Raw genomic sequence first — 52,718 nt, 5'->3', positions numbered from 1 at the left:
CGACCGGAACTGGATCTTCGGGTTGTGCTTCGACAGCACCTTGGTGATCGCCGCCGTGAGCGTCGTCTTGCCGTGGTCGATGTGCCCGATCGTCCCCACGTTCACGTGCGGCTTGCTGCGATCAAATTTTTCTTTGGCCATTGCCCTTCCTCTGCTTCAGGCGTCCCTGCGGACGCGCATCTCGTGAACTAATACGTTTCAAACAACCGCGCGAACTTCTCGCGCAACTTCGGCTCAACCTGCTCCAGCCGCGTCAAATAAAACTCGCGCATCTGCGCCTGGTCGCTCACCGTCAGCGCCGCGTACAGCGCCTGCGCCGATTGCCCCGACGCCAGCGCCGGGTCGAGCGCCTCCAGCACCCGGGCGGCGAGCAACTTCTCCCACTCGCGCACGCGCAACCCGCGGCTGCGCAGCTCCCCCAGGAACTGCCCCGCGCGAGACGCGAAGACCCTCTCCACCGCGCCGCGCAACTGCTCAAATTCCTGCGGCCGCTCGATCTTGATCTGCGCCTGAACGAACCGGGTGCCGCTCATGCCACCAAATCTCTGGAGCGGGAGACGGGAATCGAACCCGCGACCAACAGCTTGGAAGGCTGTGACTCTACCACTGAGTTACTCCCGCCCTTGCCGCCCTACCGCACTCCAGCCGCTTCAATACTCTGGAGCCGATGACCAGGATTGAACTGGTGACCTCTCCCTTACCAAGGGAGTGCTCTACCAACTGAGCTACATCGGCTCGAACTCTGTTCACTCCCTGGGCTCTGGAGCCGATGACCAGGATCCAAAACCAGAACTGGTGACATCTTCATTCTTTAGTCGCCGCAACGTCCCTGCGGCGACCCTTACCAAGGGAGTGCTCTACCAGCCGAGCTACATCGGCTTGAAACTCTTCTCGCCGCTACTCCCTGGGCGCGTTCTCCGCGCTTCGCTCAGGATTCATCGTGTCGCGGCGATGCAGCATTGTTTTCACCGCGAACATTGCCAGGATGGCCAGCGCTACCAGCCGCAGCTTCGTATCCTGAATCACCAGCAGCTCGAAAACCGCCAGGGCCGCGTACACCGCCATCGCCACAAAAAAAACGATTCACATCACACCTGGTGGACAGGGGAGGATTCGAACCTCCGTAGCTCGCAAGGAGCGGCAGATTTACAGTCTGCTGCCATTAACCACTCGGCCACCTGTCCTTTTCTCTAAGGCTCCGCAACGCTTCGCTGCTGCGCCCTCGCCTGCGGCGCGCGCTATCCCAGGGCGCGTCCTCGGCTCCACCCGTTCCTTGTAGTTGGGTTTCCACAAGCGCGACGCTGCTTTCAATCACAAGACGAAAACGTGCCGGAGCATACTGGCGCACCAGGATTTCGTTGACCACATTCCGTAGGAGGCGTGGATTTGGTTGATTGAAGGACTGCGTTGCTGCCGCGGCTTTCTGTCGCACGCGCCACGCGGGCGCGCGAAACCCCGATCACCTTTTTTCTGGAGCTGGCGAAGGGATTCGAACCCCCGACCCTCTGATTACAAATCAGATGCTCTACCAGCTGAGCTACGCCAGCTAATCCCTTCCCGCTCCACGGGATAAAGGATAAAGGTTAGCACAACGGTACTTGGCTTGCAAGAGAACCACCGCTGGAAATACCTCTCCCGCCCCGGCCCCGACCGCACACCGGGTAATCCGCGGACAGGCGCCGGCAAATGCCCTCGCCCGGCTTGAAATCTTACCCAAATCGTCCGGATTTCGCCAGTTTCACCCTCGCAGATTCCGGCTTCGCCCTCCGCACCGGCCGTCATGCGACAATTCCCTCGCATGCGCCGCCGCGCTATTCCCATCCTGGTTGTCGTGGTGCTCTTGCTGGCGGCCGCCGTCTTCTTCGTGCTGCGCCGTGCCGGCCCGCCCGAGGCCGCCCGCCTGCTGCCCGACGCCGACGCCATCCTTTACGTCGACGTTGCTTCGCTGCGCCGCGGCGGCGTGTTCTCGCACATGGGCGCGGTCACGCGCGAGCCTGGGTACGAGGACTTCGTCCGCCAGACCGGCTTCCAGTTCGAGCGCGACCTCGACCAGACCGCCTTCGCGGTTCACGCCTCGCGGCCCCCGGCGCCGGGCGCGCCACCCAATCCTGACGCCGACTATCCGCGCTACTCCGAAGTATTCGAAGGCCGCTTTGATGCCGACCGCATCTTTCGCTACTTTCGTCCGCGCTCTTCCGGCAGCGAACGCTACCGCGGAATCGAAGTCCTCAGCATCCCGCACGAAGGGCGCACGGTTCGCTTCGCCATCCTCGGGCCGAACCTGGCCACCGCCTCCAACACCGTAAGCTTCGACGCCATTCACCAGATCATTGACCACTACCGCAGCGTCGCCCTGCCCTTCGCCGGTCCGCCGCTGCTGGCCGGCCACTACCGCCGCGTGCCCTTCGCGGCGCTGGCGTGGCTGATCGCGCGTGTGGCCCCCGATTCGGGCCGGTCGGCGCCAACGCCCGCCATGAGCGGCATTCGCATCTCTTCGCTGCTCGGCGATCTCGCCGCCGGTTCGGTGGTGGTCGGCTCGCTGCGCTTTACCGGCAAGGTCGAATTGAAGGTCGAGGCCCTGGCGCCCGACGAAGCGCACGCCCGCCGGATCGCCGATAACGCCGGCGCCTGGCTGAGCATGCTGCGCGCGCTCGAATCCGGCTCGGAAACCCGCGGCAGCGATCCCGACGTGAAGGCGCTGTTTGACAGCCTCAAAGTCGAGCAGCAGAAGGAAAGCGCCGTGCTGCGGGCCGAGTTCCCGCCCAAGCTGCTGGAAAAAATCGTCACCGAACCGCCCACACCAGTTGGCGGCACTGCGCCGCCACCGACGACAGCGCCGGCTCAGCCGCAGTCTCGCGGCAAGGGGAAGAAGTAAGGTTCGAAAACTCCCGCGCGGATTCTCACCGTTGGACCGATCAAGCGAGGCGCGCGTCAAAAAGCCTGTTTGCACGACGAGGTGACGATCACTTGGTCAGCAGATAGAAATCAGAAGATGTCTTAGGGGCACGAGAATCTCGTGGACTTTACCCGATTCCGCGATTTCTCAATGACCCGATTAGCGCACGACCGTGACCTGGAACGTCCCGCCAATCTCGCCGGGATCGTCGCGTCCCTTCACAAAGGTCACGAGCCGGGGATCGGCGGACGGCCTGGGCGCGTCTTCATCCTGGTCGCGCCGCCGCTCGATGCGCGAAGGCGGCGGACCGGCCGGCGCCGCGGGCTTCGCCGCTGGATCAATCGTCGTGTCGAGCAGGCGCAACTCGCGCAGTTCATAGAAGCGCCCGCCGTTGGGCGCGATGTACTCGTCATACACCACGCCGGTAAGCAGATACGTGCGGTCGCGCCACTCCAGCATCATCGGCGCCTTGCGCAGCACCGAGGCGATGACCAGCTCAGGCGCGGTCGGCGGTCCGGGCCGGTAGTCGACCTTCAGCCGCACCTTGCTGCCGTCATCGAGCACGTAGTAATCGGACTCGAGGACTCTTGCCAGTTCGTCGAAGTCGCCGGCGCGCGCCTCGCATACTTCGCCGCGGTTCACCTTCAGGATCCAGTAGGTCTGAGCGATCGGGGCGCCCTGCATGCGCAAAGACGTCTCCAGCGCCGCCGCCCAGCTCCAGTTCCCGCACGGCTGCCGCGCCACCACCACCGGCACGTCCCCCAGCGTCGCTTCTTTGCCCGCCAGCCGAACGAAGGTCGCCTGCTTCTTCTTGTCGGCGGCCCGCACAGCAAGCGCGGCGAGCAGGACCGCGACGAACCCGTAGAGACGTAGCTTGCTACGTCTGCCCTTCACGCCGGCAAGAACGTCGGGAGCTCTCACACCTTCCTCACGGCTTTAAATCCATCATCGCCTTGCCGGTTTCCATGTCCGCCGGCACAGAGATGTGATCGTGCACGATCAGCCACTTGCCGTCGTACTTGCGCACGCCGCTGGTGGCGCGCAGCCACAGGTCCATCTTCTGGCCGTTCTTCATCGTCCCGGAGATCCGTTCCAGGGCATGAACGAAGCCGACATCGCCGCTGGCCACGACGCGCATTTCGCGAAACTCCACCTCGATCGGCCCGGTGAACATGCCCAGGAACTCCTCGTAGTCCTTGCGATACGCAGCCGCCCCCTTGTACTCGAGCGGCGCCACAATGTCGTACGCCACCACGTCGTCGCCTCGGGCATACATCGCCATGATCGCTTCAATGTCGCGAGCGCGGAAGGCCGTCGCCCAGCGCTCGTACAAATCTTTGATCGCTGCCTCGGTCGTCATCTTCGCACCGAATCGCGATGCCCGCGGCGCCGGCTTCTCGGACTTCTTCTCCTGTGCCCACCCGCTGCCCGCAATTAAGAGCACCGCCGCCAGCACCGCATTCGTTCTACGCATGCGCGCCTCCTCTGTCCCGCTCGTCACGCGCAATGTTTTTGCTGTCCCCTATCCACTGTCCACTGGCCGCTATTCACTGCTTATTTCGAAAGCTGCGCCAGCGAATCGCGGAACAGCGCCTCGAAGCTCTTCGCGCCGCCGTTGCGCGCCGCCGCCGCCAGCGCCCGCTCCGCCGCCCCGCGCTGATATCCCAGGTTGACCAGGGCCGAGATCACGTCTTCTTCCGTGGGTGAAGCCGCGGCCGCGGCCGGCGCCGCTCCGAACGCCTCCAGCTTGTCGCGCAGCTCCAGCACCATGCGCTCGGCCGTCTTCCGGCCGATTCCCGGAATGCGCGTCAGCCGCGCCACGTCGCCGCCGCGGATGGCCCCAACCATCGCGTCGCTCGGCATCCCGCTCAGGATGGTGATCGCCAGTTTCGGACCGATGCCGCTCACCGCCAGCAGCCTGGTGAACAGCTGCTTCTCGCGCTCGCGCAGGAACCCGAACAGCGCAATGGCATCGTCGCGCACATGCGTGTAGACGTGCAGCGCCACCTCGCTCCCTGCGTCGGGCAGTTCGGCAAATGTCGGCACGCTGATGGTGAGGTCGTAGCCCACGCCGTCGCGCGTCTCGATCACAGCCTGGTTGGGATTCTTGGAAAGCAGCCGTCCGCGCAGGTGGGCAATCACGAGAGCAGTTTCCAGTTTCTAGTTTCCAGTTTCAAGTGGATTGTAGAGCTACAATTTCGCCATGGCATTGGCTGTTTGCATCACCTTGCTGCTTAGCACCGCGAACTATCCGCGGGCGCAGACAGCGGCCGGCATTGCCATTCGGAACGTCGCCTATACCGGGGACGTGCAGCTTCCCGCCGAGGAAACTAGCCGTCTCACCGCGCAGTTGAAGTCCGCCGACCTTTACGGGCCGGACTGGAAGACCGAACTTGAACAACGAGCGATGGCGTTCTGGCAGGACCATGGCTATTTCAAGGTCGCGGCACCCGCCACGGTGCAGCCGATCACTGACGTGGGCGGCACACACATCTTCGACGTCAGCTTCGAAGTGCGAGCCGGAAAGCAGTATCGCTTGCGCAATCTCGAATTTCGCGGAGCCCACGTCGACGTCCAGGCCCTGCGGCGCCTGATACCGATTCAAACTGGCGACATCTTTGCGCGCAGCAAGATCGTGGCCGGACTGGACAACCTGCGGCGCGCGTATGGTGAGTTGGGCTACATTAACTTCACTAGCGTGCCTGACACGCAGGTCAACGATGCAGGCGGGACCATTGACCTGCTGATTGACCTCGATGAGGGCCCTCAATACACGGTTCGCAACGTGGACCTGACGGGAATCGCGCCTGAGCTGGCTGCAACCCTCAGGAGACGCCTGCTCCTCCGCCCGGGCGACGTCTACAATCATCGACTTGCAGAATATTTCTTTCGCCAGAACGCCGATCTGCTGCCGCGCGGCTCAACTCCGGAAAAGAATCTGATCCTTACGCGCGACGACGTTGCCCACACCGTGAACCTCACGTATGACTTCGCAAACACCACTCGCTAGTCGCAAGGATATTGATTCTTCGGGAAACGGGAATCGAACAACGGGCAACTAGCCCCTTCGCTTGTTGTAGATCGCGAACTCGAAGCCGGAGTTGGGCGGGAACAGCTCGTTGACCTTGCGCAGGCGCTCGGCCAGCGCCGCCGGCGCCAGCAGCGGATAGTCACGCTCGCGCAGGTCGTAATAGTCCACGTCCAGGCACATGGAGAGCAGATAAATCGCGATCGCGTCGGAAAACGCCGCTTCCAGGTAGTCGTGCTTGGCGCGCTCCGTGTCGCCGTTGGCCGCCGTCGCCAGCTTGCGCAGCTCGTAGGCGTCCAGGCTGCTCTCGCCGCGCACTCGTTCTTCCACCTGCCGCCACGCCAGGTCGGCAAACGCGTCGCTCACGCCGGCACGCTCCACGAACGCGTGCCCCACGTTGATGTAGAACTCGAAGGCCACCGAGAAGCGGTCTTCCATCAGCCGCGTGGAGATGAACACGCACTGCGAATCGCCCATGCTGATGTTGCGGTGGCACACCGCCTGGTCGCTCAGCGCCACGTCGTAGCGGTCGGCGATCACCGTGTCGTCGCCCTGGTTCACCGTGAGCGGAACAAAGTAGTAGGCCTTGCGCTCCAGCGCCGCCGCAATCGGCCGCGGCACCGCCGCCACAATGCGGTCCAGGTCCGGCGCCGGCAGCGTGATCTGCCCGCTGGTGGCGTAGCAGATCCCGTTGGCCGCCTGAGAGACCGGCGCCTGCCGCACAATTTCACTCACCGGATGCGTGATCGCCTGGGTCGTGGCCATGTGGACTGGAGTAATTCTAGCGCAGGTCTAAAAACGGCCGATCCGGATTTCGCAGGATTGGCAGGCAGCTCGCGGGCTGAATGCTGAGTGCTGCAGGCTGGGCGCCGCCGCTACAGAAACAGCTTTTCCCGGTCCACCAGCACGTTGCCCTCGGGATCGGCACGATACGTAATCGCCAGCCGCGCGCCCACCGGCAACTGGTCGCGCACATTGCCCAGGAACGCGATCAGCCGCGGCGCCTTGGCGCCATCCGGCAGGAAGTCCACGATTGTCTTGTTCTGCTGGCCTACGCTCGACTCGTAGAAGCTCAGCTCCCGCACCATGCCCTTTTCCACCTTCAGCCCGTCGCGCGTCGTGTACGATGCGACAATCTCCGGCGCCTTCAACCCCGGAATGCGCACCAGGCCGGAGGAATGCAGGTCAAGCAGCGCGTTCAGCCCGAACACGGCCGAGATCGACAGCAGAATAATGATGGTGAACAGCCCGTCCACCGTCATGGTGAGATCGCTGAGCCGCGTGTCCCCGGAAAAGATGATGTATACGACGCCGAGAATCGGCAGGAAGGCGAGCAGCAGTGAAAGCGCAATCGTCTTCATGGTTGGTTCGTTGGCCGTGTCTCCCGAACGGGCCGCCGGTCGCGATCTCCGCGTGGCTCCGGCCTGATTGTACCCAAACCTGCGGCGCCGCCAAAACGCTGCGCCGCAGACACCCAATCAGGCGCAGAGGGTCGCCTTCCTCGTGTCCTTTGTGTCGTTTCTGGTTGCGCTCTTGATTGATCCGCGTCATTCACCTTCATCCGCCGTAAAAAGTTCACCTCAGCCGGTAGAAGCTCAGCGCCGCATCTCCCTGCTCCAGCTTGCGCGTCCGCTCCAGCGCGCCGAACTTCGCGCCTGGATCGAAGCGCTTATCGTGTTCGGCGATCACCACGCTGGCGGGCTTCAGCAGCCGCAATTGCGCCAGCAGCCCGAGCACCTGCCCGTAGCTCTCCGCGTCGCGCCACGGCGGATCGAGGAAACAATAGTCGCACCCGGCCGCCGCCAAACCCAGCCTGCGCAGCGCCGCATCGGCCTCCCGCTCGATGACCTCGTAGCCTTCCTCCACGCCCAGCGCCTTCAAGTTCTCTCGGATCACCGCCGCAGCCCCGCGCGACGACTCGACAAAGTACACACGCTGCGCGCCGCGGCTCAGTGCCTCGATCCCGATGGCGCCCGATCCGGCAAAAAGATCGAGCCACACCGTTCCTTCCAGGGCCGCAGGATTTCCGGCCGTGAGCACGTCAAACAGCGTCTCGCGCAGGCGGTCCGACGTAGGGCGCACCGCGCTGCTGTTCGGCGCGCGCAAGGCCCGGCTGCGAAATCTTCCGGCGATGATGCGCATGCGAAAGCGGAGAGTGAATAGTGGAAAGTGAGCAGTGAAGATCGCATCGTGGCTTTCACTGTCCACTCTCCACGATCCACTGCTCTTCCGCATCCAAGTGTATAGAATCAATTCAGCAGCATGCGTAGCTGGTCCATCCCGCTGTTTCGCGTTGCCGGCATCGACTATCGCCTGCACCTCACGTTCTTCTTTCTGCTGATCTTCGTCTGGTTCACCGAAGCCGTCTCCACGCGCCCCACCGGCCCGGCGCGCGGCCTTGGACTGGTCGCCATCATTCTCGGCTCGGTGCTGCTGCACGAGCTTGGACATCTGCTGACCGCGCTGCACGCCCGCCTGCCCGCGCGCGCCGTCGTGCTGCTGCCCATCGGCGGCATCCCTGCATCCGACGACCACTGGGACGAGGCTCCCACCGCCGGTCCAGCCGGCGCCCCGCGATGGCAGCGCGAGATTCGCGTGGCGCTCGCCGGCCCGCTCGTCAGCCTTCTGGTCGCGTTTGTCGCCGGCGCCGTGCTGCTCGCCGTCTCGCCCGAAATTCAGCTCTGGAGCCGGCCGTGGGTGCACTCGCGCGCTCTGTTGCGCAGCCTGGTGTGGGTCAATTTCTTCCTCGGCGCTTTCAACCTGCTGCCCGCCTATCCGCTCGATGGCGGACGCATCCTTCGCGCCCTGCTCGCCCGCCGCATGAACCACCCCGCCGCCACCCGCCGCGCCGTCATCCTCGGCCAGGCGCTCTCCATGATCCTGATCTTCGCCGGTCTGGCCAACACATGGCTCATGATGCTCGGCTTCTTTCTCTTCGTCGGCACGCAGATGGAGGAGCGCAGCGTCATGTTCCACGCCGTGCTGGAAAGCGTGCGCCTGGAAGACATCATGCTCACCGACTTCGCCACGCTCTCCCCCGCCGACACCCTCGAAGACGCTCTGCAAAAAGCCGTGCACTCTCTGCAGGATGATTTCCCCGTCGTCCGCGGCAGCGACATGGTGGGCGTCATCTCGCGGCAGAGTATCCTCGAGGCCCTGCGCGACGAGGGGAACGGGTACGTGCAGAGCGCCATGACCCGCGCCTACGAAGTAGGCGACCGGGCCGAATCGCTCGCCTCCGCCTTCCGCAAGATTACCGGCCGCGGCCTCACCCTGATCCCCGTCGTCGAAAACCAGCGCCTCGTCGGCATCGTGACCCTGCAAAATCTCATGCACTCCATGTCGTTGCTCGCTGAAACCCGCCGCCTGCGCCGCAGCATGCCGGGATAGCAGTTCCCGGGAGGAACTCAGCAAAACTCGGAAAACGGCGCGACGCGCCGGGGAGTGTTATGAAAGTTCTTCTTTTCGGCTTGGCCGGCGTGATCGCGACAGGAGTTATCGTTTTTGTCATCGGCTCACTGCTGCCGCAGGCGCACGTGGCCAGGCGCACTGCCCGCTACCGTCAATCGCCCGAAACCATCTGGCATGCGATCACCGACTACGCAAATTTCGCCGCCTGGCGCACCGATGTGCGGGCGGTCGAACCCATTACCACCGCCTCCGGCAATCCTGCCTGGCGCGAGAAAAGCCGCAGCGGCGACATTCCCATCGAGATCGTCGAAAGCCAGGCGCCCTCGCGCCTGGTCACGCGCATCGCCGATCCCAGGCTGCCTTTCGGCGGCACCTGGACCTTCGAGATCACGCGCACGCCTGACGGCGCCCAGCTCAGCATCACCGAGAACGGCGAGGTCTATAACCCGATCTTCCGCTTCGTCTCGCGCTTCATCATGGGACACAGCGCGACCATCGAAGCCTACCTGCGCGCGCTCGGAAAGAAATTCGGGGAAAACGTAACGCCACAACCCTGACGAAAAGGGCTGGTGCTCGCAACTCGATTGCGGAAGGGCACGGCTTTGGCCGTGCCGCCCACGGACACGAGAGAGATTCGGGGCGTTGGCCCCGGCGCGTACTGACACTCACACACGCGACTCGAAGCCAACTGCACCGTCCGCCACGGCGGGAAGAAATCGCGCGGCAAGGCCCGCCTCAAGCTGGTCCTTCCTGCCGCGCGCCGGAAATAAACATCCCCCACAGACACAGCGGCACAGAGGAAAAAACAGAAGGCCCACAGGCAGCCGCGCCGGTTTCTTTCGCTTGGTTGTTTTTCTCTCTGTGCCCTGTGTCTCTGTGGTGGAAGTTACAACCTTAACGCTCTTGCCACGGTAATCGCCTCAATCCTTCGCAGCCGCTCCAGCGCTTCATTCGGCACGGCGTCGTCCACCTGCACCAGCGCAATCGCCTCCGCCGGCGCGCTCGACGACGCCGCGCGCTCCCGTCGTCCCAGCGAGAAGCTGGCGATGTTGACGCCCAGTTCGCCCAGCACCGTGCCCACGCGCCCGATCACGCCGGGCACGTCGCGGTTGCGCAGGAAAATCACGTTTGCCGCCAGCGGCGCCTCGATGTCGATGTCGTCCAGCGACAGCAGCCGCGGCGAGTTGCCGTGCAGCACCGCGCCTTTGGCAAGGCGCGTCTCGCCGCCCGCCTTCAGCATGACGGAGACGACATTCCCTGCCCCGCCGCGCGGGGTGGCGCTCTTGGCCGCCTCGTGCACCAGCACGCCGCGCTCGCCGGCAATCGTCGCGGCGTTCACCAGGTTCGCTCTCTCCGAGAGCGCCGCCTGGTTGAGAACGCCCATGATGGCGGCGTTGCGCATCAGCTCGGTGCGCCACTCCGCGATCGCACCGGAAAACCGCACCGAGATCTCCTGCGGCTGTCCCTCGCCCACCTGCGCCAGCAGCGCGCCCAGCCGCTCCGCCAGCACGATATACGGCTGCATGGCCACGTACTCGTCGTGCGAAACCGAGGGCACGTTGACGGCGTTCTGGATGACGCCCCGCTTCAGGTACTCGCGCACCTGCATCGCGATCTGGCAGGCCACCGCCTCCTGCGCCTCGTGCGTCGATCCGGCAATGTGCGGCGTCGTGATCACGTTCCCGAGCCCCACCAGGGGCGAGTTCTTCGGCGGCTCCTCGTTGAACACGTCAAGCGCCGCGCCCGCCACCTGCCCCGACCTGATCGCCTCCGCCAGCGCCGCCTCATCCACCAGTTCGCCGCGCGCGCAGTTGATGAGCCGCACGCCCCGCTTCATCTGCGCCAGCGTCCCGGCGTTGATCATGCCCTGCGTCTGCTGCGTAAGCCCGACGTGCAGCGTGATGTAGTCGGCCGCGGCAAAAATTTCATCCAGCGGCGCCAGCCTGAGGCCCATCTCGCGCGCCACCGTCACCGCGATGAACGGATCGTGCGCCACCACCTCCATCTGGAAGGCGCGCGCGCGCCGCGCCACTTCGATCCCGATCCGCCCCAGCCCCACAATGCCCAGCGTCTTTCCGCGAAGCTCGGTGCCCTCGAGCGATTTCTTCTCCCACTTGCCGCCGCGCATGGAGGCATCGGCGCGCGCCAGGTGCCGCGCCAGCCCGAGCATCAGCCCGAGCGTGTGTTCCGCCACGGCGACCGCGTTCGCGCCCGGCGTGTTCATCACCGCGATGCCGCGCTTGGTGGCGGCGTCCAGGTCGATGTTGTCCACGCCCACGCCCGCGCGCCCGACCACGCGCAGCCTCGGCGCCTGCTCCAGCAGCGCCGCATTCACGTCCACCGCCGACCGGACGATGAGCGCGTCGGCGTCGCCCAGCCGCGCGCTCAGCTTGCCGTCAAGCTGCTCGGCGGTGACGATCTCCCAGTCCGGCTCCTCGCGAAAAATCGCGACCGCCGCTGGCGAAACTTTTTCTGCGATGACTACTTTCATTTGTGTGGAGTGACCGACCAACCTCCGCGGGATTAAGCCTTGGCCGAGTGCTGCATGCTGAGTGCTAAGTGCTGCTCTGAGTACGCCCGCTGCGCCGCCGCCACGCCCGCGCCAAACTCCACCTTCACACCCAATTCCGCCAGCACCTGCTCCAGCGCCCCGATGATTCCGATCGTATCCAGGTAGTCGTAGTACCCGATGTGCGCCACGCGGAACAGATGTCCTTTCATTTCGCCCTGGCCGTCGGCCAGTACCGCGCCGAAGCGCTCGCGCACGGCCTTCACGATCTTGCCCGCCTCCATGCCCGCGGGCGGTACCATCGCGGTCAGCGCCCCCGCCGGCGCCGATGCGGCGAACAGCTTCAGCCCAAGCGCCCCCGCTGCTGCGCGCGTCATCGCCGCACATGTTTCGGCGTTCTCCACCAGCAGAACGCGTCCCGCGGCCAGGTCGCCGCCTCCCGCCGACCGCAGGTAGTCCAGCGCCGCCCCCAGTGCCGCGATCAGCGCAATCGCCGGCGTAAACGCGCTCTCGCCCCTGGCCGCCACCTTGCGCTCTTTGCGCAGATCGAAGTAGTACCGCGGACGGCTGACCTGCTCCATCCGCTGCCAGGCGCGCTCGCTCACGCCGCAATACGCCAGCCCCGGCGGAAGCATCAGCGCCTTCTGCGATCCGCCAATGATCACGTCCACGCCCCACGCATCCACGTCAAGCGCTGTGGTGCCCAGGCCGGTGATCGCGTCCACCACCACCAGCGCGTTGCTGCCGCGCGCCAGCTCGGCCACGCCGCGCACATCGTGCCGAGCACCCGTGGAGCTTTCCGTCGCCTGCAGAAAGATCGCGCGCGTCTCCGGCTGCAGCGCCGCGCGTACCGCGTCGAGCGTGAACGTTGCCCCGTACGGCGCGCTGACCACGTCCACCTCGCAGCCGTAGGTGCGCCCCAGGTCGCGCCAGCGCTCGCCGAATTTCCCGGCAGTCAGCACCAGCACGCGATCGCCGGCATTGGTCAGGTTGGTGACGGCCGCCTCCATCGCGCCCGTTCCTGACGCGGCCAGCACGATCACATCGTTCCTGGTGCCCACGAACGTCTTCAGGTCGGCGAGCACGCGCGTGTAGAGCGCGCGGAAGGCGGCGGTGCGATGGTGCACATCGGCGGCCGCCATGGCCGCCTGCGCCGCCGGCAGCAGCGGCGTTGGCCCGGGCGTAAAAAGGCGGTTCTTCTTGAGCATTCTGGAAAAAGCTACCACATGCAGGGGAAACGCCCCGCTCTTGTGTCTCTCCCTGCGGAAGGGAGCGGCCCGCCGGCGGCCGCGGCCGGCCCTCTATAATCGCCCGCATGAGCCTCTCCGACAAAATACAGAAGGACATGACCGACGCGATGAAGGCGCGCGACGAGCGCCGCCTCAGCTGCCTTCGCATGGTCCGCTCCGCCATCAAGAATAAGGAGATCGACAAGCGCGCCCCGCTCGACGACAAAGAGTGCGTCGCCCTTCTCAGCACGCTCATCAAGCAGCGCAAGGACTCCATCGAGCAGTTCACCAGGGGCGGACGCAAAGACCTCGCCGACAAGGAAGCCGCCGAGGTCGGCATCATCGAGGCCTACATGCCCAAGGCCGCCGGCGAAGAAGAAATAACCAGCACCGTCCGGGCCGCCATCGAGGAAATGGCCGCCGGCGGCGCGCCGCCCGCCATGAAAGACATGGGCAGCGTCATGAAGAACGTCATGGCAAGGTTCGCCGCCTCAGGCACCCGCGTGGACGGCAAGGCCGTCAGCGACGCCGTCAAACGCGAACTCAGCAAGTAGCCGCTTCGTAGAGACGTAGCTTGCTACGTCCCTGTCGGCGCCATCCCTCACCACAGGCTGCCTACTGCGGCCGTGTACCGGCGGGCCCGCGCCCATCGGCATGTTATTCCTGAACTTCAGGCGAGCTCGGTTCCGTGTGGACGCGGGCGACCTCGCCCGCGGATTTTCGCCTACACCCTGCGAATCGCCCACCCGTGCGACTCGTGATACATGATCCTGGCCGCGCGCTCGGGCGCAAGCCACACCAACTCGTGGTCCACTTCCGTGCTCGCAGCCGCCCCCACAACTTCGGCCTCGAAGAATGAGCAGCGCTTCTCGAAGAACACCTGCTCTTTGATCGACCAGCCGAACTGAACCGCCTCTCCCACCAGCCGCCCAACGCGCACCGCAAACCCGCACTCTTCGGCGCACTCACGCGCGACCGCCTGCTCCGGCGTTTCACCCGGATCAATCCCGCCGCCGGGTAGAAAGTTGCCCTCCGGCGTGAGCACCACCGCCACATTGCCGTCGCGATCGCGCAGCAGCGCGTACCCGCTCGGACGAACGATGTACTTCACGCCCGCTAAACGACTCCCGAAGGTTGGCAGCCCGGTCACGGTTGTCAAATCGCGAATCACAAACAACCAATCACAAATGGCCCTTCCCCCGGTCCATCGCCTCGTTCGCCAGCCGGTCGGCATCGCGGTTCTGCTCGCGGCGCACATGCTCGATGCGAAACGCCTCCAGCTTCCGCACCCGCTGCCGCGCGGAATCATAGAGCTCTTTCAGGCCCGGCGACCTTACCCTGTATTGCCCATTCATCTGCCGGACCATCAGCTCCGAATCGCTGAGCACGCGCAGGGCCGGCTTGCCGGCCTTCAGCGCCCAGTCGAGGGCCGCCAGCAATCCGGAATACTCGGCAAAGTTGTTGGTCTGATGCCCCAGGTACTGGCTTAGCTCGGCCAGCCGGATGCCCGCCGCGTCTTCGATCACAACGCCGTAGCCCGCGGGGCCTGGATTTCCCCGCGCTCCGCCATCCACATGCGCCAGCACCCAGTCGGTGCGCCGCTCGTCGGGCGCCGCTTCAAACAGATCGTGTGTGCGGGAACGACCGATGCGCCGGCGGATGCGGGAAGGCATGGGAAACCCAGTTTCAAGTCTCGCGTTTCAAGTTTCAAGGGCGTGCCAAGGCGGCTTCGACATGAGCCCTTCGTGTGCCCTTCCTGTTTTTCCTGTGAACGCCCTTGATTTTTTTCGGAACTCCAAACTTGAAACTCGAGACCCGCTCTTATCTTCCGTCCTTCAATCTCGTCGCCAGCCGCTCCGGCAGGTTCGCGTCCAGGATGCGCTTCTGCGCGCCCGCCACGTTGTACGGTGCCCGGTGATACGTCACCACATACTGGTCGGTGTCAAACACGGCGAACGCCGCCCGCCAGTCGCCGTCGCGCGGCTGGCCGATAGATCCGGGATTGATCAGGTACTTGGTCTCGCGATCCAGCGGCAGCTCGACCGTCTCGGCCTTGTCTTTCGACGCATACTCCGGCCGGATGGCCCTGCCGCCCTCGGCGCCGAGCAGGAAGCCGCCCTGCAGGTGCGTGTGCCCGAAGAAGATCAGCTTCACGCTGCTGCGCATCATCACTTCCACCGCGTCGCGCACCGTGATGATGTACTCGTCTTCGTCCAGCGGCGAACCGTGCACGCAGTAGACCGAAGCCGGGCTTTCCCCGCCGCCCTTGCCGTTCTGCGCCTCCGTCAGCGGGATCGGACCCGCCGGCATGGCCTTCAGCCACTCCAGGTTCTCGGGCGAGAGCGTCTGCTGCGTCCATATCGCCGCCAGCGCCGCTACAGGATTGAAGTACTCCAGGTCGCTCAGCCCGGTGCACGCCTTGTCGTGGTTGCCGCGCACCAGCAGCGACCCCAGCGCCCGCGAGCGCTCCGTCACTTCGTTCGGGCTGGCGCCGTATCCCACGATGTCGCCCAGGTTGACCACGCGATCGTAGGCCGGGGCGGCCGCCAGGCTGGCGTCCAGGGCCTCCAGATTGGAATGCACGTCGCTGATCAGGAGAATGCGCACAGGAACGATCGAAGCGTCTTCGAAGACCGTAGAAGATAACACGCGCGACCGGGAAAAAACCGCTCAGGCGAGGGCCGCAGCGCCCTCGCGCCCGCTGCTATACTGCTCGCCCGCGCCGCCGCGGAGGCGGCTTCTGCAATGAAGGTCGTCGTTATCATTCCAGCCGCGGGACGGGGCACGCGCATGGCCGCTGCCGAAGCCCGCCCCGGCGCATCCAGCCGCGCCCCGGCGACTCCCAAGCAGTTTGCCGAGCTGAACGGAGTGCCCATCCTCGTGCACACGCTGCGCGCCTTCGCAGCCTCGCCGCAAGTCGAGGAAATCTACGTGGCGCTGCGCGGCCCTGACGCGCCCGACTTCCGCTCGCGCCTCGACCAGGAAAAGCTCGGCAAGAAGGTCCACATCGTCGAAGGCGGCGACAACCGCCAGCAATCGGTCGCTAACGCGCTCAACGCCGTCCATGCCGCGCCTGACGATGTGGTGCTCGTGCACGACGCAGTCCGCCCGTTCGTCGACGCCGAAATCATCTCCAGCGTCATCGCCGCCGCCGCCAAACACGGCGCCGCCATCGCCGGCCTGCCCGCCGTCGACACCGTAAAGCAGGTCGAGCGCACCGCCGACGGCGCCATCATCACCGCCACCGTGCCGCGCGAGCGCGTGGTGCTGGCGCAGACGCCGCAGGGTTTCCGCTTCGCGCTGCTCAAGAGCGCCTTCGACGAAGCATTGTCCGACGGCTTCACCGGCACCGACGAAGCTTCCCTGGTCGAGCGCGCCGGCGCCGAAGTCGCCGTCGTCATGGGCTCACCGCGAAACATAAAAATCACCACGCCCGCGGACCTGGACCTGGCGGAGTTTTACTTGCGGCAGACCAAGAAACCCTCTGCCGCGGATGAACGCGGATGAACGCGGATCCAAACACGCTTCCATACGCCGATCTCACTGGCAAGATCATCGAAGCCTTTTACTCGGTCTGCAACGAACTCGGATACGGGTTTCTGGAATCGGTCTATCGTCGCGCGCTTTGCATAGCGCTGACCGAAGCCGGGCTGAATGTTCAGCAGGAGGCTGCGATCGCGGTGTGGTTTCGTGGCCAGAACGTGGGTGATTTCAAGGCTGACCTCCTAGTCGAAGGTAAGGTGCTGCTCGAGCTCAAGACCGCCCATTCCATTGACCGCTCTCACGAAGCACAATTGCTCAACTATCTGCGTGCCACTCCGGTCGAAGTCGGTCTGATTTTGAACTTCGGACCGAAACCGCAGTTTCGGCGGCCCGCATTTGCGGATAAGAACAAAGAAATCCGCGTTCATCCGCGTGTATCCGCGGTAGGAAGTTCTTCTTCATGAGAATTGGTTACGGCTTCGATTCCCACGAGTTCAAGCGCGGCGTCGCGCTCAAGATCGGCGGCGTGCACATCCGGCACTCTCGCGGCCTCGCCGGACACTCCGACGGCGACGTCCTGCTCCACGCGCTCACCGACGCGCTGCTTGGCGCCGTGGCCGCCGGCGACATCGGCCGGCACTTCCCGCCCTCCGATCCGAAGTGGAAGAACGCCGATTCCGCTCTGTTCGTCGCCGAAGCGCTCAAGCACGTCCGCCGCGCCGGCTACTCTGTGGCCAACGTGGATTCGACGCTCATCCTCGCCGAACCCCGCATCGGTCCCCACGCCGGGAAAATTCAGGAGCGCGTCGCCGAGTTGCTCGGTATCGCCGCCGACGCGGTTGGTCTCAAGGCAAAAACTCCGGAAGGCCTTGGCACACCGAACACCGCCATCGCCCACGTCGTGGTGCTGCTCCAGGGCAAGCCCGAGCGTGCGCAGGGCCGTCACGCCGAGGCCGAAGCGGAGACCCCCACCGAAGTCGTGGATGAAGTCGTGCGCAAGATGCTGCGCGACGTAGAACCCGAGCCTCACACGTCGCGCCCCGGCCGCCGCAAACATTAAATCGTCGTTAGTCGCTGCCCGTTGGTCGTTAGCAAAGCCGCCCGTACAGGTGGTTTTGGCCAACGACCAACGGGCAGCGACCAACGACGGGTTTCAGTACCCCTGCCGCGCCGCCTTCTCCGACTTCAATTCCCGCACCAGCGTGCGCACCAGCATGCCATCGAGCTGCGTGCCGCTGGCTTTTTCCAGCTCGGCCAGGGCTTCGGCGTGCCCGAGCGTGGGAGCGTAGGAGCGCTCCGCGATCATGTGCGCGTAGGCCTCCGCCGCGGCCACGATGCGCGCGCCCAGCGGAATGTTCTCGCCGCGCAGCTCCGACGGATACCCGGTCCCGTCGAAGCGCTCGTGATGATGACGCACGATCTGCTGCATGCGCGCGCTGCCGGGGATCACGCTCACAATCTGCGCGCCCAGCGTCGAGTGGATCTTCACCAGGTAGTACTCCTCCGGCGTGAGTGGCGCGTTCTTGTTCAGGATGCGCTCCGGGATCAGCAGCTTGCCCACGTCGTGCACGCGCGCCGCAAACACCAGGTCCTTCATCTCCTCCTGCGTCAGGTCGAGCGCGCGGCCCAGCAGCTCGGAGTAACGCGCCACCGCCTCGCCATGGCCGGCGGCAAACATCTCGCGCGTCTCGCTCGCCCGCGCCAGCGACAGCACCGCCTCGGCCAGCACTTCGTCGGCATATTCCGGCTTGGCGTTGGCCGCCAGCTTCCGTAGCAGCTGCACCAGCTCGTCAATCTGCTCCGGTCCGGTGTGCTCGCGCTGCAGGAAGCCTTCCACGAATGCCGACACCAGTTGCCGGTGTCCGCCGCCGCTATCCACCAGTTGCTCCACGGTTGAGACGCGATTGCCGCCGCCGTGCTTGGAAACGTACATGCCCGCGTCGGCCACGCGCAGGATCTCCTCCGCCGTCGCCCCGTGCAGCGGGAAGCTGGCCACGCCGAAGCTGCCCGTGATGTGCCGTTCGTTCAGCATCGGATCGGTCGCCAGCCACAGCCGCAGGCGCTCGCTCAGCACCTGCGCCTGCTCCAGACCGGTTTCCGGCATCAGGATCACGAACTCGTCGCCGCCGTAACGCGCCACCACGTTCGACTGGCGGCAATTCTGCTCCAGCAGCCGGCCCACGCGAGCCAGCACCAGGTCCCCTTCCAGGTGGCCCTGCGAATCGTTCACTTCTTTGAACTTGTCCAGGTCGGCCAGCACCACGCTGAACGCCCGCCCGGAACGCGAGGCGCGCTTCCACTCCGATTGCAGCGACTCGAGGAAAAACCGCCGCGTCTTGATGCCCGTCAGCCCGTCGGTGATGGATTGCTGCTGCAGCTTCTGGAAGACGAAGGCGTTGTGCAGCGCCGTCGCCAGCAGGTCCGCCAGCGTGCGCAGGATCAGCACCTCCTGCTGCCCGAACGCGTCTTCGCGCCGGCTCTCCACGTTGAGCACGCCCAGCAGCGACTCGCCGTATCCGATGGGAATGCAGAGCACGCTCTTGGCGTCGTCCAGCAGCGACGCCAGCCGCTCGTCGCCCGAGTTCTGCGCCAGCGCCATCTCGTTCGTGCGCGCCACGCGCCCCAAAATGCCCGCGCCCAGCGGCACCCGCTTGCCCAGCGCCCGCGCCGTCGTGCCCGCCTCCGCCTTGATCTCGATGTCCTTGGTCGCGTAGTCCAGAATGCCGATTCCAATGTGATCGAAGCGGAAGTTCTTCTGGATCTCGCCCACGATTTCCGCCAGCATCTGTTCCGCGTCCTGGCTGGAAATGGCCGTCTTTGACACGTTGTTCAGAAACGCCAGGTAGCGCGCCCGCCGCTGCTCTTCGCTGAACAGCCGCGCGTTTTCCATCGCCACCGCCACCTGCCCGGCGGCGGTCGTCATCACCTCCAGGTCGCGCTCGCTGTACACGAATTCGCGCTCATAGTTCAGCGCGCCGATCACCCCCACAATTCCACCCCCAGCCCCGCTTAATGTCTCGCCGTGCATCACGATCGGCACCGCGCAGAAGCATTTGGCAGGCCGCCCCGTCACCGCGCAGTTCAGCCGCGCGCGCGTCTTCTCCATGTCCGACTTGATCAGCAGCGGCTGCCCCGTCCGGATCACGTATTCGGTCAGTCCGTTGGTTATCGGACGCGTGCGCTTGGGCTGGACCACGCCATCCAGCACCTCCAGTTCGAAGCGCACGATTTGTTCTTCCAGGAAAGCGACGTAGAAGTTGCTGGTGTCGAACAACTGTCCCAGTTCCCGCTGGATCGCGACCAGCACTTCATCGGGATCGAGCCGCGAACTGATCACCTGCCCGATCTGCGTCAGCAGCTCGTACTCCTTGGTGCGCCGCAGCGCGTCGTGCATCAGAGCGTAGTTCTCCAGCGTCAGCCCGATCTGCATCGCCAACCCGAGCATCAGCCGGATCTGCGACGGGCCGAACTCCAGGCTCTCCGACGAAGGGAACAGCACCGCGCCGAAGCAGCGCTCGCGGGTTTGCAGGCTCACGGCCGTCACGCCGCGCGCGCCCTCCTGCTCCATCAGCCGGCGCATGCGCTCGTAGCACGCCGTCTGTTCCTGCAGCGAGGGCGCCGGCTCTTCGAAGTCGCGGAACACCGCCAGCCCCCCGCGCCGGTACGCTGTCTCGCTCAGAAATTCCGCCGAGCCGTCGCTCTCCACTTGTTTTACAAATTCCGGCGAAAAGCCGCGCTGCACCGACGGCAGGATGCTGCGCCACTCCTCGGCAATCACCATCGCCGCCCGCTGCGTGCCCAGCAGCCGCATCAGCCGCTCCAGCAGCCGCTCCAGGTTCGGCGCCACCTCGCCTGGCGGCAGGATCTTGCTGCTATCGGCCTCCAGGCTCGAGAACGCCAGCAGGTTGTCCTGCACGCTGCGGCGCTCGTTCTCGAACAGGACGATCACCATTGCGATCGCCAGCAGCGTCTGCGGCACCGGCCCGAGCACGTGTCCCATGCCGCCCAGCCAGCGCTCCATCGTGTCGTGATACAGCACCGACGTCAGCAGCAACGCCCAGAACGCCAGCGCGATCCCCAGCAGCCGGTGCCCGATCGATCCCCGCCGTTGCCCGTGCCGGTAGAAGCGGAACGCGGCCACCGCCAGCACTGCCGCTATGCCCAGTTCGATGCGCACCCGCAGTGCGCCCTCGGCGCGAAGCTGCAGCAGCCGCGGCAAAAAGGCTTCCAGAGTGCTCCACACCGCCGCCGCCGCCACCAGCGCCGCATCCGACCAGCGAAAACGCGTATCGTGGCGCACCACGCGCGTTGACCGGAAGATGCCCCACGCCGTCAGGCCCAGCGTGAACGTCCAGCCCCAGCGCAGGTACGGGCTGGGCTCGAGCGTGAAGTACACTGCCAGGAAGATGAAGTGCAGGCAGTACGCCACCCACGCCAGCTGCCAGTGCCGAAAGTAGGCGTCTCGGCTTTGCCGGTAGAGGAAGGTAAAGACGACGAGCAGCAGGAGTGCCACCACTCCTGGGATGACCACAATTCCTGTCAACACGCCGTCCATCAAGGCTTTTCGCGGGCCTGTGGTGGGGACCGACGGGCAATTCAGCGCCGTCGCGGATGCCGCTATCGTAGGTCTGCAGACCCGCTAAATCAACTGGATTGTGGCAGGTACAAGGCGAAAGTAACTACTTCTTGTGGGGCTTGGGCTTGGCATCTTTCGGCTTCTCGCTCGGCTTTTCCGCTCCCGCCGCTGTCTTGTCGCCTTCTGCCTTGGTCTCCGTCTTAGACCCGGCGTCGCCGCCATCTTTCGTGGGGACGCCCTTGCCCGCATAGTCGGTCACATACCAGCCACTGCCCTTGAACTGCACCGCCGGCGCCGACAGCACCTGCTCCACCGCCCCGCCACACTCGGGACACTTCCGCGACGGCGGATCAGAAAACTTCTGGATCCGCTCAAAAACATGGCCACATTTTTTACACTTGTATTCGTAGATAGGCACGATTTCGCTGGGAGAACTTGTGCTTTGAACTCTAACCCTGATTCTAGGGGCGCGCACAACCAGCGTCAATTCTCATCGTCCCCCTGCACCGGAGCCATCGACCGCCCAGTTTTGGCCCTGCCCTGGATCCATCCTGAGGCCGCGCTCTTTGCGGCCGAAGGACCCTGGCGCCGCCCCACGCCATCCCCGCCACCCAAGGTCACCGGCCACTCTCGATTTTCAAACAAGAGAAGCGGCGAGGCCTCCACGACTCGGCGCTCGGTACTCGCCACTCTCGCCTGCGCTACACTCCCCGCGTGACACAAGACGCTTTTCTCGCGCCCGGCCTCTACCTGGTCGCCACGCCCATCGGCAACCTGGAGGACATCACCTTGCGCGCGCTTCGCGTCCTCCGCTCGGCCGATCTCATCGCCTGCGAGGACACGCGTCACACCGCCAGGCTCCTATCGCATTACAGCATCTCGACGCCCACCATCAGTTACCACGAGCACAACGAGCGCGAGCGCGCCGCCGAACTCGGCCGCCGGCTCGAGCGCGGTGAGCGCATCGCCCTGGTCACCGACGCCGGCACGCCGGGCGTCTCCGATCCTGGATACCGCCTGGTGCAGCGCGCCATCGAGCTCGGCCTTCCCGTCGTCGCCGTCCCCGGACCGTCGGCGCTCATCGCCGCGCTGGTCGCCAGCGGATTGGCCACAGACGCGTTCCATTTCGGCGGCTTCCTGCCCGCCCGGTCCGGCGCGCGACGCACGCTGCTCCAGCAACTCGCCGGTCGGCCGGAAACGCTTGCCTTCTACGAAGCGCCGCACCGCATCGTGGACGTGCTCGAAGACGTCGTCGCCACTCTCGGCCCCGATCGCCGCGTGGTCATCGCGCGCGAACTCACCAAGGTCCACGAAGAGCTGCTCCGCGGCGCCGCCGGCGAAGTCCTCTCCGCACTCAAGCGCCGCCAGCCGGTGAAGGGCGAAATTACGTTACTCATCGCCCGCGCCGAAGCCGATGCCGCCAGGCCCGCGCACCAATCGCTGCGCCGGCAGCTCGCCGCGATCATGCGCGACGAGCATCTCGACGAAAAATCTGCGCTCAAGAAACTGGCGAAAGTCACCGGCCGCTCCAAGAGCGACCTCTATCGCGAACTCCAGCGCGAAACCGGCAATCTCTGACTCTTCACGCCAGCCAAGGTTCCTCCTTCGGCCTGGTGCTTTCCTCCTGCCGTGGAGTCACGGCATTTTCTCGATTGTCGCCGAACGACGGCATTCCTTGGCCCGGCACGTGAGTGCTGGGAGTGCGGCGCCGGCATCAACCGCGTCCCGGTGGGACGGCACTTGTTTTCGAGGGAGTGCAGCGTCGGTTCTTGCGGTTCTCCTGTCAACCCCCGTTTCGCATCAATTTCCACGCAACCCGCACCAACCACACACAATAAAAACTTCTCCAACCTTCCCATTCCCCCTGCTCAATTTGCTACTCTGGAAATAGAAGGCCTCGCCGGTTAAAAAAACCCGCGAGGCTTGGTTCTTTGACAGCCTGCGGAAACAAACGACTTAAGACCTCGGTATCAAGTCTCTGCCACTCAATATTTTGCGGACAACCTGCCCGCCAACCATTTGGAATTATTGAACCGGGGTGGGGGGCGGGGGGTCACCCTGCCTGGGCATTGGCATGGCACGAATGCGCTTCTTCCAGCAGTTGCAGGATGAACGGATCGGCGGCGGCGCCCACCAGCGCGCCGCACAGTGAGCAAGTGGATTTGACCAGGTTGCCGTTGTTGCGGACGTAGTCGTGAAAGAAACGGTCGTTTGCGCCCATTGTCCCCATCGTCATGGAGCTGCCTTGCCTTCGGCAGCTCGCAAGAAATCGCGGTCCTTGAACACCGGCTCGGCGGGCGCCCACGGCGCAAACCGCACCCGGTTTCCGCACTGGTTGCACGCTGGCAGAATGTCGCCCTTCAGGATGATCACCATGTGCGGCAGCCGGTGCGCGTAGTGGTGCACCCGGTAAATACCGCACCGGGGGGCAAGCTCTCCCGCGCAAGTGGCTGGCGCCACGATCTGCTGGATCATCCATGTCCGAGGTGGAGCGGGCCCCGTACCGCAGACCCTGCGCATGTTGACGCGTTCTGAATCGCTGGAGTTGCCCGTCCGGCGCAGCTTTGCGGCCTGACCTCGGTAACCGGCTCGGTTCCTGTGGCGGTTGACTTTGTCCGTGCAGCGGGTCGCCTGGAAACCACCTCTTCTTGCCGCGCACATCGCGAGCGCCCGTGGCGCGCCGCGACCGTTGACCGCTGTTGGAACCTGCATTACAGTCCACAATTTGCGGGTTTGCCGGTTTTTGGGCCGCGATGGGCGACGAACAGCAACCGACTCAGGCAAGAAAGATCGGACGCTACGAGATCGTGGCCGAGCTGGGCCGCGGCGCCATGGGCGTGGTCTATCGCGCCACCGATCCCAACATCGGTCGCACGGTCGCGCTCAAGACCATGCGCATCGATGCCGAAGGCATCGACTCGCAGGAACTGCTCAAGCGCTTCCGCCAGGAAGCGCGCGCCGCCGGCGTTCTGAACCATCCCAACGTCGTTACCATCTACGACGCGGGCGAGCACGAAGGTTTGTTTTACATGGCGATGGAGTACATCGAGGGCCGCACCCTCCAGACCCTCCTCGCCGGCGGGCGCCGCCTCGCCGCCGAGCAGGTGGTTGACGTAGCCCGGCAGGTCTGCGCCGGCCTCGACTACGCCCACGCCCGCGGCATCGTTCACCGCGACATCAAGCCCGCCAACATCATGATTACCGCCGAAGGCGTGGTGAAGATCATGGACTTCGGCATCGCCAAGACAGGCAGCGGCATGACCAGCGCCGGCCAGGTGCTGGGAACGCCGAGCTACATGTCGCCCGAGCAGGTGCGCGGCCAGGCGCTCGACGGCCGCTCCGACCTGTTCAGCCTCGGCGTCGTACTCTACGAGTCCGTCACCGGCAAGAAGCCCTTCGTGGGCGAGAGCATCACCGCCATCATCTATAAGATCGTCGCCGAAGATCCGGTCCCGCCCGCCGAGTACGACCCTGAGCTGCACCCCGGTCTTGCCGCCATCGTCATCAAGGCGCTGGCCAAGACGAAGGAGAAACGCTACCAGCGCGGCGCCGACCTGGTGCACGACCTGGAGAATTACAAGCGCATCGACTGGGCCGCAGACGCAACGCTGGCATACTCCACGCCGCCCACCAGCGCGCTGCGCAAGGAAATGGACGCGCTCGCCGGCATCACCTCCACCGGCATGCGCGCCCTCGGTCCCGACCTGCCCACCGGCCCGCCGGAGAAGGCATGGCAGAGTTCGATGGCCATCGAGCCATCGTCGGGAGTTGCGCAGGCTGCTCCAGCGAAAGCCGCGACCGGGAAAGCGCCGGCCGCGCCCGCGCCCGCCAAACCGCAGGGTACTCTTGGTCCGCCCAGGCGCGAGCCGGTGAAGATCGGCGTGAAGCCCATCGCGCCGCCGCCGAAGGAAACGGTCGCGCCGCGGCCCATGTCGCATCCGCCGCTGAGCAAGCCATCGCGCACCGGGCCGATTGCCATCGGCGCGGTCGCGCTCGTGCTGCTCCTCGGCGCGGGATGGTTGATCAAGCAACGTCGCGACGCACAGCGCGCCGCGGAAGCGCCACCTGCGCCTGCCGCGGCGCCGGAGAGCAGCAGCGCTGCCAGAGCGCAACCCGCGCCCGCTCCGCGCGCGCCAAAACCGGCGGCGGGAACCGCAACCGCGCCGCCCGCGACTGACGCTTCGACCACCGCCGCGGCAACTCCTTCGGCCACGCCTGCCGCCACCACCGGCGAGTTGCGCGTGGTTTCCACGCCCGTCGGCGCGTCGATCGAGCTCGACGGCCAGACCGATCCGCGCTGGAAGACGCCGTACCTGTTCCCCAAGGTTGATCCGGGAACGCATCGCGTGGCGCTCACGCTCGCCGGCTACGCACGCCAGACGCACGCGCTCGACATCAGCGCCGGCAAGCGCGCCCAGCTCGCCGCCGTGCTCCAGGTCTCGACCGGCATCATCACCGTGGCCAGCACGCCACCGGGAGCGAGCGTCATGCTCGACGGCGAAGACACCGGCAAAGTCGCTCCGGCCGAGCTCACCGTGGAGCAGGGCGCACATACGGTCACGGTGCACAAGGAGGGCTTCGCCCCGCTCGACAGCAGCTTCGACGTCAAGCCCGGGCAGAACTACACCTTCAACGCCGCGCTGCGTCCGCAGGAAGCCGGCAAGCAGGGCGGAGGCGGGTTCGGCCGCGGCTTCCGCCGCATCTTCGGTGGCGGCGATCCCGGCGATCGCTCCGAGATCGACATCCGCACCAAGCCGCCCGGCGCGGAGGTCACCATTGACGGCCTCGTCCGCCCCAAGCGCACGCCCGGACGTTTTCCCGTCGAGCCTGGGACCCACAAGGTGACCCTGCGCATCGAAGGCCGCCAGCCGGTGACCCGCGAGATCACGGTGAAAAGAGGAGAGCCCGCGGTGCTCGACGAGGCCCTTAAGTAGCTCTCCGCGTGGTTACTTCCGGTTACGAACGTACGTTGACCGCTCGCGTACTCTCACCTAGAGTCTCACGGTAAATTGGGCTCCTTCGTCCCGGGCTCCCGCAAGGATGAAACTCCGGGAAGTGGTTTGTTGTGCCGGCGGCAGGCAGCCAGTTGGCTCAGGTCCGCGGCAACCGGGAGGGCGTTGCTGCCCGCCAGCAAAGACAATCCGCAGCAGATCGGCCGCTACCGCATCGTCGGCGAACTCGGCCGCGGCGCCATGGGCGTGGTGTACTGCGCCGAAGATCCCAACATCGGCCGCACGGTCGCGCTCAAGACCACGCGGCTAGACGCGCAAGGGCTCGAGGACAAGGAACTGATCGAGCGCTTCCGCCGCGAAGCGCGCGCCGCCGGCAAGCTCAGCCACCCCAACATCGTCACCATCTTCGACGCCGGCGAGCACCAGAACCTGGTGTACATCGCCATGGAGTACATCGAGGGCCGCACGCTGCAGTCGCTGCTGGCGGAACGCGGCATGCTCGGCGCCGAGGAGGTGGTCGAAATCGGCCGCCGCATCTGCGCCGGCCTGGAGTACGCGCACGCGCACGGCATCGTGCACCGCGACATCAAGCCCGCCAACGTGATGATCACGGCGCAGGGCGCGGTGAAGATCACCGACTTCGGCATCGCCAAGGCCGGCGGCGGAGCGACCACCGCAGGCGGCGCGCCCATGGGCACGCCCAGCTACATGTCGCCCGAGCAGGTCAGCTCGCGCGCGGTCGACGGACGCTCCGACCTGTTCAGCCTCGGCGTCATTCTTTATGAGGCGTCCTGCGGCGTGAAGCCGTTCCGCGGCGACAGCGTGACCGCCATCATCTACAAGATCGTTCAGGAAGATCCGCCGCCGCCGCGCGAAGTGGACCTGAGCGTCCATCCCGGACTGAGCGACGTGATCATGCGCGCGCTCGCCAAGGCCCCGGAGCAGCGCTATCAGCGCGCCGCCGACTTCGCTGCCGACCTGGTGAACTACAAGAACCGCGCCGCCGAAGCCACGCTGCATTCGGCTGCGGCCGACAGCCGGGAATCAGACACCACGGTCATCATGAACGCGGGCTCGGATGTTCCACCGGCTCCGCCTGCGCCGCTCGTGGTGGACTTGCCGCGGACGCCGTTGTGGCGACGCGGCGTGTTGTTCGCCACGGTCGCGCTCTGGGTGATTGCGGCCGCACTCTTGTGGCCCCGCGCCGGCAATCAGCTTACCGGTGACCTGCCGGGCAAACCAGCGCAAACCTCGGCAACGCCGTCGCCTGCAGCCGATACACCCGCCCCAGCAGCCAACACGGCGGAAGTTTTGACCGGCAGCTTGCGCGTGGATTCCTCACCTGCCGGCGCAATGGTTGAACTCGACACGCGCCCCGACCGCCGCTGGACGACGCCGGCGGTCATCGGCCGGCTCCAGCCCGGTTCACACCGCGTGCGTTTCATGAAGCCCGGTTACAACCCCGAGCTGCGCTGGATCATGGTGGACGCCGGACGCACGGCGCAGACGAACGCGGTGCTCTCGCCCACGTCGGCAACTGTGGTCGCCCGCAGTTCGCCGGGAGGCGCGAGCATCCTGGTGGACGGCGCCGACACCGGCAAGCAAACGCCTGCCGAGGTCAGCGTGGCTCCGGGGCAGCACACCATCGCTCTTCGTAAAGCTGGATTCCACCTGGCCGAAACACGCGTGAACCTGAACGCCGGCGAGAACTACAATTTCGCGCCTTCGCTCGCGCCCGATCCCTCGGCGAAAGCTGCGGCGCAAGCCGATCCGCCGGCAAGGCCCGCCGCTCCTTCAAAAGACAAGACGGAGCGCCGCTAGCTTCGCATGTCGCGCCTCGTCATCACTTCGCCCGACGGCAAGCGCGGCATCCTGGAGATCACCAAACCCGTCATCACCATCGGCCGCATCATGGTCAACGACCTGGTGCTGAACGATGGCAGCGTGTCGCGCTTCCACGCTGTTGTGAAGCAGACGACCGACGGCGAGATTTCCATCGCCGACCGCGACAGCACCAACGGCGTGAAGGTGAATGGCAAGCGCATCGCCGCCGAAACGCCCCTGCATCACGGCGACAAGGCTGAAGTGGGAATCTACGAGATCACCGTCGAGTCGCTCGACGAGACCGGCTTCGTGATCCGCGAGCCGCAGATGCCGGAGACGCTGAAGCAGGTGCTGGCCAAAGGCGGCGCCGCGCCCATAACAGCCGCCGAGCCGCCGCCGGCTGCGGCCGCCGCCGAGGTGCTGGACTACGCGCGCCGCCTGGAGCGCGAAAACTACCTGCTGCGCATGCTCTACGACGCGGGCCGCGCGCTGAACGGCAAGCTTTCCATGGACGACATCGTCGAGCAGGTGATGACGCTGGTGTTTCGCATCGCCGGCGTGGAGCGCGCCTTCCTGATGTTCTTCGACGAACAGGGCCAGGCAACGCGCCAGACGGAAGTTCGCCATCGCAATCCGCCCGCCGGCGAGCAGCCCAAGATCATCCTGAGCCGCGCCATCCTCGATCGCGTCAAGGCCGAGCTGCAACCGATTCTGGTTGTGGACGCGGCCGACGACGAGCGCTTCGCCGCCAGCGCCAGCATGCGCATCTCCGGACTGCGCTCGGCGATGTGCGCGCCGCTCGCGGGCGCGCAGCGCCTGTTCGCCATCCTCTACGTGGACAACATGGCGAAAGCCGCCGCGTTCACGCGCGACGAGTTGAACGTGTTCGCGGTGGTCGCGTCGCAGGCTGCTTCGGCCATCGACAACCTCATGTCGCACCGCGAACTGGCCGAGCAGGAGGTGCAGCGCGCCGCACTGGAGCGGTTCCTGGCGCCGCAGCTGGTGGAGATGATCGCCGCACACCCGGAGAAGGTGGTGAAGCTCGGAGGCCAGAACCAGAAAGTGAGCGTAATGTTTGCTGACATCCGCGGCTTCACCGGCATCGCCGAAGCGCTGCCTCCGGAAAGAGTCGTAGACCTGCTGAACGAGTACTTCACGCGCGTCACCGACGTGATCTTCGGCAACGGCGGCACGCTCGACAAGTACCTGGGCGACGGCGTGATGGCCGTCTTCGGCGCGCCCATCTCCAAGGGGGGCGATGCCGACAATGCCGTGCGCACCGCCATCGAGATGCAGCGGTTGGTGCAACAGCTCAATCGCGACGCCGTCTCGCGCGGCTGGCCCGAGTTGCGGATTGGCATCGGAATCAACACCGGCGTAGTCACCGCCGGCAACATCGGCTCGCCGCGCCGCATTGATTACACCGTGGTCGGCGACGCGGTCAACGTGGCCGCGCGCCTGATGGCCTTCGCCCGCGGTGGCCAGGTGGTGATCTCCGCCTCAACCGCCGCCGACCTGAAGCCGGACCACGGCTTCCAACTCGCCGCCATGGAGCCAGTGCTGCTGCGCGGCAAGAAGCAGCCCATCGGAATCTACAGCGTGGGATGGGAGCAGGCGGCGGGGACCCGCGCGTAGAGAAGTCGGGAGGCGCGGAAGTTTCGAAGTTCCTCTGCGCCCTCTGCGTCCTCTGCGTTGAAGCTCGTTTACGCGGTGCGCTTGCCGGTTTCGGCGTGGTCTTCCCAGGGGCGTTTCGGCCGTTGCGCCGGCGGCTGGTCGCGGTGCTCCACGCGATCGTACAGATACGCGTCGCTCACGCTGCCCAGCGACTCATTGTAGAGCGTCGGGATGCCGGTGGCTGCGTGGAACTCTTCGCTGAACTGGTGGAGCGCTTTCAGGTGGTCGGCCGTGGCGGGGATTTCCGCCTTGGTCGTCTTGAGAAACTTCTGATATCCGCGGTCCACCAGGCGCGCAATTTCGCTGCCCACCAGGTAGCCAGGGCGCGCGAACAGTCGCACGCCGTCGTTGTCGTCTTTCTCGACGGCGGCCGAGACGTTGTACTTCTTCAAAAAGACGCGGCTCTTGGTGCCGGGCGCTTCGAGCAGGTCGAAGCCGTGATCACGGAACCAGGCCAGCGCCTGATCGAAATTAGGTTTGTCGTTCTTCGCCATCTTCTGTCTGTGCGCGCCTTTGCGCGCCTCTTTCTCTGCAGCGCGTCTTCGCGCGCTTGCCGATTCGATACCGCAACCCGCCGCTTCGTTGCTCCAAATCGTGAGCCTTGGGTAGACTCGGGAGCGCGGCAAGTCGTGCGACTGTCGCACACTTAGACGCATCAGACAACTTACCAGAGTCACCCCACCAACGTGAGAGGCCCGGCGCGCAGCTCGGAAGCACTGGTAGCTAAAGACGTTACAGGTGAAGTTGGCTTGCCGGATACGGCCCGAAAATCGGCGGAAATGCGCCTCGGAGAAGACGCCCTGGGGCGCATTGGCAACACGCCGCTCATCCACCTGGGGCGGATCGCGTCAGGTCCGGGCGGAGCGCAAGCCGGCGGACTGCAGATCCTGGCCAAGGCGGAGTGGTTCAACCCCGGCGGATCGGTGAAGGATCGCGCTGCGGCCGCCATCGTTGCCGAAGCCGAGCGCAGCGGAAAGCTGCGCCCCGGCGTCGCGCTGCTCGATTCCACCAGCGGCAACACCGGCATCGCCTACGCCATGATCGGCGCGGCGCGCGGATTCGGGGTCACGCTGTGCATGCCTTCGAATGCTTCGCCGGAGCGCAAGCGCATTCTGAACGCCTACGGCGCCAAGATCGTCTACACCGATCCAGGCGAAGGCTCCGACGGAGCGATTCGAAGGGCCAAGGAAATGTTCGCCGCCGAGCCGCACAAGTATTTCTACGCCGACCAGTACTCCAACCCCGCCAACTGGCGTGCGCACTACAACGGCACGGCGAATGAAATCTGGCGGCAGACCGAAGGCCGCGTCACTCACTTCGTCGCCATGCTCGGCACCAGCGGCACGTTCATGGGAACGGCGCGGCGTCTGAAGGAATTGAATCCGGCGATCCGCTGCATCTCCTTGCAGCCGGATTCGCCATTCCACGGCATCGAAGGCGCCAAGCACATGGCGACGGCGATCGTGCCGGCCATTTACGATCCAGCGCTCGCCGACCTCGACCTCGGCATTTCGACCGAGGCGTCACACGTGATGGTGCGACGGCTGGCGCGCGAGGAAGGATTGCTGGTCGGCATCTCCTCGGGCGCGGCGCTGGTCGGCTCCTTGGAAGTCGCGAAGCAACTTCCGCCGAGCGAGCGCGCCAAGGCGATCATCGTTACCGTGTTTCCCGACTCGGGCGACAAGTACTTGAGCGAGAAGTTCTGGGAGATGTGACAACGGCATTGCCTGCCATGCTCGAGATCTCCCAACCCGAATACGACGCTATCCGCCGGCACGGCGAGGAGACGTATCCGCACGAATGCTGCGGCGTGCTGCTGGGTGAGGTGAGCGCCGACGGCCGAGTGCGCAGCGTGCGCGCCAGCGTTCGCGCGGGCAATACGCGGCTGGATGCGCTCCACAATCGCTACAATATCGATCCTGCCGAGCTGGTGCGCATCCAGCGCCAGGCGCGCGAGCGGCACCTCGACATCGTTGGCTTCTACCACTCGCATCCCGATCATCCCGCGCGCTGGTCGCCGACCGACTTCGCCGAGGCGCACTGGGTGGGGTGCTCCTACGTGATCACCAGCATCGAAAAGGGCAAGGCCGCACAAACGAACTCGTTCGCGCTCGCGGGAACGACGGAAGACGATAAGCGGTTCGAGGATGAAGACATCGTGGTCAGAGCGTTAACCACCGGCTAACATCGGGGCCCTACGATCAATCCTGCCAACGACTTCACCAGAGAAAGGATGCACATGCCCAATCCATTCGTTCACGTCGAACTGATGAGCACCGACATTGACAAGGCCAAGCAATTCTACGGACAGCTTTTTGAGTGGAACCTGGAAGACGTCGCGATAGGCGGCGGCATGGGGTACACGCTCATCAAGCCGGGCAACGGCACCGGCGGCGGCATGATGCAGCATCCCTTGCCGGGTGCGCCCTCCACGTGGCTCGCCTATGTCGACGTGCCCGACATCCGCAAGGCGACGGAGCGCGCTAAATCGCTGGGAGCGAAGATCAAGCGCGACGTCACCGAAATTCCCGGCGTGGGCAGCTTCAGCATCTTCGAAGACCCGACCGGCGCAGTGCTCGCGCTGTGGCAGCAGACCGGAAAATAGACGCTCAGAACTCCACGACCGATTCGACTCCGGCGTAGGAGTAGTTGCGCCCGTAGACCTGCTTGAGGATCTTGAAGCCGAGGTTCCCGGTGCAGTGCGCGGGCGCAACCCGCTCCACGCCGAGTTCGTTCTTGAGCTGGTTCGCCAGCTTCTCGATGGTTGCCGCGTCGTAGGGCAGCAGGTGGAACCCGCCTTCGAGCAGCGTGATCTTCTTGCCGGTCGCTTCGCGCGCCGCCGCCGCGATTGTTTCCACCTTGCTGTGTGAGCAGCCGGTGATGAGCGCGATGCCACCATCGGTCTCCAGCGCCAGCGAGATTTCGGGCATGCCAATCAGCTCGGGATGTCCGGGCTCGGATGGCGGATACGCGTTGAACTCTCCCAGCAGCGGCGACGTGGTGTAGATGAGCCATATGCCGGGACCGATCTGCCGCGTCTTGCCCACATAAGCAATGTTGGCATGCGGAAACGGGCCGGAAGTGCCCTGCGTGACCGACTTCGCGCCGCCGAAATAGAGTTCCTCCGGCGACATGCCGGCAAGCTGTTGCCTGGCTTCCGGTGTCTCAGGTGCCACGCGAAACGGCACCGGCGCGCCCAATATCTGGTCGTCGGGCAGATAGGCCTCTACCTGCGGCTTCACCTGCAGCATGTACTGGAAGCCGGAGATGTGGTCCAGGTGACGGTGCGAGAGCACGGCCACGTCCACTTTCTGCAGATCGACGCCGAGCGCCTCGACATTGTGGCGGAACTTGTCGACGTCGTTGCCGCTGTCGAAGAGAATCGTTTTGCCGCGGTACTCGATGAGCACGGAAAAGCCCCAGTCGAGCACCGTGCCCTTCTTCTGCGGGCCGAAGGCGTCGTAGAGGTTTTCGATGGTGTTGGGCCTGGACTTGCCGGCCGACTGAGCTGCCGTCGAGAGCGCGGCCGTGATGATGGCGAGCAGCGCGACGGCGGTTCGCGCCTTCATTTTCAACGAGATCATGCCGGCGCCATTTTACGCTGCGGCGCGAAGTTGAAACCGAAGCGCCCTCTCAGACATCATGGTATTGGCAATCGGGCTATTTGCTATTGGCTATTGAGTGCTGGTCCTGCCGTCGGCCGACGGATGCGCCGATCCAATAACAAATAACCAATAGCGAATTTTCACACAGAGCGTCGTCTATGCCGTCACCAGCCAATGTCGTCGAGGCTCCCGCCGTTTCCCTCAGCAACGAAGAGATTCTTCGCTACTCGCGCCACCTGATCATGCCCGAGGTGGGCATGGAGGGCCAGCTCAAACTGAAGGCGGCGCGCGTGCTCTGCATCGGCGCCGGCGGCCTCGGCTCGCCCGTGGCGCTGTACCTGGCGGCCGCGGGCGTGGGCACGCTGGGCATCGTTGATTTCGACGTGGTGGACTACACCAACCTGCAGCGCCAGATCATCCACTCCACCGCCGACGTGGGCCGGCCCAAGCTGGAATCGGCGCGCGACCGCATCAAGGGCATCAATCCGTATGTCGAAGTGCGCACGTTCGAGACACATCTGAACAGCTCCAACGCGCTTGAGCTCTTCCGCCAGTTCGACATCATCATTGATGGCACCGATAACTTCCCCACGCGCTACCTCGTCAACGACGCCTGCGTCCTCACCGGCAAGCCGAACGTCTACGGCTCGATCTTCCGCTTTGAAGGCCAGGCGAGCATCTTCGCCACAAAGGAAGGGCCGTGCTATCGCTGCCTGTATCCGGAGCCGCCACCGCCGGGACTGGTGCCCTCCTGCGCCGAAGGCGGCGTGTTGGGAATTCTGCCGGGACTGGTCGGCGTCATCCAGGCGACCGAAGCGGTGAAGCTGATCCTTGGATCGGGCGATCCGCTCGTCGGGCGCCTGCTGCTGGTTGACGCGCTGGCCATCCGCTTCCGCGAGCTGAAGCTGCGCAAGAACCCCGACTGCCCGGCGTGTGGCACGCATCCTACCGTCACCGCGCTGATTGACTACAATCAGTTCTGCGGCATTCGCGGCGAGGAGACGCCTGTGGCCACCGGAGTTCCCGAGATCCAGCCGGAAGAGTTGAAGCGCAAGCTCGACGCCGGCGAAGACGTGTTCGTGCTCGACGTGCGCGAGCCCCACGAGTACCAGATCTGCAACATCGGCGGACACCTCATCCCGCTCGGCGACCTGCCCAGGCGCGTCAGTGAACTCGACACCGCGCGCGACATCGTGGTGCACTGCCGCTCCGGCGTGCGCAGCGCGAAAGCCGTCGGCTTCCTCCAGCAGGCCGGCTTCCGCAAAGTGGCGAACCTGGCGGGCGGCATCCTCGCATGGAGCGACAAGGTGGATCCCAAGGTGCCGAAGTACTGAAAGCAGTTGTCAGTTGCCGGTTGGCGGTTGCCAGAAAACTGCACATCCTGTGGACGCCGACCTTGTCCACGTTCTTGTCTTGCAGATCGTTGACGCCGCGGATTTACATCGATTCTCACTGACCTAACTCAAATTATTTGCCGTTGGTCCGCGTTCATCCGCGTTGAGCTTTGCTTCTTTTGACAATCTTTGTCATTGCGCAACTTTCCGCGCTCGTGGCATTCTTTTCAGACGAGGTCAGCACGCTTGAAACGCCATATCCAACCCGAAAACTGGCGGCGAGATCGCGGCACGGCCACACCGTGCGTCGCGATGTCACGACTGGCGTGCTTTGCCGATTCCCTGATCGGCTTGTAACCGCTCCCAGGCCTCAGCACAGCAGCCAACACCGTCAACCCCGTGAGGCATTCGCGCGCGTGCGCAGCTGCCTTCCGTTCCCGTTCACTCTGCTGTCGCGTTGGCGTCTCGCTCTTTCGCGAAACTCGAAACGCGAGACTCGAAACTTTTGCCTGAAAGGAGGTGCAGCTTGGAGAACATTTTCGTCCTGATTCTCATGAACCTGGTTCGAGCGCTTTGGTTCCGCGTGCGCAGCAAGCCGGTCACGATTGGCAGTATCACGCCGGACGCGCCGAAGCCGGAGAACCCGCCGGCCGTAGTCCCAGCTGCGCCTCCGGCGGAAGTTTCCGCGGCGCCTCCGCCCGAGCCGGAGAGCCTGTGCTCCGGGTGCACCTGGGGCCAGTTCATCCGCGGACGTGGCGGCGAGATCATGGCCGTGTGCCGCTACAGCCCAACATGGATCGTCATCGGGTTCCCGGTGGCGGAGTGCAACTACTTCCGTCCGTCGATGAGCGGCGATGGCGCGGGATTCGTGAAGCTGCGCGGCGTCTCCATCCCTGAAGAGGAAGAGATGCTGCCGCTGGGAGCGGTCTAACCGGCGGTGGGAAGGAAAACCTGCCTTCCTCCCGCCGTTCTGTTTTGAAAATTGCGTCTTTGGCTACCTACGCTGGGCCTGCGAAGATTGCAAACACCTGCCACAGAAGCACAGGGGAATTCGAATTGTCTTTCTCTGTGCCTCTGTGTCTCTGTGGTGGGTGTTAGGGTCCTTGACCTTCAGGTCGAGCTGCTACTCGATCACGGCAAACGTGTAGATCTTTGCCGGTGCGCCCAGGTTGTTGCCCGCGCCCGGCGGCAGGAAGCCGTATTCGCCGCGCGCCAGCCGGTCGAGCCGGATGCGGAACAGGCGCGCGCTCACTTTTTCTGTCTGGAATGTGATCGAGTCTCTTTCGCGGTTGTCGGCGGCGTTGGTCACTTCGCCGGTGAGCGCGCGGAATTCGCGCCGGTCGTCCTTCACGTCCATGCGCAGCAGCTGGTATTCGGCCGCGGAAACGCCCTCGGGCGTGCGCACCACGAATTCCAGCGGCACGCGAACGCGCAGGTTCGACGCGTTGTTCTGGATGACGCCGTTCACGTGGCCCTTGGCGATGCCCGCCGTCGCCACCTTCTTCAGCGAGCCGCCGGTCTTCCAGCCCACGGTCTCTGTTCCGACCGGCGTGAGCTTGCCGGCAACCATGGCGTATACGCCGACCTCGGCGGGCGCAGCCACGTCGGAATCGGCAGTACTCGCGACTGCTGTGGTCACGCGCGACGGCGCCGAGGGCGCGGCTGCCTTATCGCTGGCGGGCGAAGGCGCCGCCGGCGCAGCGGGGCGGCTAGTCTTCGCTGCCGAGATCATCGCCTGGATCACTTTTTCCGGAACGTTCGCCTGCTTCAACTCGACCAGCGCAGCCGCCGACACGTCGAAGTTGCTCGGCGCTCCCTCCATCGCGCTCAGGATGGTGCTCTCCGACAATCCCGCCTTCACCAGCTGGACAACGTCGTTGTTGGTCAGCGGCTTCTTCTCCTGCGCCATCAGCGCCAACACTGCCAACAGCGGTCCCAGCAGGACGAGTGCCGTCCGTATGCGAGTCATGGAGTACCTCCCAGGTAGGTCGTCGCGCCGCGCGGAGTCGAACCGGCCCGCCTCGGCAAACCAACAATGTTGCTCTGCTCCGGAAGGGCGTGTCAACCAGCGGCGGGGCCAGGCCGATCGCGCAACCGGAGCCAAATTCGAACGGGCTGCGGAAAACTAGTGGCGTTTCATGGCGCTTTCTAAGCAGTCACACTGCCTGACAGCTGCTCCGCCCGGACTAGAGTTGAACGCCGGCCTTCGTCCCTGACTCGCATCCGCGGCGGGCGGCGTCGGTGTGAAGCTGAGGGTGACGCAGTCGGGCGTGACCGATCAATTCCGCATGCTCGTTCCGCTCTACCTGGAGATGGCGAACGGCAACGTGATTCGCGTGGGCAACTTCACCATGAACGGCAATGCAACCGTGGAGCAGAATCGTCACGCTGCCGCTCAAGGAAACTCCCAAGCGCGCGCTGCTGAATTACTACGCCGACGTGCTCGCCGAGGCGAAGTAACGAGCGCCGTCCGAACCAAGGGAGAAACCAGAAGGGCGCCCTGCGGCGCCCTTCCAGCCGATCCTGCGGGCTATTCGACGGCGAGTTGACGAGGCGCGTGTCCGCCGTAGTACGCGACGGCCGCGCCCCACGTGGCCAGGCGCAGCATCCAGCGAAGCCACAACAGGAACTGGGCCACGGCGAACCACAGCGCCACCGTGATCACGCCCGATTGCGGGAAGTAGCGCGCGAACACCACGTACGCCAGCACCGCCAACGTGCTCAGCAGGCCGAGCGTGAACACCATCGAGAGCACGGCGCCGAGCCGGCGCAGGACGAAGCCGGCCGCGTGTCCGAGCGCGCCCAGCGCCGAGCGGCGCGCCGAGACCACGATCTCCGCCTTGGCGAATTCAACCACGGCATTGATCAGCACGAGCGAGAGCCCGAGCAGCGCCCAGCGCGCCCATTCCAAATAAAAGTGCGCGGCCTCACGCATGGCGTGGCGGAACATGGCGTCGAGCAGCTTCTCGGCGGCGTAGTTCCACACCCAGAACGCCACGAAGTACATCACCGAGGCGGCGACCGCGAGCCGCGCGAACCGGCCGAAGTATTTGCCCACGCCGCGCCCAAAGGCGTGCATGCCCGCACCCTCACCCTGCGCAAACACTTCGAACGCCCCGGCGGACAGGATGGTGTTGAGCGCCAGGAACACGACGCCCGCCCAGGCGATCGCCGTAGCGAAGCCGCTGAGGAAGTCGGCGCGCGCGATCTGGAATTCAGTGAGCCAAGCCGCGCTGAACCCGCGCGCCAAATCGCGACCGACGATGCTCGCGCCGATGTGTTCGCGCAGTGCCGAATACATGGGCGCCGCGACAGCGGCCGCGACGAGCAGGTTCACCGCGAAGAACAGCAGCGCCAGCCACGGACGGCGCGCCGAAGCGGAGAGGCCGCTGCGGACGGCTGAGAGGGCGCCGGGTTTGTTGTCTGCCGCCATCAAGAGAACCGTTGCACACGAATCACACAAAGGTCACACGAAGGACTCTGGCCGAAACCCTTTGCCTGCCTTCGTGTCCTTCGTGTGAGGCTTTGCATTCTATTGACCGACGCTGTCATTTCTGTTCAAGCCAGGCACCAACCGCCAAGAGCGCGTCACCCAAAGTAGGAAAACGACATCAGCACGTTCTGCAACCACACCACCCAGCGCAGATACCACTTGTCCGCCGCCAGCCGCACCGGTTCGCGCAGCGCCGAGTTATCGGTGCGCGCAACTTCCAGCTTGATCTGAAAGTCGGGATCCACTTCCGCCGAGACGATCCGTGGCCGGCCGAAGTACTTGTACTTGATCCAGCGGTACTGCTCATCGCTGATCACCGAGGGCGCCACTGCTCCCGGCGGCGGAGGCGGAACCATCGCGGTACTTCCCGAGTGCAGGTCCCACACTTTCCGGTCCTCGCTGCCGTCCTCGAACTTCACAACCACCTGCACCGGGAAGCGCATCCTGCCGAGACGCCGCACAAGGACTTCGGCTTCGCGGGGACGATTCGGGTCGCCGCCGCTGTCGTCTTTGTCGTCGCCAGCGGATGTCTGCATGGCCGGCTTCCCGTCGCGATCGAAGTAGCCCTTCATCTCCGGCTCATGTCCGTCGGTAAACGAGACTGAGTAGTTCACGATCTCGGCGCCGTACACCGTCTGGTCGAAGAACCACTTCATGTCCTGGCCGCTGACCTCGCGCACTGTGTCCATGAAGTCGATGGCGTCGGGATGCTTGAAGCGCCAGCGCTGGTGGTAGGCGCGGATGACGCGCGGCCACGCGTCGCCAAGCAGCGCCTCCAGCGTGCGCAGCGTGAGTTCCGGCTTGGAGTACGCCTGGTCCTGGTAACTGCCGCGGTCGAGGGTTAGCCAGGCGTAGCGCTCCATGGCGTCGGTGCGGGCGTTGTTCCAATAGGAGCGCGTGCGTCCGTACTTCTGTGGCTCCGCCACCCACTCCCAGAACGGACCGATCCAGACATTACCGACCTTGTACCAGGGATAGCGCGGCACCGGCAGGTCAATCCAGCCGATCGCCGGAAACGGAATCCCGTTGATGTACGCGTAGGAATAATTCGGTCCGTAGGCGCGCTCCAGCACTTTGCCGGTCGAGTACGAGTTGAAGCCTTCGTCGAGCCATGCTTCTTCGAATTCGTTGTTGCCTACCAGGCCGTACCAGAACTGGTGTCCGAACTCGTGCACGATCACGCCCTCGGGATCGAGCTTGTGCTGGCCCGGCCAGTACTCGGTGCCCGCGGTGAAAAACGTCGGATACTCCATGCCGCCGGCGCCGCGTCCCGTGAACGGCGGCGGATCCACGAAGGTGAGCACGTCATACGGATACTTTCCGTAGAACAGGCCGAACCACTTCAGCCCGGCGAACGCGGCTTTGAAGTGGCGGTCGACCTGGCCCGTGTGCTCGCGTTGCGCGAACAGCGTGACCTTCACGTCCTGAAGCTTCACGTCTTCGGGCGGCGCAGCGGTCTTCCTCGACCACTCCGCGATCTCCGACGGCGTCACCTGCTCGTCGGCCTTGAACCAGCGGACGACCTTGATCGCCTGCGACTTCGGCTGCGTGGTCCAGGCGAAGTCGTGCACGTCCTCCTGGTAGTAGTTGTAGGTGGTTGTGCCGTCCCCGTTGTGATGTGAGCCGCGCTCGGCGCCGGTGGCGGCGATCTCGAAGTCGGAGGGCACGGTGAGGTTCACGTCGAACGTGCCGTAGTCGGCGTAGAACTCGGTTGAGGTGTGGAACTGGTGGCAGTTCCAGCCTGACTGCGCGCGATGGCGCTCGCCCTTCGCCTCCCAGACGCACGGCTTCGGGAACCACTGGGCCACCAGGCAGAAGTCTTCGCGGCACCCGGTGCGCGCAAAAATGTGCGGCAGCTTCGACGTCCACTGAATTTCGATCGTCACCGTGCCCCCGCCGGCGATGGGGGCGGGCAACGGCACACGCGCCACCGTCTGGTCGTAGGGGTTGCCGTCGTCGGGCTGGATGTAGCGAAGCTGCGAAGTCAGGTCGTTTCCATTCACCTTTAACGACCGAATCTGTTCGTATCCCCACGCCTCCGCCTCGTTGAGGAACTTCACCCGCCGGCTGGTGGCGCCGCCCTCGCGCATGAACGTGGAGTAGTTGTTCTTGAAGGCATTCAGATAAAGATGGAACTGCAGGTCGGGCACCAAGTCGGCGCTGTGATTGCGCCACTGGATGATTTCATGCCCATTGATCGTCTTGTTCTTGGCGTCGAGGGGCGCGTCAATCTTGTAGCGAACGATGGGATCGGCAACGTACCTGGCGTTGGCCGAGGTCGCCAGCGCCAGCAGAACTGCCAGCCGCAGAAACGCCCGCTGCTTCATGAGCACGGGATTGTACAGGAGCAGCACTCAGCATTTCAGCCATCAGCATTCAGCCCGCCGAAAATCGTGGCCCTCGGAACGACTGGTCGTGCTGACGCCGAGATGGTCATCCGCATTCGCCGCGTGACTGGTTTTCCTGGCGCAGGCGCTGTGAATGCTGAGGCGAGCAAGGGCGTTCGCGGGCCAACTGCCAATTGCTGATTGCCGAGTGCCGATTTACAAAAAATACCCGGCGCGCGATTTCTCCCCCGAGATAGTGCGCGCCGGGCTTCGTACAACCCCGCTCGGCTTGTCCCATTCGGTTCAGCCCAAGGCCTGAAAAGTTTTTCCGAGCGGACGAAAAGGGCCCGCTTGAACAATGCCGTCTGTTAACACCACGGTCAATATCTATCCGCGGCTAAATGTTTACTGAGGGAGTAACTTGCGGTGACCAGGCGATTACTTTTCTTCACGCCACACCCCGCGCCGCGCGTTATATACTCGCGCTCTGCCAGACGCCGGGGTTGACGGCGCTGGGAAACGTTCCTGCGGACGGGCTCGGCCCGGCGGCGGGAACTGCGGAGCAAACCTTTATTCATTCATCTATTCGCTCCGCGATTAACTGCGGTGGCCCGATTTGACGAGGTAAAGCGGGGCTTGGGGCCGCCGACGTGCAGGTCAGCACCGCGAAGTGCGCACCGCTGGGCCAATGTGTTCATAATGCGGCGGGCGAAGCGCGGCGTGGACCGGAAAGGGGAGGTCCCCGCCTTATGGAACTGCTGTTCATTCGTCTTGTTTTCATTGCCATTCTCACCACCGCCGCCTACATCTTTCACCCCTTTGGCTTTGATCCCCTGACCGACGCCGCTGCCGGCGCCGCCATCGGCGTGGTCGTCGTGCTGTTTGAGATCCGCCTGCTCGAGGTCAGCCTCAAGCGGCTGATTGGCGCGGTGATCGGCAGCATTACCGGCATCTTCGGCGCCTACCTGTTCAGCCTGGTCATCAAGAACAGCGTCCAGCCGGGAAACACGCAGAGCTTCCTGCAGATGTTCGTCATGCTGCTCATGGCCTACGTTGGACTGATCGTGGGGGCGAACAAGGGCGACCTGCTGAACCTCTCCGCCCTGGGCGGTATCTTCGGCGGCGAGAAGCAGGCCAAGAAGAGCTACAAGATCCTCGACACCAGCGTCATCATCGACGGCCGCATCGCCGACATCGCCGAAACCGGCTTCCTCGACGGGATCATCGTCATCCCGCAATTCGTGCTGCGCGAATTGCAGCTCGTGGCCGACTCGGCCGACTCGCTCAAGCGCAACCGCGGCCGCCGCGGGCTCGACATTTTGCAGCGCATCCAGAAAATCGCCTCGCTCTCGGTCCAGATCGTGGAAGACGACTTCCCCGCCGTCCGCGAGGTGGACATGAAGCTGATCGAGCTGGCCAAGCTCTACGAGGCCAAGATCATCACCAACGACTTCAACCTGAATAAGGTCGCGCAGCTCCAGGGCGTGGAGGTGCTGAACATCAACGAGCTGGCCAACTCGCTGAAGCCCATCGTGCTGCCCGGCGAGATCATGAAGGTCTTCATCCTCAAGGAAGGCAAGGAATACAACCAGGGCGTGGCTTATCTCGACGACGGGACCATGGTGGTGGTCGACAACGCGCGCAAGATGATCGGCAAGACCATCGACATTGCCGTGACTTCGGTGCTGCAGACCACCGCCGGCAAGATGATCTTCGGCAAGTTCGACGAGCGCGGCGTGGTGGTGACGCGACCTCCGGCGGCAGCTTCAGCGCAGGCGGCCGGCCCCAAGGGCGCCGTAGCGGAGAACACGTAGGCCTTCACCGCAGCACGCAGAGATCGCAGAGAAATCCAAATTCAGGTCATCCTGAGCGAAGACCGAGTGCGCGTAGCAGGCGAGGGCGAGTCGAAGGATCCCTATTCCCGCGGTAGTGTGCGGGTTGAGTAGGGACCCTTCGACTTGCGCTGTCGCGCTCGCTCAGGGTGACCGCCGTGAGGGATTTGGTCTTCTCGGCGGCCTTTGCGCGCTCTGCGGTTAAAAATTCTTATCCTGCACGACCGGACACCGCGCCAGGTGCCCGGGAGCGACCAAGTAACCCCTGTCAATTCGGTGCCACGTGAAGAAGATTCAATCGTCCTTGATCGTCTGCAGCCAGGAACACAAACTCTGCTCCGTCATAGGCGGCAAAAGCTGAACCGATCGACGGGTCCGAATGTTCGTACTCTCCCAGCAGTTTGCCGGAGTCGCTATCAAACACTCGCAAGACTATGGACGCGATCTGAGGCCCCCCTTCGTCGCGATTGATTACATACTTGGCCGCGATCCTGCGCCTGGAAACTGCCATCGCGCCGAGGTAGGAAGCGCGGCGCGGTGGCTCGAGAGTTATGCGTCGAACAATTCTGCCGCCAGGCGACACAACAAAAATCGGACCAGAGTTTCCTGGGCGCATCAGGTAGATGTTGCCATCGTCTGATGAATGCAAGCTGGAGAGCACAAGCGCATCTTCAAACGTCCGGTCTTGACGGATACTGCCCGAAGGAGTCGCGCGACCAGACTTTTCCGCGGGCGCGAGGTCTTCTTTCAGCAGCAGCGTACGGATCAGTTGGCCGCGATGGGTATACAGCGCGACCGTAGGAATCGAGTCAATCTCAGCGGAGTCGCCGCCCGCCTTCGTACCCGCAATCAGCAACTCACCCGTCCCAAACTCCGCTAACTGCAACGGAGCAATATCACCCTCCAATCTGACTTCGCTTCGAATCGTACCGTCGGCGTCAAAGCGTACCAAATAGAATTGGTCCCTCGTCCGACGTACCGCGAGAATAAGGCCGCCGCCAGAAGTCGGCGCAAAATCAACGATCTGCGCGCTGGACAATTCTCTCGATTTTGCCAAGTCATACCGAATCACCTTAGATCCGTCGGCGGCGATTTTCAAAACGGGCCCGCCACGAACCACCTCGCGTTCATTTACGCGGAGATAGATGTTCCCGTCAGCATCGCTCTTGATGGGCAGGACAAACCCCTGCGCCTTCTCACTCTGTACAGGCAGTCTTGTTTTGATTGCTAAAGGAAGCGGCGCATTTTGAGCCAACGATGCGCCGCAAAGAAAGGCAACGCTGAGAAGTAGGCGCAGCCCGGTCATTTTCCGCCACTCCCGTGACTGTCGTGAGTGAACCCTGCAGCGTCATTGAGGGACGCATAGCCGCCCTTGCACGTCGGAACGAGCACCTCGGCTTCCTGCACAGAACGCTCGCGCAGCAGCAAGCGAATATCCATGGCCGCGCCGCCCCCGCCGGGTCCTCCGGTGCACTGTTCCCCCTCAGTCGCAGACTGATAAGGGGTGACGTTGCAGCATTTGTTTTGGGTTGTGACGCACTTCTCACAACCTTTCGCCTCTTCGGAGTTACAACCGTACACCCCATATTCTGCGAAGCATCCGTTGCCAGGCGAACACGTTCGGCGCTCAACCAATTGCACTGTCGGGCAGGAGCAAACGTTCGCGCTCGCGGCTTCACAGAGTGCAAGGACCGCAACCGCCATGACTGAAAACCACAGAAGTCTTCTCATGTAGCGACCTCCTCATTGTTCCCCGTTCATGCAGCCAAAACGAGGCACCGATTCTCCCCCCCGAAGGGGATGAGCAAGCGTCAATATCCGTCAGAACAGGTCGTCTTCCGGATGGCGCATGAGTGGGGCGTGCAAAAAGAACCTGGCGCTCTCGGATTAGGGTGTCCGGATGGTCACCGGACACCTTGCCAAATGCCCCGGGGCGACCTCCACCAATCCCGGCAACTCCCTCGCGCAATCATCTACGCGTAGTCCGCAGCGCGGCTCGAAAGCGCATCCCGGCGGCATGTTGACTACGGTGGGCACGGTGCCTTCGATCGCCGGCAGCGGCTTTGCGCGGTCGGTGCGCAGTGTGGGCACGCTGGCCAGCAGGCCGCGCGTGTAGGGATGCATCGGCCCGCGGAAGAGTTCCGCCGTCGCGGCCATCTCCACGATGCTGCCGGCGTACATCACCGCCACCCGGTGCGCGACCTGCGAGACGACGGCGAGGTCGTGCGAGATGAACAGCATCGCCAGCCCGAATTTCTCGCGGAGCTCGGCGAGCAAAGCCAAGATTTCTGCCTGAATGGTGACGTCGAGCGCGGTGGTGGGCTCGTCGGCGATCAGCAGCTCGGGCCGGTTCATCAGCGCCATGGCAATCATCACGCGCTGGCGCTGCCCGCCGGAGTGCTGGTGCGGATAGGCGCGCGCACGCCGCGCTGCGTCCGGGATTCGAACCAGGTCGAGCATCTCCACGGCGCGATTCCAGGCTCGGGCCTTGGCCGACGACCAACGGCCAACGACCGACGACGGTCCTCCATGCACCAGCACCGCCTCCGCCACCTGGTCACCAACGCGCATCACCGGATTCAGCGCGGTCATCGGCTCCTGGAAGATCATGGCGATGCGCCGCCCGCGGATCGAGCGCATGGCTTCCGCTCCCAGCGGACCCAAGTCTTGCCCACCGAAGCGAATCTCCCCGTTCACGCGGGCTTGAGGCGGCAGGAGCCGCAAGATCGCCAGCGCCGTGGCCGACTTCCCCGAGCCCGATTCGCCCACCAGCCCCAAAACCTCGCCCGGAGCTATGGAAAAGCTGACGTTGCGCACCGCCGGTGGTGCTGTGGCGGAAAAACTCACGTCCAGACGGCTGACTTCAAGCAGGGGAGCGGTCACGCGCCTATCCTAGCAGCGCTCCGAAAAACAAAATTTCAAGCTTTTCGCCGCACTTCGCACTAGAAATTGTGCAGAATTGCTGGATTTCACCGTCGTCGAACGCTGGAAACAGAACCTGCTTCTGCCGTTTTTCGGGCGCCTCAAAGTTACCAAGGTTTTTTCAGAACCCGCGTCCAGTGCGGTTTGCAGCCCGTTTCCCACAATTCATAGAAGCCGAAAACCCGTGCTGCGCGCCGTGTTCACGCAATTTTCTTGCGCGTCAATACTGGCAAATCCTTGTCGTTGGCGGGTTTGGTGCGATGGGATTGCACAATTTTCTGGCAGGCGTCTGTGAACAGGCTGCACCCGATTGAAAACAAACCAGATACAAATCGCAAAAACTGTTTGACTAAAAAAATAGAAAGCGTAAAACCACACTCGTTCTTTGACAGTTCACTGGGTCGCCCGGTTGGCAGCTAAATCCGGGACTCGAGCCGAGGTCACCGGCTGCGCCGCAAGGCGACGGTTGGAGGGCAGGTGAGGGTCTTTAGCGTGTGGCTGGTCGAGACGAACAGTGAATGAGTCGGAGGCAAGATAGGATCCCGAGGCGTTATCCGGTAGGTCCGGTTGGTGGCAAGCCCGGAACCTGAGCTTGGATCGCACGAAGTCTTGGTCGAGCACCACAGCCCGCCGCGAGGCGAGAGGCGATGAGCGACATAAGAGGCTAGCTCCCGAAAGGGGGTCCCGAGCGGCGCGAAAGCGCAGTGAGGGTGCAGGTCGGCGAAGGACTAAAGCGAGCTGCTGGTCGAGGCAAGCGGGGTAACGGGACCTCGGGATTCTTATTTGCACGCACAATGCGCCGCCGGCGATGAGCCGAGCGGCGAATTTGTTTTTCTTGCCTGACTGCGCTCTTGGCCATTGGCTCCTTGGCTCTTGGCCTCCTTCCTCCCACCGCCAAGTCGCAACGTGCCGCCGTTCCTGCGTGTTTGGCCAAAAGCCAAGAGCGAATAGCCAGCGCCTGTCGTTCTATAATCCCGCGCCATGAACTCACGTCCCGCGCTTAATCGCCGCGCTTTTGTTGCGCTGTTTTCATCGCTTGGCGTTTCTTCCACCGTGTTCCCCGAAACCCTCTGGGGCATGATGCACCCCCAGGCCGCATCAACGCCCGCGCCAGCACCCACCGCGACGCCCGCGCCGGTGCAGGCGGCGGGCGTGGGTGGTGATGTGGCCAAGCTTCCGCTCTCCAAGGAAATGATTCGCGCCGCGGCGTCAGTCGCCGGGCTCAGTTACGACGACGCCCAGGTCGAGATGATGTTGCGCGACATCAACGACCGGTTGAAGCAGTTCGAGCAGGTGTGGGAGCTCCACATACCCAACGACGTCGCTCCGGCGCTGCTCTTCAACCCCGTGCTGCCGGGCATGACGTTTGAAACCCAGCGCCGCCCCATGCGCATGAGCCGGGTGCCCGCCGTCGCCGCGCCGGCACAGATCGAAGACGTTGCCTTCTACAACGTCCGCCAGCTGGGCGAACTGCTGCGCACCCGCAAGGTCACCTCGGTCGCGCTCACCCAGATGTACCTGGACCGCCTCAGGCGCTACGATCCGGTGCTGCACTTCGTGGTCACGCTGCTTCCCGAGCGCGCCCTGGCCGCCGCGAAGAAAGCAGACGCAGAGATGGCCGCCGGCAGGTACCGCGGTCCGCTGCACGGCATTCCGTACGGCGCGAAGGACCTGCTCGCGGTGAGCGGCGCGCCCACCACCTGGGGCGCGAAGGGCTATGAGGATCAAAGGTTCGAATCTGACGCGACCGTGGTCAAGCGCCTCGACGACGCCGGCGCCGTGCTCGTCGCCAAGCTGACGCTGGGCGCGCTGGCGCAGGGCGACGTGTGGTTCGGCGCCGTCACGCGTAACCCGTGGAAAACCGACCAGGGCTCGAGCGGTTCATCGGCCGGCTCGGGCTCGGCGACGTCGGCGGGATGCGTTGGGTTCGCCATCGGCTCGGAGACCCTCGGCTCGATCTCGTCACCCTCCACCCGCAACGGCGTCACCGGGCTGCGTCCCACGTTCGGACGCGTACCGCGCACCGGCGCCATGGCACTCTCCTGGAGCATGGACAAGCTCGGGCCGCTCTGCCGTGCCGTAGAGGATTGCGCCGTGGTGCTCAGCGCCATCTGCGGCCCCGATGGCCACGATCGCACCGTGCACGACTACCCCTTCAACTGGGACGCGACGATCGACCCGAAGAAGTTGCGCATCGGCTACCTGCGCAGCGAGTTCGAGCGCCAGCCGACCGCGGATGAACTGAAGCGCGAAACGCCCACGCAGAAAGAACGGCGCCTGGAAGCCACTAAGGCCGACGCCGACGCGATCTACGTCCTCCAAAAGAAACTCGGCATCAACCTCATCCCGGTCGAGCTGCCCACCAGGCCCGCCGCCGGTGCCCTGCGTCCACTGCTGGTTGCCGAAGGGGCGGCGGCGTTTGACGAACTCACGCGCAGCGGCCGCGACAAGCTGCTCACCGCGCAAGGCCCCAACGACTGGCCCAACACCTTCCGCGAAGCGCGCCTGATTCCCGCGGTGGAGTACATCAACCAGAACCGTGCCCGCACGCTGCTCATGGAAAAGGTGGCCGACCTCTTCAAGAACTTGGACGTGATCGTCGCGCCCACCTTCAGCCCGCAACTGTTGATCACGAACCTGACCGGACACCCGGCCGTCATCCTGCCGCACGGCTTCCGCCCGAGCGACGGCACTCCCATGAGCATTACGTTCCTGGGCAACCTGTTCGGCGAGGCAAACCTGTTGGCCGTGGCAAAGGCCTATCAGGACGCGACCGACTTCCACCTCAAGCACCCGAAGCTGGGCACCGATCCGACGCCGGCATTCCTGCCGCCGCCAGCGCCGCCCAGGACCTAACGCATCACCGCAGAGACGCGGAGGACGCAGAGAACAAGAATCTCGGCGGACTCTCCGCCTCGGCGGTGGACAGGCCTACTGCGCTCCCTTCTTCCACTCGTCCTGCTTCATCGGCTTGTGGCCGACCGCCTGCGCCACGGACATCTTGCCGTTGGGCAGATTGCCATTCTTGTAGAAGTGATAGATCAGCCCGTCGGTGGTGGCCACGGTCTTGGCAACTTCGGTGGCCTTGTCGTCGGGCAGGTCGAGCACCTTCACGCGCCCGCCGGCGATCTCGATGGCGTGGTCGTGCCAGTTCTTGTTCCAGTCGCGCAGCGACACCTGGTTGCGCACCAGCTTCTTGGCGTAAATCCACTCCACCTGCGAAAGCTTGGCGTTGGGATCGGTGGAATCGTAGATCAGGCACACGATCTGCGGATCGGGGTCGTGCACTTTGCAATAGTGATGGTAGGGGCCCATTTCGTGTCCATCCACCAGGTGTGGCGCGACTACGTGGATGTCATATCCCTGGGCTGGACTGCTTGGCGGAGCGGGTTGGGGCGGCGCGGCGCTTACCGGGCCGCGGCTTGGCGCGAAGCTGGCAATCAGCGCCATACAACAGCACAAGGCAAAGATGGTGAGAACTCGCGTCGGCAAACGCATGAAGTCTCTCCTGAGTGTGAGATCTTTTTGGGGGGTGAGTTGCATGGCCTCTGTCGAAAAACCGCGCAACGGTAACGCCGGGACGAAGCGACGTCAAGCAGGGATGACCGCGGACTGAAATGGCTAAACTTCCGACCTAGGCGGGAGCCAGTTGCAAGAGTTCGAATGACCGAAACCGTAGCTTCAGCCGTCGCGAGATCGCGACGCGATCATTCTCCGTAGGCGGGTGTGCTACAGGCCTGCGAGGATACTCATCGTAAGTGCGCCCTTCCAGCAGCCTGCCCGTTTTGTGTTTGCGGACGCCGCCCCATTGTTTGAAGAAGAATGGCACATCGACTGCGGCACACTGATCGCGTAATGAGAGGACCCACTGCGCCTTCATCTCGCGGGCACCGGGACCACTCTCGCCACCCACGATCACCCAATCGATGGATGACAGATTGATTCGTCCAACATCCTCAAGCAAGGGCTCTATTGAGAGGAATTTCACACACGCACCGCTTTGGCGAAGGTGTTCAATTCTCGGCACACCATAATTACGGTCCTCGACGCTAACTCCCCACCAGATGTGACGCTGGCCAGCGGCAAATCTGAGCTTGGAGTTCAGCAGTGTCTTAAGCCGTTCGGACCGCTTCGTGAGGACTTGAAACGTGTGCCATGGAGCCGCGCACATCACGCGAGCAACTGCCTCGATGTATGAGTCCGAAACACCGTCATGAAACAAATCGCTCATTGAATTGACGAAGACCATCTTTGGTTCACGCCACTCCAAGGGTTCCGTCAATTTTTCCGGCACCAGGCGAAGATCGAACCCCTGTTCGTACGGGTGGCCCTCGACGCCCCGGAAGCGCTCTGCGAAGCGCTCCGCGTAGCAGTGCTTACATCCGGGGCTGATCTTGGTGCAGCCGCGAACGGGGTTCCAGGTTGCGTCCGTCCACTCGATTTCAGAATTCAGACTCACCAATCAGCTCCGAGTTTCGGTTGATCGGTTGCATAGTTTAGAACGGCGTCCCAAAACGCGTATGCGCGTTCGCTTCGTGAAAACAGGGCCAGATAATAGAGGGGCGCCCTACGGTCGTATGTGCGGACCTTTTTCATTCGATGCAAGGGTTGCCCAATGTAACCGATCATTGCCATTCGCTTTGAGAACTCTTCAGCGAGGAACTGCGGAAACTCCTCGAGTAGGCGATCCTTGCTCCTCCATTCTTTCCTCCATTCACGATCCCCAAGAAACTGATCGAGCTTCTGGGAGTCTTCAGCTGTGTAGTTGTCGTAATTACGTTGCGCATCCATGAAAACTGCGAGCAGAACCAAGAAATCCATTCGCATTTCGGCGAGTTTCCTAACGGTCGAAAACTTAATCCCGATATCGTAAGGATCTAAGAAACAGAGATTGAGGCTGTTCCCCGCCGACGGCGATCGCGCTTCACTGACAATGTCTTCGATTCGCGCATTGCAATCTCCGGGAATAAATGCACAGTTCGTATGTGGTGCGTGCCTTTGTATTCGTTTCCGCAGTGCCTCGCGTTTTTCGTCGTCCTCTTCACAGAATACGTATTTGGAAAAAGTGTCCGGAACGGTAACGGCCCGCACAGGCGAAGCCGCAATAATAGAATCGGCTCCCCTGATCTTGCTGTACCCCGCTCCGGCGTACAACTCGAAATAATGCCGGGCTGGCCACTTGTCCTTCATGGCAGTTGCGAACATCTGGGTGTACATCGCGACTAGACGATACTTGTCGTTTGCCCATGGTCCAGCGTCGTTGCACACCAAACCGTCGGCCTCGACTGTGTGGGTTGTATTCGCCATTTGTTCGCCTTCATACTACAACAGCTCACACATGGCAAACGTCAACATATGCCAGGTACTTAGCTGAGCATCACAGCGGAATATTTCCGTGCTTCTTCTTCGGCATGCTCTCGCGCTTGCCGTCGAGCATCTCCAGCGCGCGGATCACGCGGGCGCGGGTTTCGCGCGGCTGAATGACGGCGTCCAAGTACCCGCGCTCCGCGGCGACGTAGGGGTTGGCGAAGCGGTCGCGGAACTCTTCCGTCTTCTCTTTTAAGACCGCTGCGACGGCTTCGTCGCCGTGCAGCTTCGCCGCGCCTCTGGACACGCCTTCTTTCCGCGCCTTGTCCAGTTCGCGCCGATAAACGATGTTGGCCGCGCCTTCCGGGCCCATCACCGCGATCTCCGCCGTCGGCCAGGCGTAGTTCACGTCGGTGCGGATGTGCTTCGACGACATGACGCAGTACGCGCCGCCGTACGCCTTGCGCGTGATCACCGTGATCTTCGGCACGGTCGCCTCGGCGAAGGCGTACAGCAGCTTCGCGCCGTGCTTGATGATCCCGCCGTGCTCCTGGTTCGTCCCGGGCAGGAAGCCGGGCACGTCTTCGAAGGTCAGCAGCGGGATGTTGAAAGCGTCGCAGAAGCGCACGAAGCGCGCGCCCTTCAGGGACGCGTTGATGTCGAGCACGCCCGCCAGGTACGCCGGCTGGTTCGCCACGATGCCCACCGGGCGCCCATTCATGCGCGCGAAGCCGACGACGAGATTCTTCGCGTAGTGCTCGTGCACTTCGAAGAAGTAGCCGTCGTCTACCACCGCGTGGATCACGTCTTTGATGTCGTAGGGCTGGTTCGACTCCGCCGGCACAATCGAGTCGAGCGCGGCGTCAGCCCGCTCGGCCGGATCGGTCGGCGCCTTGCGCGGCGCATCGTCCAAATTGTTCGACGGAATAAAGCTCATCAGCTCGCGGATCATCGCCAGGCACTCGGCGTCGTCGTGCGCCAGAAAGTGCGCCACGCCCGACGTTTCGTTGTGCGTTATGGCGCCGCCGAGCTGGTCTTTGGTGACCTCCTCGTGCGTCACCGTCTTGATCACGTCGGGCCCGGTCACGAACATGTACGAGGTCTTGTCCACCATGAAGATGAAGTCGGTGATCGCCGGCGAGTACACCGCGCCGCCGGCGCACGGCCCCATGATGGCCGAGATCTGCGGAATCACGCCCGACGACAGCGTGTTGCGCAGGAAGATGTCGGCGTAGCCAGCCAGCGACATCACGCCTTCCTGGATGCGCGCGCCGCCCGAGTCGTTCAGTCCGATCACTGGCGCGCCGGTCTTCATCGCCAGGTCCATGATCTTCACGATCTTGCCGGCGTTGGCCTCCGAGAGCGACCCACCGAACACGGTGAAGTCCTGCGCGAAACAGAAAACCAGCCGCCCCTCGATCCGCCCATAGCCGGTGACGAAGCCATCGCCGTAGTACACCTGGTCCTGCATGCCGAAGTCGGTGCAGCGATGCGTCACCAGGCGGTCGGTTTCCTCGAACGTGCCCTCGTCGAGCAGGAACTCGATCCGCTCGCGGGCGCTCATCTTGCCTTCCTTGTGCTGGCGCTCGCGCCGCGCTGCCCCGCCGCCCTCCGCCGCCAGGCCGTCGCGCTTCTTCAGTTCGGCTAATTTGTGCTCCAGGTCCATGTTGCTGGGGATTATAGCGACTGGAGACAGAACTCTTCTCTCGAAGCCTCATCCCGAGCGCAGCGGGAGACCTGCCAATCCGCGGGCGTAGCCTGGTCTGGTCGCCGCCGCTCGGGCAACGCCGCCATCGCCGCCGAAGACAGCCGGCGAATCTGGATCGCCGGTTGGGCCGAGTCGCTCGCGCACGACCTGCGCTACGGCGCGCGCAGCGCGCCATCTGAGGGCTCACCACTAGTAGGGCGCGAAGACACGAAGCCTTGCTCGGTTTCGCTTCGTACCTTCGCGAAGAGCTGATCTTCGAGTTGGGCGCCGGCTACTTTTCGCTCTCCGCCGTGCCGGGCTCGTACTTGTATTTCTTTCCATCCCAGTACACCGACGAGATCATCAGCCCCGCCTCATCGGCATTGATCACGACCCGGGGCTTTTTCTTGATCACGACCTGCGCCAGCGTCAGCCGGTCGAACGGTAGATTGATGATGACGAATTTCGCCTTGGCCTCGGCGGCGCGCCAGTTGTGGATCACCACCAGCGTTCGCGCCCGGTCCGGATCGGAGGAGGCAAACTGCTGCGTTTCTTTCGGATTGCCCCAGCCGTAATAGGCGTCGTAGGGATCGATGACCTTGTACTTGTAGTCCTGCTGCCCGGCCAGC

49 protein-coding genes and 5 tRNA genes (1 of these 54 running past the window's edge) are annotated in these 52,718 nt (G+C 64.0%); 19 read left to right on the top strand and 35 right to left on the bottom strand.

The features are described from left to right. The 8 genes from VFA60_07455 to VFA60_07420 form a co-directional block, all read right to left on the bottom strand. On the bottom strand, positions 1-141 hold a 141-nt coding region (locus VFA60_07455; protein HZQ91608.1), incomplete at its 3' end, for a GTP-binding protein. A gap of 47 nt (positions 142-188) precedes the next feature. Next, positions 189-533 carry a hypothetical protein gene (locus tag VFA60_07450; GenBank protein HZQ91607.1) on the bottom strand — a complete coding sequence of 115 codons (345 nt, stop codon included), beginning with the start codon at positions 531-533 and terminating at the stop codon, positions 189-191. A 13-nt stretch (positions 534-546) separates the two neighbouring features. Next, a tRNA-Gly gene (locus VFA60_07445) sits at positions 547-621 on the bottom strand. A gap of 38 nt (positions 622-659) precedes the next feature. Then, positions 660-735, bottom strand: a tRNA-Thr gene (locus VFA60_07440). 26 nt (positions 736-761) lie between these two features. Next, a tRNA-Thr gene (locus tag VFA60_07435) sits at positions 762-879 on the bottom strand. Between the two features lie 18 nt (positions 880-897). Beyond that, a complete protein-coding gene (locus VFA60_07430; protein HZQ91606.1) occupies positions 898-1,065 on the bottom strand; it encodes a hypothetical protein in 168 nt (55 codons plus the stop codon). Between the two features lie 30 nt (positions 1,066-1,095). Continuing rightward, positions 1,096-1,184, bottom strand: a tRNA-Tyr gene (locus VFA60_07425). Between the two features lie 287 nt (positions 1,185-1,471). Continuing rightward, a tRNA-Thr gene (locus tag VFA60_07420) sits at positions 1,472-1,547 on the bottom strand. Between the two features lie 233 nt (positions 1,548-1,780). Here VFA60_07420 and VFA60_07415 point away from each other — a divergent pair. Then, complete coding sequence (locus tag VFA60_07415; GenBank protein ID HZQ91605.1) at positions 1,781-2,875, top strand: hypothetical protein; 1,095 nt, start codon at positions 1,781-1,783, stop codon at positions 2,873-2,875. Between the two features lie 180 nt (positions 2,876-3,055). Here VFA60_07415 and VFA60_07410 read toward each other — a convergent pair whose 3' ends face one another. The 3 genes from VFA60_07410 to ruvA form a co-directional block, all read right to left on the bottom strand. Continuing rightward, the gene (locus tag VFA60_07410) at positions 3,056-3,817 is read right to left on the bottom strand and encodes a hypothetical protein (protein HZQ91604.1); all 762 of its coding nucleotides are present in this window, start codon (positions 3,815-3,817) and stop codon (positions 3,056-3,058) included. Positions 3,818-3,824: 7 nt separating this feature from the next. Next, complete coding sequence (locus VFA60_07405) at positions 3,825-4,370, bottom strand: SgcJ/EcaC family oxidoreductase (GenBank protein HZQ91603.1); 546 nt, start codon at positions 4,368-4,370, stop codon at positions 3,825-3,827. Between the two features lie 80 nt (positions 4,371-4,450). After that, positions 4,451-5,038: a Holliday junction branch migration protein RuvA gene (ruvA, locus tag VFA60_07400; protein HZQ91602.1), complete on the bottom strand. Its 588-nt coding sequence runs from the start codon at positions 5,036-5,038 to the stop codon at positions 4,451-4,453. 61 nt (positions 5,039-5,099) lie between these two features. Between ruvA and VFA60_07395 the strand changes: the two genes are divergently transcribed. Continuing rightward, positions 5,100-5,906 carry a POTRA domain-containing protein gene (locus VFA60_07395; protein HZQ91601.1) on the top strand — a complete coding sequence of 269 codons (807 nt, stop codon included), beginning with the start codon at positions 5,100-5,102 and terminating at the stop codon, positions 5,904-5,906. A 48-nt stretch (positions 5,907-5,954) separates the two neighbouring features. Here VFA60_07395 and VFA60_07390 read toward each other — a convergent pair whose 3' ends face one another. The 3 genes from VFA60_07390 to rsmD all read right to left on the bottom strand — a co-directional run bounded on the left by VFA60_07390 (position 5,955) and on the right by rsmD (position 8,066). Beyond that, on the bottom strand, positions 5,955-6,689 hold the full coding sequence (locus tag VFA60_07390; protein ID HZQ91600.1) for a hypothetical protein: 735 nt from the start codon (positions 6,687-6,689) through the stop codon (positions 5,955-5,957). 110 nt (positions 6,690-6,799) lie between these two features. Continuing rightward, a complete protein-coding gene (locus VFA60_07385; GenBank protein HZQ91599.1) occupies positions 6,800-7,285 on the bottom strand; it encodes a hypothetical protein in 486 nt (161 codons plus the stop codon). Positions 7,286-7,499: 214 nt separating this feature from the next. Beyond that, the gene (gene rsmD, locus VFA60_07380) at positions 7,500-8,066 is read right to left on the bottom strand and encodes a 16S rRNA (guanine(966)-N(2))-methyltransferase RsmD (protein HZQ91598.1); all 567 of its coding nucleotides are present in this window, start codon (positions 8,064-8,066) and stop codon (positions 7,500-7,502) included. Between the two features lie 120 nt (positions 8,067-8,186). On the opposite strand from rsmD, the gene VFA60_07375 reads away from it, so the two are divergent. Together VFA60_07375 and VFA60_07370 are read left to right on the top strand one after the other, a co-directional pair. Then, positions 8,187-9,314 (top strand): site-2 protease family protein, encoded by a 1,128-nt coding sequence (locus VFA60_07375; GenBank protein ID HZQ91597.1) that lies wholly within the window; start codon positions 8,187-8,189, stop codon positions 9,312-9,314. Positions 9,315-9,373: 59 nt separating this feature from the next. Beyond that, positions 9,374-9,892 (top strand): SRPBCC family protein, encoded by a 519-nt coding sequence (locus VFA60_07370; GenBank protein HZQ91596.1) that lies wholly within the window; start codon positions 9,374-9,376, stop codon positions 9,890-9,892. Between the two features lie 329 nt (positions 9,893-10,221). Here VFA60_07370 and serA read toward each other — a convergent pair whose 3' ends face one another. Continuing rightward, the gene (gene serA, locus VFA60_07365; GenBank protein HZQ91595.1) at positions 10,222-11,826 is read right to left on the bottom strand and encodes a phosphoglycerate dehydrogenase; all 1,605 of its coding nucleotides are present in this window, start codon (positions 11,824-11,826) and stop codon (positions 10,222-10,224) included. 32 nt (positions 11,827-11,858) lie between these two features. Next, positions 11,859-13,052, bottom strand: coding sequence for an alanine--glyoxylate aminotransferase family protein (locus VFA60_07360; protein ID HZQ91594.1), 1,194 nt, complete (start codon positions 13,050-13,052; stop codon positions 11,859-11,861). Between the two features lie 107 nt (positions 13,053-13,159). On the opposite strand from VFA60_07360, the gene VFA60_07355 reads away from it, so the two are divergent. Then, positions 13,160-13,627, top strand: coding sequence for a GatB/YqeY domain-containing protein (locus VFA60_07355; GenBank protein HZQ91593.1), 468 nt, complete (start codon positions 13,160-13,162; stop codon positions 13,625-13,627). A gap of 170 nt (positions 13,628-13,797) precedes the next feature. On the opposite strand, the gene VFA60_07350 is transcribed toward VFA60_07355, so the two are convergent. The 3 genes from VFA60_07350 to VFA60_07340 form a co-directional block, all read right to left on the bottom strand. Further along, complete coding sequence (locus tag VFA60_07350) at positions 13,798-14,244, bottom strand: NUDIX domain-containing protein (protein ID HZQ91592.1); 447 nt, start codon at positions 14,242-14,244, stop codon at positions 13,798-13,800. Positions 14,245-14,254: 10 nt separating this feature from the next. Next, on the bottom strand, positions 14,255-14,746 hold the full coding sequence (locus tag VFA60_07345) for a ribonuclease HI family protein (protein ID HZQ91591.1): 492 nt from the start codon (positions 14,744-14,746) through the stop codon (positions 14,255-14,257). A 148-nt stretch (positions 14,747-14,894) separates the two neighbouring features. Further along, positions 14,895-15,722: a metallophosphoesterase family protein gene (locus tag VFA60_07340; protein HZQ91590.1), complete on the bottom strand. Its 828-nt coding sequence runs from the start codon at positions 15,720-15,722 to the stop codon at positions 14,895-14,897. 96 nt (positions 15,723-15,818) lie between these two features. Here VFA60_07340 and ispD point away from each other — a divergent pair, with 96 nt between their 5' ends. From ispD to ispF, 3 genes are read left to right on the top strand one after another with little or no spacing between them, the layout of a single operon-like run. Beyond that, positions 15,819-16,580 carry a 2-C-methyl-D-erythritol 4-phosphate cytidylyltransferase gene (ispD, locus tag VFA60_07335; GenBank protein ID HZQ91589.1) on the top strand — a complete coding sequence of 254 codons (762 nt, stop codon included), beginning with the start codon at positions 15,819-15,821 and terminating at the stop codon, positions 16,578-16,580. After that, positions 16,577-17,020: a GxxExxY protein gene (locus VFA60_07330; GenBank protein ID HZQ91588.1), complete on the top strand. Its 444-nt coding sequence runs from the start codon at positions 16,577-16,579 to the stop codon at positions 17,018-17,020. Before ispD ends, VFA60_07330 begins: the two co-directional genes overlap by 4 nt. Next, the gene (ispF, locus tag VFA60_07325) at positions 17,017-17,616 is read left to right on the top strand and encodes a 2-C-methyl-D-erythritol 2,4-cyclodiphosphate synthase (protein HZQ91587.1); all 600 of its coding nucleotides are present in this window, start codon (positions 17,017-17,019) and stop codon (positions 17,614-17,616) included. Before VFA60_07330 ends, ispF begins: the two co-directional genes overlap by 4 nt. 93 nt (positions 17,617-17,709) lie before the next feature. On the opposite strand, the gene VFA60_07320 is transcribed toward ispF, so the two are convergent. Both VFA60_07320 and VFA60_07315 read right to left on the bottom strand, forming a co-directional pair. Continuing rightward, positions 17,710-21,069, bottom strand: a complete 3,360-nt coding sequence (locus VFA60_07320) for a diguanylate cyclase (GenBank protein ID HZQ91586.1) — start codon at positions 21,067-21,069, stop codon at positions 17,710-17,712. Positions 21,070-21,235: 166 nt separating this feature from the next. Beyond that, positions 21,236-21,550, bottom strand: a complete 315-nt coding sequence (locus VFA60_07315; protein ID HZQ91585.1) for a zinc ribbon domain-containing protein — start codon at positions 21,548-21,550, stop codon at positions 21,236-21,238. A 296-nt stretch (positions 21,551-21,846) separates the two neighbouring features. Between VFA60_07315 and rsmI the strand changes: the two genes are divergently transcribed. Then, complete coding sequence (gene rsmI, locus VFA60_07310) at positions 21,847-22,710, top strand: 16S rRNA (cytidine(1402)-2'-O)-methyltransferase (GenBank protein HZQ91584.1); 864 nt, start codon at positions 21,847-21,849, stop codon at positions 22,708-22,710. 475 nt (positions 22,711-23,185) lie between these two features. On the opposite strand, the gene VFA60_07305 is transcribed toward rsmI, so the two are convergent. Next, positions 23,186-23,368 carry a hypothetical protein gene (locus VFA60_07305; protein ID HZQ91583.1) on the bottom strand — a complete coding sequence of 61 codons (183 nt, stop codon included), beginning with the start codon at positions 23,366-23,368 and terminating at the stop codon, positions 23,186-23,188. After that, positions 23,365-23,538: a hypothetical protein gene (locus VFA60_07300; protein HZQ91582.1), complete on the bottom strand. Its 174-nt coding sequence runs from the start codon at positions 23,536-23,538 to the stop codon at positions 23,365-23,367. The genes VFA60_07305 and VFA60_07300 overlap by 4 nt, the downstream gene beginning before the upstream one ends. A gap of 347 nt (positions 23,539-23,885) precedes the next feature. Here VFA60_07300 and VFA60_07295 point away from each other — a divergent pair, with 347 nt between their 5' ends. The 3 genes from VFA60_07295 (at position 23,886) to VFA60_07285 (ending at position 29,543) form a co-directional block, all read left to right on the top strand. Next, entirely contained in the window at positions 23,886-26,066 is a 2,181-nt protein-coding gene (locus VFA60_07295) for a serine/threonine-protein kinase (protein HZQ91581.1), read from the top strand. Between the two features lie 183 nt (positions 26,067-26,249). Then, the gene (locus VFA60_07290; GenBank protein HZQ91580.1) at positions 26,250-27,905 is read left to right on the top strand and encodes a serine/threonine-protein kinase; all 1,656 of its coding nucleotides are present in this window, start codon (positions 26,250-26,252) and stop codon (positions 27,903-27,905) included. A gap of 6 nt (positions 27,906-27,911) precedes the next feature. Then, positions 27,912-29,543, top strand: a complete 1,632-nt coding sequence (locus VFA60_07285) for an adenylate/guanylate cyclase domain-containing protein (protein ID HZQ91579.1) — start codon at positions 27,912-27,914, stop codon at positions 29,541-29,543. Between the two features lie 68 nt (positions 29,544-29,611). Here VFA60_07285 and VFA60_07280 read toward each other — a convergent pair whose 3' ends face one another. Beyond that, entirely contained in the window at positions 29,612-30,076 is a 465-nt protein-coding gene (locus VFA60_07280; GenBank protein HZQ91578.1) for a hypothetical protein, read from the bottom strand. Positions 30,077-30,361: 285 nt separating this feature from the next. On the opposite strand from VFA60_07280, the gene VFA60_07275 reads away from it, so the two are divergent. From VFA60_07275 to VFA60_07265, 3 genes are read left to right on the top strand one after another with little or no spacing between them, the layout of a single operon-like run. After that, the gene (locus tag VFA60_07275) at positions 30,362-31,297 is read left to right on the top strand and encodes a cysteine synthase family protein (protein HZQ91577.1); all 936 of its coding nucleotides are present in this window, start codon (positions 30,362-30,364) and stop codon (positions 31,295-31,297) included. A 17-nt stretch (positions 31,298-31,314) separates the two neighbouring features. Beyond that, positions 31,315-31,767, top strand: coding sequence for a M67 family metallopeptidase (locus VFA60_07270; protein HZQ91576.1), 453 nt, complete (start codon positions 31,315-31,317; stop codon positions 31,765-31,767). Positions 31,768-31,821: 54 nt separating this feature from the next. Then, positions 31,822-32,187 (top strand): VOC family protein, encoded by a 366-nt coding sequence (locus VFA60_07265; protein ID HZQ91575.1) that lies wholly within the window; start codon positions 31,822-31,824, stop codon positions 32,185-32,187. A gap of 4 nt (positions 32,188-32,191) precedes the next feature. Here the strand turns inward: VFA60_07265 and VFA60_07260 are convergent, their stop codons facing one another. Further along, positions 32,192-33,166: an MBL fold metallo-hydrolase gene (locus tag VFA60_07260; GenBank protein ID HZQ91574.1), complete on the bottom strand. Its 975-nt coding sequence runs from the start codon at positions 33,164-33,166 to the stop codon at positions 32,192-32,194. A gap of 179 nt (positions 33,167-33,345) precedes the next feature. On the opposite strand from VFA60_07260, the gene moeB reads away from it, so the two are divergent. After that, positions 33,346-34,521, top strand: a complete 1,176-nt coding sequence (gene moeB, locus VFA60_07255; GenBank protein ID HZQ91573.1) for a molybdopterin-synthase adenylyltransferase MoeB — start codon at positions 33,346-33,348, stop codon at positions 34,519-34,521. Between the two features lie 526 nt (positions 34,522-35,047). Then, positions 35,048-35,452, top strand: coding sequence for a hypothetical protein (locus VFA60_07250; GenBank protein HZQ91572.1), 405 nt, complete (start codon positions 35,048-35,050; stop codon positions 35,450-35,452). A gap of 192 nt (positions 35,453-35,644) precedes the next feature. Here VFA60_07250 and VFA60_07245 read toward each other — a convergent pair whose 3' ends face one another. From VFA60_07245 to VFA60_07235, 3 genes are all read right to left on the bottom strand, one after another. Beyond that, positions 35,645-36,490, bottom strand: coding sequence for a hypothetical protein (locus VFA60_07245; protein ID HZQ91571.1), 846 nt, complete (start codon positions 36,488-36,490; stop codon positions 35,645-35,647). Between the two features lie 561 nt (positions 36,491-37,051). After that, positions 37,052-37,957: a hypothetical protein gene (locus VFA60_07240; GenBank protein HZQ91570.1), complete on the bottom strand. Its 906-nt coding sequence runs from the start codon at positions 37,955-37,957 to the stop codon at positions 37,052-37,054. A 152-nt stretch (positions 37,958-38,109) separates the two neighbouring features. Then, on the bottom strand, positions 38,110-40,368 hold the full coding sequence (locus VFA60_07235) for a M1 family metallopeptidase (GenBank protein ID HZQ91569.1): 2,259 nt from the start codon (positions 40,366-40,368) through the stop codon (positions 38,110-38,112). A gap of 722 nt (positions 40,369-41,090) precedes the next feature. Between VFA60_07235 and VFA60_07230 the strand changes: the two genes are divergently transcribed. Continuing rightward, a complete protein-coding gene (locus VFA60_07230) occupies positions 41,091-42,155 on the top strand; it encodes a PIN domain-containing protein (GenBank protein ID HZQ91568.1) in 1,065 nt (354 codons plus the stop codon). A 286-nt stretch (positions 42,156-42,441) separates the two neighbouring features. Here the strand turns inward: VFA60_07230 and VFA60_07225 are convergent, their stop codons facing one another. Together VFA60_07225 and VFA60_07220 are read right to left on the bottom strand one after the other, a co-directional pair. After that, positions 42,442-43,479, bottom strand: a complete 1,038-nt coding sequence (locus VFA60_07225) for a hypothetical protein (GenBank protein HZQ91567.1) — start codon at positions 43,477-43,479, stop codon at positions 42,442-42,444. A gap of 581 nt (positions 43,480-44,060) precedes the next feature. Further along, complete coding sequence (locus VFA60_07220; protein ID HZQ91566.1) at positions 44,061-45,056, bottom strand: ABC transporter ATP-binding protein; 996 nt, start codon at positions 45,054-45,056, stop codon at positions 44,061-44,063. A gap of 1,020 nt (positions 45,057-46,076) precedes the next feature. Here VFA60_07220 and VFA60_07215 point away from each other — a divergent pair. Beyond that, on the top strand, positions 46,077-47,951 hold the full coding sequence (locus tag VFA60_07215) for an amidase (GenBank protein ID HZQ91565.1): 1,875 nt from the start codon (positions 46,077-46,079) through the stop codon (positions 47,949-47,951). 75 nt (positions 47,952-48,026) lie between these two features. Here the strand turns inward: VFA60_07215 and VFA60_07210 are convergent, their stop codons facing one another. From VFA60_07210 to VFA60_07190, 5 genes are all read right to left on the bottom strand, one after another. Then, positions 48,027-48,593, bottom strand: coding sequence for a DUF1264 domain-containing protein (locus tag VFA60_07210; GenBank protein HZQ91564.1), 567 nt, complete (start codon positions 48,591-48,593; stop codon positions 48,027-48,029). A gap of 136 nt (positions 48,594-48,729) precedes the next feature. Further along, complete coding sequence (locus VFA60_07205; protein HZQ91563.1) at positions 48,730-49,554, bottom strand: phage Gp37/Gp68 family protein; 825 nt, start codon at positions 49,552-49,554, stop codon at positions 48,730-48,732. Then, positions 49,551-50,402, bottom strand: a complete 852-nt coding sequence (gene tcmP, locus VFA60_07200; GenBank protein ID HZQ91562.1) for a three-Cys-motif partner protein TcmP — start codon at positions 50,400-50,402, stop codon at positions 49,551-49,553. Before tcmP ends, VFA60_07205 begins: the two co-directional genes overlap by 4 nt. 70 nt (positions 50,403-50,472) lie before the next feature. Next, positions 50,473-52,068 (bottom strand): acyl-CoA carboxylase subunit beta, encoded by a 1,596-nt coding sequence (locus VFA60_07195; protein ID HZQ91561.1) that lies wholly within the window; start codon positions 52,066-52,068, stop codon positions 50,473-50,475. Between the two features lie 313 nt (positions 52,069-52,381). Beyond that, positions 52,382-52,718: the 3' portion of a hypothetical protein gene (locus VFA60_07190; GenBank protein HZQ91560.1), read on the bottom strand. The gene runs 272 nt beyond the window's last position; the window shows 337 of its 609 coding nt (coding positions 273-609); its start codon lies beyond the right edge, outside the window — the gene reads right to left on this strand; it ends in the stop codon at positions 52,382-52,384.

This window comes from Terriglobales bacterium, from assembly GCA_035651995.1.
Lineage (GTDB): Bacteria > Acidobacteriota > Terriglobia > Terriglobales > Acidobacteriaceae > DASRER01.
Note: the sequence above shows the minus strand (reverse complement) of the source record. Positions and strands in the feature narration are given on the sequence as shown.

Excerpts from the sequence above, each read along its gene's own strand:
- VFA60_07345 (HZQ91591.1), bottom strand. The coding sequence starts at position 14,746 with ATGCCTTCCCGCATCCGCCGGCGCATCGGTCGTTCCCGCACACACGAT.
- VFA60_07405 (HZQ91603.1), bottom strand. The coding sequence starts at position 4,370 with ATGCGTAGAACGAATGCGGTGCTGGCGGCGGTGCTCTTAATTGCGGGC.
- VFA60_07260 (HZQ91574.1), bottom strand. The coding sequence starts at position 33,166 with ATGATCTCGTTGAAAATGAAGGCGCGAACCGCCGTCGCGCTGCTCGCC.
- VFA60_07450 (HZQ91607.1), bottom strand. The coding sequence starts at position 533 with ATGAGCGGCACCCGGTTCGTTCAGGCGCAGATCAAGATCGAGCGGCCG.
- VFA60_07270 (HZQ91576.1), top strand. The coding sequence starts at position 31,315 with ATGCTCGAGATCTCCCAACCCGAATACGACGCTATCCGCCGGCACGGC.
- VFA60_07225 (HZQ91567.1), bottom strand. The coding sequence starts at position 43,479 with ATGACCGGGCTGCGCCTACTTCTCAGCGTTGCCTTTCTTTGCGGCGCA.
- VFA60_07390 (HZQ91600.1), bottom strand. The coding sequence starts at position 6,689 with ATGGCCACGACCCAGGCGATCACGCATCCGGTGAGTGAAATTGTGCGG.
- serA (HZQ91595.1), bottom strand. The coding sequence starts at position 11,826 with ATGAAAGTAGTCATCGCAGAAAAAGTTTCGCCAGCGGCGGTCGCGATT.
- moeB (HZQ91573.1), top strand. The coding sequence starts at position 33,346 with ATGCCGTCACCAGCCAATGTCGTCGAGGCTCCCGCCGTTTCCCTCAGC.
- VFA60_07215 (HZQ91565.1), top strand. The coding sequence starts at position 46,077 with ATGAACTCACGTCCCGCGCTTAATCGCCGCGCTTTTGTTGCGCTGTTT.
- VFA60_07230 (HZQ91568.1), top strand. The coding sequence starts at position 41,091 with ATGGAACTGCTGTTCATTCGTCTTGTTTTCATTGCCATTCTCACCACC.
- VFA60_07195 (HZQ91561.1), bottom strand. The coding sequence starts at position 52,068 with ATGGACCTGGAGCACAAATTAGCCGAACTGAAGAAGCGCGACGGCCTG.
- VFA60_07385 (HZQ91599.1), bottom strand. The coding sequence starts at position 7,285 with ATGAAGACGATTGCGCTTTCACTGCTGCTCGCCTTCCTGCCGATTCTC.
- VFA60_07370 (HZQ91596.1), top strand. The coding sequence starts at position 9,374 with ATGAAAGTTCTTCTTTTCGGCTTGGCCGGCGTGATCGCGACAGGAGTT.
- VFA60_07360 (HZQ91594.1), bottom strand. The coding sequence starts at position 13,052 with ATGCTCAAGAAGAACCGCCTTTTTACGCCCGGGCCAACGCCGCTGCTG.
- VFA60_07305 (HZQ91583.1), bottom strand. The coding sequence starts at position 23,368 with ATGACGATGGGGACAATGGGCGCAAACGACCGTTTCTTTCACGACTAC.
- VFA60_07295 (HZQ91581.1), top strand. The coding sequence starts at position 23,886 with ATGGGCGACGAACAGCAACCGACTCAGGCAAGAAAGATCGGACGCTAC.
- VFA60_07330 (HZQ91588.1), top strand. The coding sequence starts at position 16,577 with ATGAACGCGGATCCAAACACGCTTCCATACGCCGATCTCACTGGCAAG.
- VFA60_07430 (HZQ91606.1), bottom strand. The coding sequence starts at position 1,065 with ATGGCGGTGTACGCGGCCCTGGCGGTTTTCGAGCTGCTGGTGATTCAG.
- ispF (HZQ91587.1), top strand. The coding sequence starts at position 17,017 with ATGAGAATTGGTTACGGCTTCGATTCCCACGAGTTCAAGCGCGGCGTC.
- VFA60_07265 (HZQ91575.1), top strand. The coding sequence starts at position 31,822 with ATGCCCAATCCATTCGTTCACGTCGAACTGATGAGCACCGACATTGAC.
- ispD (HZQ91589.1), top strand. The coding sequence starts at position 15,819 with ATGAAGGTCGTCGTTATCATTCCAGCCGCGGGACGGGGCACGCGCATG.
- VFA60_07275 (HZQ91577.1), top strand. The coding sequence starts at position 30,362 with ATGCGCCTCGGAGAAGACGCCCTGGGGCGCATTGGCAACACGCCGCTC.
- tcmP (HZQ91562.1), bottom strand. The coding sequence starts at position 50,402 with ATGGCGAATACAACCCACACAGTCGAGGCCGACGGTTTGGTGTGCAAC.
- VFA60_07375 (HZQ91597.1), top strand. The coding sequence starts at position 8,187 with ATGCGTAGCTGGTCCATCCCGCTGTTTCGCGTTGCCGGCATCGACTAT.
- VFA60_07415 (HZQ91605.1), top strand. The coding sequence starts at position 1,781 with ATGCGACAATTCCCTCGCATGCGCCGCCGCGCTATTCCCATCCTGGTT.
- VFA60_07245 (HZQ91571.1), bottom strand. The coding sequence starts at position 36,490 with ATGACTCGCATACGGACGGCACTCGTCCTGCTGGGACCGCTGTTGGCA.
- rsmD (HZQ91598.1), bottom strand. The coding sequence starts at position 8,066 with ATGCGCATCATCGCCGGAAGATTTCGCAGCCGGGCCTTGCGCGCGCCG.
- VFA60_07210 (HZQ91564.1), bottom strand. The coding sequence starts at position 48,593 with ATGCGTTTGCCGACGCGAGTTCTCACCATCTTTGCCTTGTGCTGTTGT.
- VFA60_07355 (HZQ91593.1), top strand. The coding sequence starts at position 13,160 with ATGAGCCTCTCCGACAAAATACAGAAGGACATGACCGACGCGATGAAG.
- VFA60_07395 (HZQ91601.1), top strand. The coding sequence starts at position 5,100 with ATGGCATTGGCTGTTTGCATCACCTTGCTGCTTAGCACCGCGAACTAT.
- VFA60_07280 (HZQ91578.1), bottom strand. The coding sequence starts at position 30,076 with ATGGCGAAGAACGACAAACCTAATTTCGATCAGGCGCTGGCCTGGTTC.
- VFA60_07285 (HZQ91579.1), top strand. The coding sequence starts at position 27,912 with ATGTCGCGCCTCGTCATCACTTCGCCCGACGGCAAGCGCGGCATCCTG.